Genomic DNA, 57,671 nt, shown 5'->3' with positions numbered 1-57,671 from the left:
CACGTTCACCACACCCGCGGGAAGGAGATCTCCGATGAGTTCCATGAGGACCAGGATGGACGTGGGCGTCTGCTCGGCCGGCTTGAGCACCACGGCGTTGCCGGCTGCGAGCGCCGGCGCGAGCTTCCAGACGGCCATGAGGATGGGGAAGTTCCACGGGATGATCTGGCCCACAACTCCCAACGGCTCCTTGAAGTGGTAAGCGGTGGTGTCCTCGTCCAGCTGGGAGAGGTGGCCTTCCTGAGCACGGACGGCGGAGGCGAAGTAGCGGAAGTGGTCCGCAGCCAACGGGATGTCCGCGTTAAGGGTTTCCCGGACGGGCTTGCCGTTGTCCCAAGTCTCGGCAACAGCGAGGAGCTCCACATTCTCGTCAATGCGGTCGGCGATCTTGTTCAGGATCGCTGCGCGCTCCGTGGCGGAGGTCTTTCCCCAGGAAGGGGCAACTTTGTGGGCGGCGTCCAGCGCCAGTTCGATGTCCTCGGAAGTGCCGCGGGCAACTTCGCAGAAGGCCTTACCCGTCACCGGGGTGATGTTCTCGAAGTAGGCGCCCTTCACCGGGGCAACCCACTCGCCGCCAATCCAGTTCTCGTACCGGTCCTTGAAAGTGACCTTCGAGCCCTCGGCACCCGGCTGTGCATAAACGGTCATTGCTAGCTCCTTTGCTGCGAATCACGGTGGCTATCGCCATTGATCCGAGCCTAGGAGCCGGGGGGTTGCAGCTACGTTGCAACCGTGTGAGTCAGCTCACTCGCTATGCTCACAAAGTCAGTTCCGTTTCGATCCGCTCCAGGTCCGCCACGACGGCGGCCCGCTTGGGTGAGCGCGGCGGCAGCAGCTTCAGGACGGCAAGGCGGAGGTCGACGTCGTACTTCGCCTCGGGCAGCTCAGCGTACTTGAGGAGCGAATCCACGCTGCCGTCGCTGAGCAGCGCCTCACGCAGCAGATGAGAGACCCGTTCACGCAACTGCACGACGCCGGGCGCCTCCGAGCGCGGCAAGAGCCCGCCTTTGTAGATTTCCAAGGCGATGCGGTGCGCGCCGCGCTGAAGGCAACTGAGGACCTGGCCGGAGTCGGGAAGCAACTCAACCGGCAGGCGGTAAGGCCGGGATTCGGGGACCGCGTCCGGGCTGAGTTCCTGGATGACTTTCCGGAGGCGCACCATCTCAGCCCGAAGTGTCACGGCAGAGCCATCCCCCGGATACAGCAGGGCGCACAGGTCTTCAGCGCTGAGTCCGGCCGGGTGATTGCTAAGGATGGCAAGGATCTCGCTGTGCCGGGCAGACAATGAAACCGTCCGGCCGTCGATGCTGAGCAGCGCTTGGTCGCGGCCCAACAATTGCAGACTGTTCCGGTACAGCGTGTGGCTGGAAGCGCCAGCCGCGCTCCGGCGTCGAGGTTTGTCCTTGACGGCGGCGGCGAGCGTCAGGCGTTCAATGCGGAGCTGGGCTTGTGCGGCAGCCACCGTCGCCTCAACAAGGGAAAGGGTGTGCGCAGCCACTGCGGTTTCGGTGCCGGTGATATCCACCACGCCCAGCACCGCGCCGGAATCTGGATCATGGAAGGGAACCGCCGTGCAGCTCCACGGATGGACCGAGCGCTTGAAATGTTCAGCGCCGGAGATCTGGATGCTTCTATCCAGGGCCAAGGCGGTGCCGGGTGCGCTGGTGCCAACGGAGGCTTCGGACCAGTCCGCGCCGGCCACGAACATCATGCCTTCGGCGCGGCGCTGCATCACGGGATCGCCATCCACCCACAGGAGGCGTCCGACGTCGTCACCCACAGCCACCAACAGGCCGCTGTCATGGCTGGGCTGAATCAGCAATTTCTTGATAACAGGCATGATCGTGGCCAAAGGATGCTGCCGGCGGTACTCTTCAAGCTCATCGCGGTCCATCGCGAGCGGCGCCTCGGCCACGTCCGGGTTGGCCTGCAAGCTGGCCGAGCGTTGCCACGACTCACGAACCAGGCGCCGCAATCCGACGATGTCCTCAGGCATCCCCAGACGCAAGGAATCCAGACGTTCATGCCCGCTCAGGGCACGTTTCTGCAACAGCTCCGCGGCCTCGCTGCCTGGAACGGGCGGATGGACTGGATTCCTCATCGAAACTCCCTGGTAGTCCGCTATGACAGTGCGCTGCACATGTGGTGGGCGGGACAGTATCGAGAAGTCTAGTTCGGGTCATGGAGTTTTTGTACAGCTCAGGCCCTTAACGCGGCCGCATAAGGGCCTGAGCTGTACAAAAACTCCCGTCTCAGCCGCGGGAGATCCGGATCATTTCCTCGCGTGGAACAACCTTGATGCGCTCGCGGACCACGCCGTCAGTGCTGCCCTCGCCGGAGGACCCCTCGCCTGACGTCCACGCAGAGCCCAGCGCGGCTTCGTGGGCATCGAGCCTGTTCCAGCCCTCCCACGTGGTGTACTCGACGCCGCGTTCCTCAAGAAGGTCGATAATGGCCTGCGGATCCGGGTTCTCTGCCGGGGGCAGATTGAGCCTGTCCTCGAGGAGGAAGCCGATGGTCTCCAGGGCATCGCCCTTGGTGTGGCCAATCAAACCTACGGGTCCGCGCTTGATCCAACCCGTGGCGTAGATTCCCGGCACGGGCTTGCCGTCAGCGTCCAGGACGCGACCGCCGTCGTTCGGTATGACGCCACGGCGGGAATCGTACTCAAGTTCTTCCAGCGGAGAGCCGTGGTACCCGATGGCGCGGTAGACGGACTGGACGGGGTATTCGATGAACTCGCCGGTGCCCTTGACGTTGCCGGTTCCGTCCAATTGCATGCGCTCGAACTTGATGCCGGAGACCTTGCCGGGCGTCTCAGGCGAATCCAGGATTTCCACGGGACTGTGCAGGAAGTGCAAGTGCAGGCGCCGCGAGGAAGGTTGCTCCGATTCTGCGTGCTCCTCCACCAGCCAGTTGGTCATGGTGTTGACCATGGTCTTGATCTGGTTGTTTGTCTTGATGGCCTCATCTGAGGCTTCGTCGAACTCGAAGTCCTCCGGATACAGGACGATGTCCACGTCCTTGCAGTGGGACAACTCGCGCAGCTCCAACGGGGTGAACTTCACCTGCGCCGGACCACGACGGCCGAAGACGTGGACGTCCGTGACCGGCGACTTCTTGAGCCCGGCATAGACGTTGTCCGGGATCTCAGTGACCAGGAGTTCCTCGGGATGTTTGACCAGCATCCGGGCCACGTCCAAGGCCACATTGCCGTTGCCGATCACGGCGATTTCCTTGGCATTCAGCGGCCAGTCACGGGGTACGTCCGGGTGGCCGTCATACCAGGAGACCAAATCAGCGCCGCCAAAGGAACCTTCCAGCTCCACACCCGGGATGTTCAGGTCTGCGTCCTTGATGGCTCCCGTGGAGAAGATCACGGCGTCGTAGAACGCGCGGAAATCATGGAGCGTGAGGTCCCGGCCGTAGGTGACGTTGCCCAGGAAACGGATATCGCCACGGTCAAGAACCTTGTGCAGTGCATTGACGATGCCCTTGATCCGAGGATGATCCGGCGCAACGCCGTAGCGGATCAGGCCATACGGCGCGGGGTATGCCTCGAAGAGATCGATGCTGACCTCCACGTGTCCGTCCTTGACCTCGTTGGATTTCGTCAGGATATCCGCGGCATACACGCCTGCGGGTCCTGCGCCAACGATTGCGACGCGCAGCGGACGATTGGGGGTTGTTGCGGCTGAGTTGGACACCGTTAGCCCTTCCGAAGCAGTGAGCCACGCCGTTGTTGGGGCGCGCAGATTCCAATTCTAGATGTCGACCCTACTCGCAACCGCTTATATGGCAGGAGTCACGGAAATTGATAAAGATTGCGGAATATTGCGGGTGCAGGTGGTGTTGGCGACAATGTGTCGACTCCGGATCAGATAGCTGCCAGCTCTCCCTCTCCAAGCCAGCCCACGACGACGACAGCCGGGGCCGGCGGCGAAGGTACCCGCGGTGCCGGTAACCCGGGCAGCAAGCCCGTGAGGAGCGAGTCGACGGCGGGGATCCTCTTCGGCATTGGCGCTTACGGCCTCTGGGGGCTGCTTCCGCTGTACTTCTTCATCCTGATGCCCGCCTCGGCGATCGAGATCGTGGCCAACCGGGTGGTCTGGTCCTTACTCTTCTGCGCATTGCTCATCACCATCACTCGGGCCTGGAAGTCATTCTGGGCGGCGGTGAAGGATCGCCGGGTGTTCGGTCCCTTGGCGCTGGCTGCAGTTCTTATTGCCATCAACTGGCTCACCTACACTTTCGGCGTCACCACGGGTCATGCCGTTGAAACGTCCTTGGGCTACTTCATCAACCCGTTGGTCTCGGTTTTGCTTGGCGTCTTCGTGCTCAAGGAAAAGCTGCGTCCCCTGCAGTGGGCAGCAGTGGGCATCGGGTTCGTGGCAGTTGGCGTCCTGACGTTCTCCTATGGACAACTACCTTGGATTGCACTGATCCTGGCCTTCAGCTTCGGGCTGTACGGCTTCGTGAAGAAACGCGTGGGCCCCAAGGTTGACGCCCTTACCAGCCTCAGCGTCGAGACCGTAGTGCTGGCTCCCTTTGCAGCCATCACCATGGTGGTCCTGGCCGTGACAGGCGTCGAAACTCTCACCACGCTGGGCGCGGGCCATTTCTGGCTGCTGGTGGCTTCCGGTGTTATCACCGCCGTACCGTTGCTCTTCTTCGGAGCCTCCGCCCGACGCTTGCCCATGACCACCATCGGACTGCTTCAATACTTCGCACCGATCCTCCAGTTCATCGTGGCGCTGACCGTGTTCAACGAAACCATGACCACGGCGCGCTGGATCGGCTTCTGCGTAGTGTGGTTGGCACTGGTGTTGCTCACCATCGACATGCTCCGGACCACACGGAAGAACTCGGTGTTGAAGAAGAGGGCGCGGCTGGCGGCAGCGGGCGCTTAAACACGGTCCGCCCGTTCGCCGAATTCACGGGAAAGCTGCCAGGTCGCCGGAGTTTTCCGGACGAATTGGCAGCGTTCCCGCGAACTCGCCTGCGAAGCCCTAGTCCAGCACGTCCGGGTTGGGCTCCTTCGCGGACACAGGCCCGGCAAGGGCACACGTTTCCACGGCGAACACGAGCGGCCCGGCACCCTCGATCTGCCTGCCCCCGAACTCCACCTCGTACAGCGAATCCGCGAGCCTCTTGAACGGGTACGTCCCCGAGCCCAGCAAGCCTTTGCCCAGCAACCGCACGTCTGCGAGCGCCAGCCCCGCCGGCAACCGCAGCCGGATCCGCCCGGAGGCCGGCGCACGCGTGACAACGGCAAAAACCTCGCCACTGCCAGAACGTGTGAAGTAGCCCCACCCCGGATAGTCCCAGCCCTCGGCGAAGCCGCACCCGTAGATTGCCTCCCCGTTCACGGCGAGCCACTCCCCCACACGGGTGGCGATCTCCACCTCGGCCGGAGCCATGGAACCGTCGCCGCGGGGTCCGAAGTTGAGCAGGAAGTTACCGCCAAGCGAGGTGCAGTGGGCGATCATGTCCACCACATCCCAGGGGTGCTTCAGTGTTGATTGGGCCCACGGTCCCTGGTGGTATCCCCAGCTTGCCTGCGGAATGGTCATGCACGCCTCCCAATCACGGGCGGCAACGCTGTGGTCCCAAGGCTCGGGCAGCCGGCGTTCGTAGCCACTCTCGTAATCGCCCATGAGCAGCCCGTTGGAATCGACGTGCCGGGCACCGAGGTCATCCGCGCGGAGCCGGCTGTTGACCACCACCCCCGGAATGCGGGCCTTCAGCATCCGTTCCACTTCCCAGGTCCACCAGCCGTTGGCTTTCACGGACTCGTCCCAGGTGCCGTCGAACCAGAACCCCTTGACCGAGGGATACCGCTCGGCAAGTTCTTCCAACTGCTTCATCGCGAAGTCCAGGTAGCGGGCGAAAGCCAGGTTGTCGGCGTCGTTCTCCAAACGGAAGCGCCAGTCCGGATGCCGCCAATCCAGAACTGAATAGTAGAAGTTGACGTCAATTCCGCGTGCCTCGTAGGCCTGGATGAGCTCGGCCAGGACATCGCGACCCGATGGCGTGTTGCCCATATGGAAGTCGGTGTGCGCACTGGGCCAGAGGCAGAAACCGTCATGGTGCTTGGTGGTGATGGTCATGTAGCGGGCGCCGAGGGCCACTGCCGTATCCGCCCACCGCTGGGGGTCGAAATCCGCCAGGGTGAAGTCATTGGCCAACGCTTCCCAGCGCTGCTGCGGAATCTTCGCCACCCGCGGCAGGAACTCTGCCGCGAACTCCACGTCCTTGCCCTCCCAGCGGCCGGCCGGCAGTGAGTACAGACCCCAGTGGATGAATTGACCCACACGATGCTCTCGGAAGCGCTGCATAGCTGCGTCGTGCCGGGGTTCCGCCCGGGAGGCCCCGTACTTCAGCTCGATCACTTTCCCACCTGCCCGTCCCACGGTACGAAGGTTCGCAGATCAAACGCCTGTTGGGCACCGCTCGCCCACGTGAGAGAGACTTCAGTCCCCGAAACCACGACGGCGGCAGCTGAAGTGAGTGCTTCGGGCACCGGAGCCGAACCCCGGGTCAGTGTGTGCAGGGCTACGTGGACTGTTTCCTCAGTGGTGCGCTGCGCGGCCAGGGATGGTACCGCCGAGTGCTCGCCCATGGCGTTGGCTCCCGTGTAATGGGTGGTGTTCGGCTCCTGCCAACCGTGGACGGCCGTGACCGCAGCGAACACGTCGCCGTTGTCCACCCACGCACTGTCCCCCGTCACGTCCGCCTGCACGGCTCGCGCATCAGCCACCGCGTGTCCGCCCTCCCGGACCGAGTACTCCGCCGGCCCGCGCACCAAGTGACACCGCAGCTCGTGAATCCCCTCCACCACCGAAACGGTAGTGACCGCGGTCCCCGGCAGGGCCTTCCCATGGAGCTGAGGGATGTGCACGGAACCGCTGAGGACCCCCTCGGTACGGGTGGCGCGCAACGCACACCGCCGGCTCGCCACGCCGTCGGACCCCAACAGCGCAAGGTGGCCATCCACGTTGTCCTCCCACGCAACCCCCGTACCGGGAGCCGTGTGCGTGGAATAGGAGAACTTGGCGTAGTGCGGATCATCGGGGTCCGGTCCGCCCCCAACGGGCAGCCCGCAATGGTCACTGCCGTGGTTGGTCAGGCGCACCAGACCGCCATGGGTGGTCAACGTCCAACCGGCATCAGGCAGAACCCGTTCAACAGCCGGGCCATCGGTGGGCTGCGGCTCTTCCACGTCCTGCCACAGCCTGTGCTCCGGTGGGAGGGCCAATCCAAGGAAGCCGATACCAGCCAGGTACGGCGAGCCGAACCCGCTGTAGGCCTGGCTGGATCCCGCATGCTCCTCATACCACCCCAGGTTTGGCGGCCCATCCACCCCTACGCCCTTGCCCGTGAAGTTCGCCAGCACACCGGAGGCCAAGCGCCGGGTGGCACCGGGCGTCAGCGGATTCACGCCCGAGAACCCGGCACACCACAGGGCGGCCAGGACAGCCGTGCGATACGCCAACGACCGGCCGACGTGCAGCACAGAACCATCACTGGCAAACATCAGACTCTGGCTGCCCACAAATTCGCGCAACCGTTCCAAGTGACGGCGGCCATCAGGTGTGTCCTCCCGGCCGGTCATGGTGTACCAGGCCCACAAATAGGGGTGGATGGCCCACGCGTTGTAGTAATCGATGGCGTGCTCCGGCCCATCCGTGTACCAGCCATCCCCCAGGTACCAAGACTCCACCCGAGCCACATTCCGTGTGCCCGTACAACCCGAAACGTCCTCACCCACCGAGCGCAGGAAACCCTCCGCCATGGCCGGGAACAGCTGCCAGTTGTTCCCCCACACCTCCAACCGGGCATGATGCCGCAGCCAATCTGCCACCTGCTTCTTTTCCCCCGCCGCCAACGGCTCCCACAGCCACTCCTTGGCGATGTGAAGTGAAAACGCAATATTCGCCGCCTCCACAATGGAGTTGGTCACCCCCAACAAAGGGGACTTGCACGTGACCCCCAAAGGCCAGCGCTCCGGGCCTTCCGGATCGGTACCGGCCAGCAACGCCTCCCGGTACCACTCCGCCAACCCCAAACTGTCCTGGCCATTGGCACCAGCGATCCGCGGCGCAGCCATCAGCATGCTCCGGCCGATGGTCTCCATACCCTCCCGGCGCTCGCCGTCCCGGGTCACCGGGCCGGGAAGGCGTGGACTGGCCTTGAGCGGGCTGGAGTAATGGCGGATGTGTCCAAGCCAATGGTCGGCGGTGGCCTCCCAGTGGCTGCGCGTCCACCCGGTGAACGGGGACTGATTGGTGTCGGCGTCCGGCAGCCACGGCAGCTTGGCCGGGCTTTCCATGGAGGGCAAGGGGTGTGTCACGGTGGTGGATCCTTGAGGTTGCTAAGGCCGGCTACTTGGCCAGCGCGGATTCGTATTCGCCGCGGATGGTGTCTCCGCCATTCTTCTTCCAGTCAGCCACGGCACTCTTGAGCGCATCCATGGTGCCCCGTCCGGCGATGACTGCCGTTGCGGCGTCGGAGACAGGCTGGCCCAGCTTGGAGCCCTTGCTGGCATTGGTGGGGCTGAACAAGGTGCCGCACGGGTCCTCGACACCCAGGGGAATCAGCTTGGAGTACGCGTTGTGCATGACGTCCACGATGTCCTTGTTGCTGGGGTCATAGACCACCTGCTGCGGCGCGGCGAGGTACTTCCACGGCACTGCGTTGTCCAACAGCGCGCGCTCTGTGACCACCGGGTTGCCGTTGGAATCCAGGGTGTAGTCCGCTCCTTCGGCGCCGTAGTTGAGCAGCAGGTATTCTTCGCTGCCGAACGGAGCGGCCAGGAAATTGGCCACCGCCAGGACTTCCTTAAGCTTGGCGTCATCGGCCTTTTTTACCATGACGGTAGCAAAGGTGATGTTGTCCAACCAGGTCTGGGCCTTCCCGCCATCGTGGCCCACGGGAATGAAGGGAACGGCTTTGTTGGCTTTGTCCGCGGCAGGAATGCTGCGGCCGTAGCCGGTGGGTCCAATGTAGGCAGGGAGTCCGTCGTAGATCATGGCCACCTTGCCGGAGATGAAGGAGTTCACCATCTGCGACTTCGTCCACCCCTCGGAACCTGGCACATACAAGCCGTCCTTGTAGAGCTTGGCGGCGAACTCGATTGCGGCCATGTATTCGTCCGTCTCGAACGCCCGGGTGAGTTTGCCGCCGTCGTTCTTCCAGACGTTGGGCGTGCGGAACATGTGGTGGAGCATCGTGAGCCCGAACTTGGTGCTGCCCAACGCCCACTGGTTCCTGGACGGGTTGGTCAGCTCCTTGGCCACCCGGTAAAAATCGTCCTTGTCCTCGATGTCCTCGGTGGATTTGATGCCCACATTTTCCAGCAGCGTCTGGTTCACGAAGCCGGAACCGCCCGTGAGGTTGCGCGGGATGGGCAGCGAGTAGAGCTTTCCGGCCTGGACCGTTTGCTTCCAGAACACCTCCGGGATGGCGGCGAGGTTGGGGTAGTCCTTGATTTTGTCGCCGCCCAGCAACGGGGTCAGATCGGCGCACTTGGCTTGGAGGAACTCCACGATGTTGGGCACTGCTGCGCCGTCGTTGAGCATGAGGTCCGGCAGTTCGCCACCGGCAATGATGGTGTTGAACTTCGTGGCGTAGTCGTCCGAGGACACCGAAGTGATGTCCACTTGCCCGCCCAGCCTGGCCTCCACGGCCTGCCACGCAGGGTTGTCCGCCCGTGCGTTGGGGGCCGTGCCGAAGAGGTTGGTAATCGCCGTGATCTTGCCGCCCTTGAGCGGCGCAGTTTCAACGCTGCGGAACGGAGCGGGGTACTTATAGAACGCCGCGGGAACGCCCTGTGCGGTGCCCGGGATGTCGGCCGCTGCCGCCTTCATGGGAACGTGGGTGGGCAACAGCGCCTCACTGGCGTTCGAGGCCACGCTGGTGGTGCGCTGGCCGCAGCCCACCAAGGCTCCGCCGCTGAAAAGTGCCAGGGCGCCGATGCCCGTGACGGAAAGGAAGTTCCGGCGGCTGGGGCCGGAAGTCGGGACTGCATTCATGGGATTCCCTTTCAAATGGTTTGACTAGCCTTTGATGGCGCCGGTGAGGACGCCCTTGGTGAAGTACCGCTGCAGGAACGGGAACACGATCACAATGGGGATCAGTGAAATCACGACGACGGCCATCTGGATCGCCTGCGACGGCACCGCGATCTCGGCTACCGCGGAATCGCCCATGGGCTGGCCCAGCAGTACGTACTGGCGCAGGATCATGGACAGCGGCCACTTGTCGTCGTTCAGGTAGAGCATGGCGTTGAAGAACGCGTTCCAGTAACCCACCGCGTAAAAGAGTCCGACGACGGCCAGCACCCCGCGGGACAGGGGCAGCACCATCTGGACCAGGATCCGGAAGTCTCCGGCGCCATCGATCTTTGCAGCCTCGAACAGCTCCTGGGGAAGGTTCATGAAGAAGGAACGGACCACTACCAGGTTGAAGGCGCTCATCAACGTGGGAAGGACCAAGGCTGCGTAGCTGTCCAGTAGTCCCAGCTCCTTGACCATGAGGAAGCTGGGGATGATGCCCGGACTGAAGAGCATGGTGAAGAGGGCGGTCATGAGGAAGAAGCGTCCGCCCACCAGGTCGCGGCGGGTGAGGCCGTACGCCATCGCTACGGTGACCACCAAGGACAGGGCCGTGCCCACGGTGGTGATGACCAGCGACCGGACCAACGCATCCGTAACCACGCCGCCGGCGAAAATGGTTTGGTACGCGGCGAAGGTTGGTTCTTTGGGGAACAGCACCAGTCCGTTGTTGTTGGCGATTTCGCTTTGGCTGGAGAGGCTCGTGGCCAGCACAGCCAGCAGCGGGTACAGCGCCAGGAAGCAGATGACAACCAGGGCGATCGCCTTGGAAACCTGCACGGCGGGCTTGGGCTTCTCCATCCAGACCGGACGGGTGTCCTTGCTCTTGGTGCGCTTGTGGGGCCGCTTGTTGGGGCCGGTCTTTGGGCCGGTCTTTGGGCCTTCGGCCGTTACCAGCGTGCTACTTGGATTTGCCATTGGAATAGACACCTTCCTGTCCAAAGAAATGCGCGAGCTTGTTGGCGCCGAGCACCAGGATCAGTCCCACGATTCCTTTGACGAGTCCCACTGCGGCCGCCGGACCCCACTGGCCGTCCTGGATGCCGTGGAAGTAGACATAGGTATCGAGCACTTCACCGGCACCGGGTCCCACGTTGTCGCGCTGCAGGACGATCTGTTCGAAGCCGACTGAGAGGATGCTGCCCAGGTTGAGGATGAGCAGCAGCACGATCACCGGCATGATCCCCGGAAGCGTGATGTGCCACAGCCGGTGCCGGGCGTTTGCCCCGTCCACCGCCGCGGCCTCGTAGAGCTCCTGGTCCACGTTCATGAGGGCGGCCAGGAAGATGATGGTGCCCCAGCCGGCGTCCTTCCAAATGGATTGGATGGTCACCAGGAACGGGAAGAACTCCGGGGTGGTCATGGCATCAAAACGCGGCAGGCCCAGGCTTTCCAACAGATGCGGTACAGCGCCGGTGGCGCCGAGGACCTCGGAGAAGACCGCCACGATGATGACCCATCCGATGAAGTGCGGCAGGTAGACCACGCTCTGGACGAATTTCCGGATCTTGTTGGAAACGATGCTGTTGAGCAGTAATGCCAGACAGATGGGAACCGGGAAGAAGAGGGCCAGCTGAAGGCCCGTGATCACCAGAGTATTGCGCAGCGCCTCCCAGAAGGCACCGTCCTGGAACATGGCTGCGAAGTTGTCCAGTCCCACCCAGACGCTGTCCACGAAGCCGAGGTACGGCTTGTAGTCGAGGAACGCGATCACGTTTCCCGCGAGCGGAACGTAGTGGAACACCACGAAGTAGAGGAACCCCGGGGCGATCAACAGCAACATCACTTTGTCGCGGCGGATCCTCGTCATGAGGCTTTTCTTCGGGGCCCGCCCGGGAGCCGGCTCCTTGGGTGGGCGACCCCGACGGCGACCTTCCGCCACCGGACCCGGCCCGCCGACGTCGGGCGCTGCCCGGGGCGTGAGTGTCTGGCTGTTGCTGCTCATGTATTTCCTCTGTCTGCGCCGTTGGGGCGGATGTGGAGTGGCCAGGCGCCTGGGAGCGCTCAATGGCTAGAAATAGTAAGCGTTTACTATGAAGAAGAAGTTACCCAGCCTTCTGGTGTGATGTCAATAACATGCACAGAACCCTACAACTCCTGAATTAGCGGGATTGACAGCATTTCTGCACTCCACCTAGTCTGACTTCAAATAGCAAGCGCTTACTATAAATTTCCATCGACGAACCGGACGGAATCGCAGTGACCACCAACCTCCACCAAGCCGGCACCCTCAAGGCTGCGTTCGTGATGGGCCGCACCACCCTGCGCACCCTCTTCAGCACCGAGGACCTGGCCCGCCTCCATGGAATGGTTACCCTCCTGGACCCGGAGCCGGTTGCCGATTTCTCCGCCCCGGGCGTCCTGGAGCGGCTGGCGGACGTGCAACTCCTTATCACAGGGTGGGGTGCGCCCGCCATCGACGCCTGTGTCCTGGAACGGCTACCGAGGTTGCAAAGCATCGTCCATGCTGCCGGTACGGTCAAGACGTTCCTGTCCCCGGAGGTATACGAACGCGGGATAGAGGTTTCGTCATCGGCTGCAGCCAACGCCGTGCCAGTGGCCGAGTTCACCTTTGCCGCGATCGTCATGGGGCTCAAGCGGGCCCGAAGGTTCAGCGAGCAGCTCCGCGCAACCGGGGCATCACGCAACGCTGCCGGTTTTCCCGCCATCGGAACCAACGGAGTGACCATCGGCCTGGTGGGCGCCTCACGCGTTGGCCGCCTGGTGATCGGCCTCCTGAAGAATCTCGACGCGAGGGTGCTGGTCTACGATCCCTACCTCACCGCCGTCGACGCTTCCGAACTTGGCGTGGAAACGGTGGAGTTGGACCAACTGTGCGCGCTCTCCGACGTCGTGAGCGTCCATGCTCCGGACATCGCGGAGACCCGGGGCATCATTGGTGCCCGGCAACTGGCCCTCATGAAGGACGGAACGCTGGTCATCAACACTGCCCGCGGCCCGCTGATCAATGCCAAGGCCCTGACGGCAGAACTCGTATCCGGACGGCTGGATGCGTATCTTGACGTTACAGACCCCGAGCCGCTCCCCGCGGATTCGATACTGCACACGCTGCCGAATGTTGTGTTGACGCCCCACATTGCAGGGGCGATGGGCAACGAAATCCACCGTTTGGGCAGTCACGCGGTGATGGAAGTCCGACGATTGAGTGAGGGCTTGCCCTTGGCTTATCCGGTATTGGCCGCGGATCTTGCGAGAATCGCTTAGTGACTGAGAAAAGCTCCCCCATAGACCCGATCCACGCCCGCGGCGGCGGCGGTGCCACCATTGCCGACGTCGCACAGGCGGCAGGGGTATCGGTGGCCACTGTTTCCAGGGCCTTGAGTGGAAACTACCCCGTGGCAAAAGCCACCCGCGAGCGCATCTTCCGGTCCGTGACCGACCTCGGCTATGTGGCCAACGCTCACGCCCGTGCCCTGGCAGGCGCCACCACGAGGACCGTGGGAATCATCATCAACGACGTCGCCGATCCCTTCTTCGCCTACATCGCCCGCGGAGTGGAGAGGCAGGCCAGTGCAGAAGGACGCATGTGCCTCATCACCGCCACGCACGGCGACAAGGAGCGCGAACTCGCGTTGGTGGACCTCATGCGCGAGCAGCGTACCGACGCCGTGATCGTGGTGGGCGGCGCTTCGGATGACCCCCGATACCGGAAGCAGATGGCCGACCGTGCCCGGGCGCTGGCAGCGGCCGGCTCCTCCCTGGTCCTGTGCGGACGCCCGTCCTTGGGGGCCGGTGTCCCTACGAAAATGGTCACCTATGACAACGAGGGCGGCGCCTTCGCAATCACTGACTACCTGATTTCGCAAGGCCACTGCAGGATCCTTTACGTCGGTGGCCCGCGTGATTTCTCCACCACGGCCTCCCGCCTTGCAGGCTTCTACCGGGCACTGGATGCGCGCGGGATCGAAAGGGATCCTTCGCTGGTCCACGAGGGCGCGTTCGGCCGCGGCTTCGGATACAGCCGGATGCGTGAGCTCCTGGACCAGGAGATCGACTTCACGGCGGTCTTCGGCGCCAACGACCTTGTGGCCGCCGGCATCCTGGAAGCCCTGGAAGAACGCGGGATCCGGGTTCCCCGGGATGTCTCCGTGGTTGGTTACGACGACGTTCCGGTGGCCAGCGAGCTGCGCCCCCGCCTCACCACGGTCCGGGTTCCGCTGGAAGAACTGGGCCGGGAGGCTGTGCGGCTGGCGCTGTCCCGGTCACCGCACGACGCCGGCGCCTCCTCTGACAACACCCTTACGGTAGGCACCCACATAGTCATCCGGGACTCGGTTTCACCTCCCAGCAAGACCTGAGCACTTTTGTTCATTTCTGTTGAGGGGGCCGGGAACCGGACATAAAGTTGCGGAAACTTTCGCAACCACGTCCACCCATCCCGCCCTGACCACCCGCCACCCAACTAACTCGCACTAGCCGGGCCGGGTGCTCCGGGCAACAGTTTTGAACGGAGCAGTCTTGAACTTCAATGGACCAACAGTGACCCGCAGGACCCTTTTCCGCACCGCCGCGGTAGCCGCCGTCGCGGGCGCCCTGCTTTCCCAGGCCGGGCCCTCGTTTGCCGCCTCCGGCCTCCAGGAACTGATCGATCGACGGCGGCTGGTCCTCACCGGCGGTAAGAGCGCTGCGGACATCCCTGAACTGGCGGCACAGTTGGAGGGAATGGGCCAGACTGCCGGGAAGTGGTGGACGTCCATGGACAAGTCGGCCGCCCGGACCTCGCTCTGGAGCGACATACCGCTGACCGGGATGGGACAATCTACGGCAGCCACTGGCAACATGGGCCTGCACTTCAACCGCCTCTATGACATGGCGCTTGGATACGCCGTGCCCGGTAACCCCTACGCCGGAAACCCGGAGCTTGCCGCTGACATTGTGGCCGGCCTCAAGCTCCTGAGTGATACCGCATACAAGCCCTCCATCAAGGCAGCGGGCAACTGGTGGTTCTGGGAAATCGGCGTTCCCCGAAAGACCGTGGACATCCTGACGCTGCTTTACTCTGAAGTTCCCGAAACACTCCGCACGTCCTTGCTGGCCGCTATCCGTTGGTTCGCCCCCAATCCGAATTGGCGCGGCCGTGCTACTTCCCTGGCGGAGACCGGCGCCAACCGGGTAGACAAATCGTTGGCCTGCTGCATGAGAGGCATCCTGGACAACAACCCCAGCGAGATCGCGCTCGGCCGGGATGCCTTGAGCGATACCGTTCGCGGCGGAATCAACAGCGTCTTCACCTATGTCACCAGTGGCGATGGTTTCTACGCCGACGGCTCCTACGTTCAGCATGCCTACCTGCCCTACGCCGGAACCTATGGGGTGGTGGCCTTGGCCGGTATCGCTGAGATCTTCGCCATGTTGGGTGGGAGCGATTGGGCAGTCAACGACCCCAAACGCTCCGTGCTCCTTGATGCCGTGGAGGATACCTACGCCCCGTTCGTGTGGGACGGACGCATCATGGACACCATTCGTGGCCGTGCAGTTTCCCGTCAGCGCGAACCGGATTACGTTAGTGGCTTCGGGCTCATTTCAGCCGTCCTGCTGCTGGCCCCGGGTTGCGAAGAACCGTACCGTTCACGCTTCCTTGCCTTGGCCAAGGGCTGGTTGGAACGCTGTGCTGACCAGAAACTTGTGGGCCATCCAACACAAAGCCTGGCAAAGTCCTTACTGTCCTTGGCCGTCTTGTCCGACGACTCCGTAGTTGCTGCACCGGCACCGGTCTACAGCCGCATGTTCGCCGATCAGGACCGGCTGGTCCATCACCGCCCGGAGTGGGGCTGCACAGTGAATCTGTCCTCCAAGCGCATCGGCCGCTACGAGTGGGGCAATAGCGAAAACAACCTGGGCTGGTACCAGGGTGACGGCATGACCTTCGTGTACACGCGGCAGGATCCGTCCCAGTTCAGCGCAGACTTCTGGCCCACCGTTGACCCGTATTCCCTCCCCGGAACTACCGTCAATGACCAGGTACGTGCCAGCGGTGCCGGTGCAGCGGGAACCGGAATCCCCCGGGCGTTCCAAGCTTTCGCCGGCGGGCTCACCGTGGATAGTCGCTGGGGCGTTGTCGGCATGGACCACCTCAACCACAACAAGACACTGTCCGGTCGTAAGTCGTGGTTCTTCCTGGACGACGCCGTGGTCTGCCTGGGCGCAGGCATCACCGGAACGGGAGGCGCCGCAGTATTGACCACCGTGGAGAACAGGTCTTTCGCCGTGGGATCCATTCCAGCGGTGCGGACCGATTCCCGCAACCGCACTTTGGCGCCAGGTGATGCCCCCGTAGCCGTGAAACGGTCCGTGCACTTTGCAGGGCACGGAGGGTACGTCTTCCTCGATGCTCCGGGCGTGGCCGGTGCACCTGAAGTTGCAGCGGTCCGGCGGACGGCAAGCTGGTTCGACGTCAATTCAGGAGCGGACACCGGTGGTACCAAGGACCCCGTCACCAGGGACTACGTGACCATCACGCACCGCCACGGCAAAGATCCCGTGGGGTCCGGCTACGCCTACATGGTGTTGCCTGCCGCCAGCCATTCCGCAACGTTCTCCCAATCCGCCAACCCCGACGTAAAGGTGCTCGCGAACACTGCGGAAGTTCAGATGGTGGAGGTAGACAAGGACAAGCTGGTCATGGCCAACTTCTTCGCTGCAGGAGCTGCCGGCGGCTATTCCCTTTCGGGGCCGTGCACGATGGCCGCGCACCAAGCCGAAGGCACACTTAGCCTGTCCGTGGCCGATCCATCCCGGACCCAGTCATCGGTGCGGATCACTCTCGAGGGCTCCACGTGGCGCACGCTTCTGGATTCCGACGCCGGCGTTGCCCTGGTCAGCGCGAATCCCCTGGTCATCGAGGTCCAGTTGGACGGACACGGCCACCAGAAGAACCTGACCTTGGGCACCTAGGCGAGGTCCGTCGTCGTACATTTGCGGTCCGCCCGCCGAGTCCGATAAACGCAGAAGGAGGGCCGGGTACTAACCCGGCCCTCCTTGGGCGATGCGGTGAGACTTACGCGTGGGCCTTGATGGCTGCTGCGAGGACCTCGAGGCCGTCGATCAACAGTTCGTCACTGATGACCAGCGGCGGGAGCAGGCGGATCACGTTGCCGTAGGTGCCACAGGTCAGGATGATGACACCTTCCTGGAGGCAAGCGGCGGCAACGGCCTTGGTGAGCTCAGCGTTCGGCTCCTTGGAACCGGCCTGAACGAGTTCGATGGCCAGCATGGCGCCGCGGCCACGGATGTCGCCCACCACGGAAACTTCCTCAGCCAATTCGCGGAGCTTGCCCAGGGCGAGCTCTTCGATGTGGCGGGCGCGGCCGTTGAGGTCGTGCTGTTCCATGGTGTCGATGGCTGCAAGTGCTGCTGCGCAAGCAACCGGGTTGCCACCGTAGGTGCCGCCGAGACCGCCCGGGTGGACGGCGTCGAGCAGATCGGCGCGACCGGTGATGGCGGACAGCGGGAGGCCGCCGGCGATGCCCTTGGCCATGGTGATGATGTCCGGGACAACACCTTCGTGGTCAACAGCGAACCATTCGCCGGTGCGGCAGAAGCCGGACTGGACCTCGTCAGCGATGAAGACGATGCCCTTTTCCTTGGCCCATGCCGACAGTGCCGGGAGGAAGCCTTCGGCCGGGACGATGAAGCCACCTTCACCCTGGATGGGCTCGATGATGATCGCGGCAACCTGGTCGCCACCGATCTGCTTCTCGATCATGGTGATGGCACGCTTGGCGGCCTCTGCACCGGTGATTTCCGGGTTCTCTTCACGGAACGGGTAGCTCATGGGCATGCGGTAGACCTCGGGCGCGAACGGTCCGAAGTTGGTCTTGTACGGCATGGCCTTGGCAGTCAGTGCCATGGTCAGGTTGGTGCGGCCGTGGTAGGCGTGGTCAAAAGCTACGACGGCGTCGCGGCCCGTTGCCAGGCGTGCAACCTTGACGGCGTTCTCCACAGCTTCTGCGCCGGAGTTGAAGAGCACGGTGCGCTTGGCGTGGTCGCCCGGGGTGAGGCGGTTGAGCTGCTCGGCAACTGCAACGTAGCCCTCGTACGGGGTCACCATGAAGCAGGTGTGGGTGAAGTGCGCGGCAGCTTCCTGGACAGCAGCGACGACGGCGGGGTCGGACGCGCCGACGCTGGTCACGGCGATGCCGGAGCCGAGGTCAATGAAAGAGTTGCCGTCGACGTCGCGGATGATGCCGCCGTCGGCGTCTTCAACGTAGACAGGAACGCCGGAGGCGACGCCGGCAGCAACGACGGCGGAGCGACGCTCGGCCAGTGCCTGCGACTTGGGGCCGGGGAAGGCGCCGTTGATGTTGCGCTTCTGCTCGATGCGGTACGAGAGTTCGTTTGCGGTAGTAGTCATGGAAATTAGCCTTTCTGGGAAGCTCTGGTGAAGGTACGGGTTACGCGACTGAGTTATGCATTCGGGTTATGCATCGAGTGCAGACATGACGTGCTTGATGCGCGTGTAGTCCTCAACGCCGTACATGGAGAGGTCCTTGCCGTAGCCGGACTGCTTGAAGCCGCCGTGCGGCATCTCTGCCGTCAGGAGGATGTGGGTGTTGATCCAGACAGCACCGAAGTCCAGGTCGCGGCTCATGCGCATGGCCGTGCCGTGGTCGGTGGTCCAGACGCTGGATGCCAGGGCGTATTCGACGTCGTTGGCCAGCTCGAGCGCTTCTTCTTCGGTGCTGAACTTCTGGACGGTGATGACCGGGCCAAAGGTTTCCTTCTGCACGATGTCGTCGCTCTGCTTGGCGCCGGAGATGATGGTGGGCTCGAAGAAGAAGCCCTTCTCCCCTGCGCGGTGGCCGCCGGTTTCGATCTTGCAATTGGCCGGCAGGTTTTCCACGACGGAGGTCACGGCGTTGAAGTGGTTCACGTTGTTGAGCGGGCCGAAGTAGTTGTCTTCGTCGTTCTGCGAACCGGTGTGCAGGGTCTTGGTGTGCTCCACCATTGCTGCCACAACGTCGTCGTGCACGGAGTCCTCCACCAGCACGCGGGTGATGGCCGTGCAGTCCTGGCCTGCGTTGAAGAAGGCGAACTCGGCGATGGCCGCGGCGCTCTTCTTGATGTCGGCATCCTTGAAGACGATTGCCGGAGCCTTGCCGCCAAGCTCCAGGTGGGCACGCTTGAGACCCTTGGCTGCGCCGCTTGCCACAGCGATGCCTGCACGGACGGAGCCCGTGATGGACACCAGGCCGGGGACCTTGTGGTCAACCATCATGGCGCCGGTTTCACCGGTGCCCAGAACCACGTTGAGGACGCCGGCAGGGAAGATCTCCCCGGCGAGGCGTGCCAGCACAAGGGTGGACTCGGGGGTGGTGTCCGAGGGCTTGAGGACAATGGTGTTGCCTGCAGCCAAGGCGGGGCCGATCTTCCAGATGGCCATGAGGAACGGGTAGTTCCACGGAGCAACCTGGGCTACAACACCGATCGGTTCGCGGCGTACGTAGGAGGTGTGGCCCTCGAAGTATTCACCTGCGGACTTGCCTTCCATGATGCGTGCAGCACCAGCGAAGAAGCGGAGCTGGTCGGCGCCTGCAGCAACTTCCTCGGAGGCGATCAGGGAACGGACCTGTCCGGTGTTGCGGTGCTGGGCTTCAACGAGTTCGTCGCTGTTGGCCTCAACGGCGTCGGCGAGCTTGAGGAGCATCAGCTGGCGCTGACCCGGGGTGGCCTTCTTCCAGGACTTGAAGGCCTGGTTGGCCGCAGTCATGGCGGCGTCAACATCGGCCTGCACCGAAATGGGAGATTTGGCAACGATTTCCCCGGTGGCGGGGTTCACGATGTCAAGAAGACCCGTACCTGCCGGCGTAACGAATTCGCCGTTGATGAAGTTCTGCAAGGTTTGAACCACGGTGTGCAACCCTCTTTCGGAGTTTGGGCATGGGTTTAGCTGATCAGAGCCTATGCCAGGGAGGGGGTCCAAGGAATAGCCAGCTGCACACATAACAGCTACCCGCTTAGTGCGCTTGACCAGTGCCGGGTTACGCTTTAAAGCATGGCAATGTCCCTCGCTTCGCTCGTCGCTGTCCCCTCCCTGAAACTCCGCCAGGCCGGCCTTGCCGATACCACGTGGAACCAGGACATCAGCTGGGTTGCCGTAACGGAACTGGAGGATCCCCAGCGCTTCCTCAGCGGCGGGGAATTGGTCCTGACCACAGGGCTCCGCCTCAAGAGCGCCGCCGATCAGCGCCGCTTTGTCCGCCAGGTCCAGCGTGCCGGCGCCGTGGGCATCGGATTCGGCATCGGCCTTACGTACGAGTCCGTTCCGGAAGCGCTCATCGCAGAGGCCAACCGGTGGGGCCTGCCATTGGTGGAAGTACCGTACGAGATCCCTTTCATTGCCATCGGAAAGCTTGTAGCCGAGTCACACTCCGCCGACCATTACTCCAACCTGGAACGACTCCTGGCCGGACACCAGATCCTGGCGCGTTCGCTCCTCACCGGCGGCGGCCTTAACGAACTCCTCAAACAACTGGGCAGCATGCTCCGCACCGATGTTGTACTGACCCAGTTCAGTGCCCAGCTTTACAACAGCGTGGCTGGAAAGCCGGCCCCGACGGCGGATGACTGGGCTTCCTATCCGATTCCTACCGGCCGCAGGGATGCCTGCACGCTCTGGTTGCGGCAGCCTTTTGTGGACTCTGGAATCGTCAGTTACGCACAAAACCTCATCAGCGTAGAGCTCAACAACATGGTCAAGCAGCGCCAGTCCCAGAGGGCCATGGCCGGGCAGGTGCTGGACGACGTCATCCACGGCACCTTGGAGACCATCGAGGCAGCCCGGCGATTGGCGGGCGTTGGCATCAACAGCACCCGGAAGAACGTGGTGCTCGTGGCCGAGTCCGTGGCACACCACAAACAGCTGATCAGCATTTCCCTGCCCCAGGCGCTGGAAGCCGGCGTGAGCGCCGTCGTCGGGAAGGACTTGGTCACCGTCATCAGCGACGACGGCAGCTCGGCCACCGCTTTGGCCAAGAGCCTCAGCGATCACTTGCAAGAGGCCGGCATCCACGCGGTCATTGGTATCGGTGGCGCCTACACGAAGCCGAACGGCCTGCGTTGGAGCTACTTTGAAGCGCGCGACGCCGTGGCCCACGGCTTGCCGGTGAACGAGCCGGAGCGCCTGAGCCTGACGTCGCTGTTGCTTGCCAGCGAGGATGTTCCGCTGGCGGACATGGCCAGTGAATCGCTCACCCCGCTGCGGAAGTTTGACGCCGCCCACGGGGCCGAACTCGTGGCCACCCTGGAAAGCTACCTGAACCACAACGGCTCGGTGGCCGCGGTGGCCGAAGCCTTGACGCTGCACCGCAACACGGTCCGATACCGTCTGGCGCAGATCACCGAGCTGACGGGCTACGACCCCTCCCAGACCCAGGACCGGGTGCAACTTTGGTTGGCCTTGGCGGTCCAGCGGCTGGGGTCGCGCAACCCTCGCTAGAGACCGCGCTGCATCGTCCCAGCGACGCAGCGACCAGCACGGAGAGCTTCGCCACAAAATCCTAGACATTAGACGTCAAACGTCTAACCTTTAGATATGGCCGCGACGACTCCTCTCACCCCCAGCACCGGAAGCATCCCCACTGTGAGCAACGCCCAGACTGCCCCCGCGGTCCGGGCGAACCCTGCGGTCCCCAAGACGCGCGTCGTCGGCATTATTGCCGTGGTGCTCATCGGCCTGAACCTGCGCGCAGGCATCACCAGCGCCGCTGCCTTGTTCCATGACCTGCAGCAGGTGTTGGGTTACGGCCCTCTGGTGGCGTCCATTCTGCCGTCCATTCCGTTGTTGTGCTTCGCGGTGGCAGGCATGGGAACGTCCTGGTTGACCCGGCGCGTGGGTGTCGAAAAGGCCATTGCCATCGCCTTGGCCCTGCTGGCCGGCGGCTTGCTGGTCCGTGGCGTTCCCGTGACGGGCGCCCTTCTGGGAGGCACCGTCCTGGCGATGTCCGGCCTCGCGGTGTGCAACGTGGCCATGCCGTCGTTCATCCGTGAGCACTACTCAGAGCGCACCTCCATGATGACCGGCCTGTATACCTTCACCATGTCCGGCGGCGCTACCTTCGCAGCTGCCGTGAGTGTTCCGCTGGCCCAGGAACTCGGCTCGCCGTCCATGGGCTTGGCCGCTTGGGGAATCCTGGGCGTCGCGGCGCTGCTGGGCTTCCTGCCGGTAGTCCTCCACACCCACCGGAACTCCACCAAGACCGACCGCCCCCGTGTGTCCATGTGGCCGCTGTTGCGAACCCGCCTCGGCATCCTCATCACAGCGATCTTCACTTTCCAGGCTTTCCTCGCCTATGCAGTGATGAGCTGGTTCGCCTACATCCTGACCTCCCAGGGCCTCAGCGCCTCCGAAAGCGGCCTGCAGTTCGGCGTGATGCAGTTGGTCTCGGTTGCTGCCGGAATGATCCTGCTGGCCTTCGGTTCCCGGCCCGGCATGCTGCGTCCCGCCCTGTATCTCGCCAGCAGTTCCACGTTGCTGGCCATCGCCGCCATGGTCTGGCTGCCGACGTCGTTGGCGGTTGTACCGGCCGTGCTCTTCGGATTCGGTTTGGGCATCTTCCCGCTGGTTTTGGTGATCATCAGCCGCAGTGGACGCTCGACGGCGGAAACCACCGCGCTCTCCACCATCGCCCAATCGCTGGGATACTTGATTGCGGCAATTGGTCCCTTTGGCATGGGCCTGCTCCACAGCGCCACCGGCGGTTGGGTGCTGCCGTTGAGCCTGCTGTCCATCGTGGCCGTGGCGCTCATGGTTACTTGCCACCTGCTCACCAGCAAGCGCACTGCCACCAAGACCGGACCGAGGACAGCATGACCCTGACCCCTTCGCATCGCCCGGCCCTTGCCGAGGAGATCACCGCCAAGCTGCGGGACATGATCAAGTCCGGCGAGTGGCCGCTTCAAGAGCGGATTCCTGCCGAGCCCGAGCTCATGTCCACCCTTGGTGTTTCGCGGGGAACCCTGCGCGAGGCCATCAAGGCGCTGGCACACTCGGGCATGCTGGAGGTCCGCCGGGGAGACGGCACGTATGTGCGGGCCAACAGTGAAATGTCCGGTGCGGCCCAGCGGATGTACCTGGAGCACACACAGGAACATATTGTGGAGGTCCGCCTCGGCTTGGATACCCAGGCTGCCCGTCTGGCCACCAAGCACGCCACCACAGAGGATTTGGCCGAAATGCGCCGCCTGCTGACGCTCCGCCACGATGCCTGGCAGGCCGAGGACTACCCCACCTGGGCCAGCGCCGACTGGGAATTCCACGAGCGCGTTGCCTTGGCGTCAGGTAATCCCCTGCTGCACCAGCTGTACGTTTCGTTCGGCGGAGTGTTCCATAACGACCTCCTCCGGCAGCAACGCAAGGGCGGTTTCAACGGCATCCCCCGCGAAGGCCACGATGAACTGGTTGATGCTTTGGAAGCACACGATCCCGACGCCGCCGTCCGCAGTGTCTACCGGAACCTGGACTACTGCTCGGATCAGGCGCCGCGGTAGTTTCTGCTACGACGTTGCCAACCCGCTTTTTCGTTGTTGCCCAACCGCGGAATAGCGGGGCAGCGACGTCTTAGTCTCATGGCATCGTCTCGATCCCTGCCCCGGCTGCGTCCCTGAACCTGGCGTTGACCAGCACTACCTCGCGCCCGGCCCGGTCCAGGAGACTCGCCGCCACACTCGCCCGGTATCCCGTGGCACAGTGCACCCAAATCCGCTGGTCCGGGAGCTCAGTAATTCTGCCGAGCAGCTCATAGACGGGGATGTTGCGGGCTCCCCTGACGTGCGAGGCCTCGAACTCGTCCGGCCGGCGAACGTCCAGCACTACGTCCTGCTCGGTTCTCTTGCTCAGGAGTGCGGCCCAGTCTCCGTGCGCGTAGCTCGCTTGCGGATGGCCAGGTGCCAGCTGGGGCCCGACGGCGGCATCCGGGGTGTCGATGCCGATCCTCGCAAGGTCGCGGATCGCCTTTTCCACCTCGCCCATGGGCCCCAGTAACGTGAGTGATTGATTCCAGGGGATGACCCAGCCCAGGTAGCTGGTGAAGTTTTCGCCCTTCCCGTACTCGAAGCTCACGCTGCCCTTGAGATGGCTGTCCGCGAAAGCCACCCGATGCCGGAGGTCCACCACCCACTCCCCCGCGTCCAGGCGTCGGGTCAACTCTTCAGCATCCACCGAGTCCGGGACAGCCAGGTCTGCAGTGCCCACCCCGGCCGCATTGAGCGGACTCATGTGGGCGTAGTAGGCGGGATAAGCGGTGATGTTCGCCAACAATTGCGCCACAAAGTGGTCCTCGCTGGGGTCCGTCAGGGCATGGTTGAACTCGGCTTGCTCAGCAATCGTGGAGGTGTCCTGCTGGCTCGCCGGGCCGATGGAACAGAACGAACCGAAACCATGGGTTGGGTACAGCGCAGCTTCCGGAGGCGCCGAGCCCACCAGGCGCCGAACCGAGGAGTACTGGTCGTGGGCCAACGCAGCGGTGTCGTGGGGAGAGACCAGGTCCGTTCGGCCCACCGAACCGTAGAGCAAGCTGCCGCCGGAAAACACGGCCTCAGGGCCGGCGTCGTGCGTGTCATCCCGCACCACGTAGGAAAGGTGCGTGTGCGTGTGGCCAGGCGTCGCAACTACGGTGACAACAAGTTGGCCAACGCGAAGAACTTGGCCGTCTGACACGGGAACGCGGGCGAAAGAGACCTCATCAGAGGCATTAACCCAATAATCGGCACCGTGCTTCTCCGCCAAGACCAAGCCGCCCGTGACGTAGTCGTTGTGCAGGTGCGTTTCGGCCACATGCGTGATCCGGACGCCGGCTTCCGAGGCTGCGGCTTCAACCCGGTCAATGTCCCGTTGGGCGTCAATCACCAAAGCCACGGAGCCGTCGTGCACCAAGTAGCTGCGGTCCCCCAACTGGGGAGTTTCGATGACAACGACGTCCATACCTCAGGTTAAAGCCACGCGGGGTCACTTCCGCACCCTCCGGAAGGCCGGAAAGGTGCGGAAGTGACCCCGCGTTGTTTTTAGACCTGTGCCGCTACGCCATCGCGGGAGATGTTGACCATGTCCTCGCGCGGCACCACCTTGATGCGCTCACGCTTAACCTCAACACCGTGGGAGGTGCCGGCCTCGGTGGCGGCTGCGCCGAGAGCGAGCTCGTGGGCGTCCAAGGCCAGCCAGCCTTCCCAACTGGTGAACTTCACGCCGCGGGCGTCGAGAAGATCCACGACGGCGTCTGCCGCGGGAACCTCGGCGACCGGCAGGTTTTCGCGGTCCTCCAGGAGGTAGGTGACGGTTTCGAGGGCATCGCCCTTGGTGTGGCCGATAAGGCCAACCGGACCGCGCTTGATCCAGCCCGTTGCGTAGACGCCGGGCACGTGCTGGCCGTCGGCATCCAGGACGCGACCGCCGTCGTTGGTGACGACGCCCTTCTTGTGGTCGAACTCGACGTCCGGCAGGGCCGAACCGAAGTAGCCGATGGAGCGGTATACGGCCTGGACCGGGTAGTCGATGAACTCGCCGGTGCCGCGGGCGTTGCCCGTGCCATCCAACTCAGTGCGCTCGAACTTGATGCCGGCAACCTTACCCGGGGTTTCCGGGGAGTCGACGATCTCCACCGGGCTGTGCAGGAAGTGCAGGTGCAGGCGGCGGGAAGCGGTGAGCTCGGAGAGGTCCTCGGGCTGCTCGGCGATCCAGTTGGTGAGCGTGCCAACCATGGTCTTGGTCTGGTTGTTCGTCTGGACCTGGCGGTCTGACTCTTCGTCGAACTCGAAGTCCTCGGCGTAGAGGATGATGTCTACGTCCTTGGAGTGCGAGAGTTCACGCAGTTCCAGCGGGGTGAACTTCACCTGCGCCGGGCCACGGCGGCCGAAGACGTGGACGTCAGTAACCGGGGAGTTCTTCAGGCCGGCGTAAACGTTGTCCGGGATTTCGGTGACCAGGAGGTCATCGGCGTGCTTGGACAGGACGCGGGCGACGTCCAAGGCCACGTTGCCGTTGCCGAGGACAGCGATTTCCTTGGCATCCAGCGGCCATTCGCGGGGAACGTCCGGGTGTCCGTCGTACCAGGAGACGAAGTCGGCGCCGCCGAAAGAACCCTCGAGCTCGATGCCGGGGATGTTCAGGTCCGCGTCCTTGATGGCGCCGGTGGCGAAGATCACGGCGTCATAGTGCTTGCGCAGGTCCTCGATGGAGATGTCCGTGCCGTAGTCCACGTTGCCGAAGAAGCGGATGTCACCGCGGTCAAGGACCTTGTGCAGGGCGTTGACGATGCCCTTGATGCGGGGGTGGTCCGGTGCCACGCCGTAGCGGATCAGGCCATACGGTGCCGGGTAGCGGTCGAAGAGGTCGATGCTGACGTTGAGTTCGCCGCTTTTAACGGCCTCGCTCTTGGTCAGGATGTCAGCTGCGTAAACGCCGGCCGGGCCGGAGCCGATGACGGCGACGCGAAGCGGACGGTCCGCAGAACCTACGGGGGTGCTAATTGACACGGCTGTGTTCCTTCTTCTTCTCAGTTACTGCGGACGCGGGGACGATTGGGGGTAATAGTGCTGTAGTCAGCGGTCTTGAAGTGCTGCGGTGCAAAGGGGCTGACACGGACAACATCGCCGATCACAATGACCGCCGGGTTGGCAACGCCCACGGCTTCCGCCTGGTCAGCGATGGTTCCCAGAGTGCCGATGGTGACGCGCTGGTCCGGCAAATACCCGTTCTCTACGATACCTACTGGTGTGTCCAAAGGCAGACCCGAGCCAGCCAGCGCAGCCGCGGAATCGCGCAATTGAGCCACTCCCATGAGCAACACCACAGTGTGATCCGGGCGTGCGGGGACTTCGGACAGCTCTTCGTGGCCGGTCACCACACTGAAACCCTTGGCCAGACCGCGATGAGTCACGGGGATTCCCGCAGCGGCCGGAACAGAAATAGCCGACGTCACGCCGGACACCACTTCAACCTCGACGCCGTTCTGCCGGCAGAACTCTGCTTCCTCGCCGCCGCGGCCCAGGACGTAGGGGTCGCCGCCTTTGAGGCGGACCACCCGGTTGCCCTGGAGGGCCTCGTCCACGAGGATCCTGTTGATCTCGAACTGGGGCACGGGATGATGGCCGGGCGTCTTGCCGACCTCGATCACGCGGACATCCGGGGCAAGTTCCTTGAGCAGCTCGCGCGGGCCAAGACGGTCAGCAACCACGACGTCGGCCTGGCCCAGCAGGCGGCGCCCGCGGACTGTGATGAGGCCCGAGTCGCCGGGTCCGCCGCCAACGAGGGCGACCGAACCAGCAGGCGTCTTTCCGGCAGCGTCCGGCTTACGGTGACGGCGGAGCGGCAGGTCGCCGGTTTCAAGGGCCGTGGCCACGGCGTTGCGCAGGGCCATGGCACGGCGCGGGTCTCCCCCGGCATTGATGGCGATCTTGACGTCGTCCACCACGGCAACGGCGGGTGTCCAGGCTGCGGACGCTTCGTGGTCCGAGGCGTTGACGCACCAGATGCGCTGCGCCTCGGCGTCGGCCGCTACCCGGGTGTCCACGGCGGGGGTGCCGGTAGCGGTCTGGACGAACCAGACGCCGTCGACGTCGGCCGTACGGTACTCGCGCTGCTCCCAGGTGAGGAGTCCGGAGGTGGCGAGTCCGCTCAGTGTTTGGGTGGCAACGGGAGCGACCACCGTGACTTTCGCGCCGGCGTCGAGCAGTCCCTTGGCCCGACGCTCCGCGACGGGGCCACCGCCGACCACCAGCACGGGACGGCCAAGCAGCCGCAGCGCGGTGGGGTAAATGTCCTGTATTGCCATGAAAAAACTGTAGGGCGGCTCCGTAACATGCTTCAAAGGCTCGGAAACACCCGGTAACGCTGGGTAATCCAACGTCACATACTGCCCCGCTTAACTGGGAGAAACCCTGTCTTTAAGCGTCAGGTAATAGGCCCGCTGCTCCTTGCCCAGGTGCTCGATCGCGTAACGAAGCGCGGTGCGGGGCATGGTGGCCGCGTGCTCATCAAGGAATGCCAGGAGTCGTTCGCGGCTGCTGCGTCCGGCATCGCGGACCCAACCGCCCACGGCCTTGTGAATCAGGTCTTCCTTGTCTCCGAGCAGGATTTCCGCGATGGCGAACGTGTCATCGAGTTGGCCTTCGCGGATGAACGCCGACGTCGCAACAATGGCCGTCCGGCGCTCCCACATGTTCTCCGAGCGGGCCAGGTCATACAGCGGGTCCCGGGGCTTATCCATCAGCCAGCCGCCCACCACCCGTCCTGCGCCCAGATCCACAAGGTCCCAGTTGTTGATGCGATCGTGCCGGCGCAGGTAGAGCTCGTAGAGTTCCCGGCGCCGCTCTTGCGTGGTCTTCTTTTTCTGCGTTTGCAGGGCCATGACCTTCACGGCTCCGGCACGGGCCTCGTGGATGTCCTCTTCCAGGAGCTTCTCAATCTCGGCCGGGGGCATGGCCGCGAACTCCTTGGCCAGCGTGAACACCTCGCCCATGCGCACGCCCATGAAGAAGTCACCCTCGGCGTAATCCCCCTTGCGGGTCTTGAAGTACCGCTGGTATTTGACCTGCTCCACGTTCGACTGCCTCGTTTGGAGGCGCGCGAGGAACTCGACGGCGGTGGGCTCGGTTCCTGTCATCCCTCCATCATGCGCCTAAAACACCGACCAGCCAGTACGGGTGGTGAATTCGTCCAGCGCTGCAACACCCGCCACGGAGTTCCCGGACCTTCCAAGCCCAGGACTCCACACACTGATGGAGCACTTGTTGGGAACCACGGCCACGATCCCGCCGCCCACACCACTCTTCCCGGGAAGGCCAACGCGGTAAGCGAATTCGCCGGCGGCGTCATACGTTCCGCAGGTGAGCATGACGGCGTTGATCCTCTTGGTCTGCGCCGGTGACAACAGCAGGTTCCCGTCCGTGCCCAAGCCGTTGGAGGCGAGGAACCGGGTTGCGAGCGCAAGGTCTTCGCACGTCATGGCGAGGGCGCACTGCTTGGCATAGGAATCCAGGACGTCGTCCACCGGGTTTTCCAGGTTGCCGCAGCTTGCCAGGAAGTGGGCCAAGGAAGCATTGCGGTGGCTGTTGGCCAGTTCCGAACCGGCCACCTGGTGATCGGTGTCGATGCTTTCCTTGGTGGTCTCTTGCCGCATCAGATCCCTCACCGCGTGCGCGGCGTTGCCCGTAATGGTGAGCAGCCTATCCGTCACCACGATCGCACCGGCGTTGATGAAGGGGTTCCTGGGGATCCCTTCCTCGCTTTCGAGCTGGACCAAGGAATTGAAGGGGTTACCCGAGGGCTCCCGGAAGACGCGCTTCCAGATTCCGTCCCCGTCGAACGCCAACACGAGGGCGAGGGCGAAGACTTTGGAGATGCTCTGGATGGAAAAGTCCACGTAGGCATCCCCGGCTGAGAAAACCTCACCGTCCCTGGTGGCGACCGAGATACCGAACTGTTGGGGGTCCACGGCTCCGAGCTGCGGGATGTAGTCAGCCACAGTGCCTTGGCCGACATGCGGCTGCACGGCCCCGACGATGTCGTCGAGGAGATTCTGGATGTCCACGGTCCTAGCCTTTGGTCCCTGCGTAGGTCCAGAGCCTGATCTGGAGGTGGGCAAGCAGCCGTTCATCGGCGGAGTGGAGATTCAGGCCCGCCACTTCGCAGGCGCGACGGAGCCTGTAATGGACTGTGTTGCGGTGGACAGCCAGTTCTTCGGCGCAGCGGTTCACGTCGCCAAAGAACTCCAGATAGGTAAGGAGTGTCAGGGCGAATTCCGGGTAGCGGGTGCACAGCCGCGCGATTCCCTCATGCCGCAGATTGGTCCTTGATTCCAGCAGCTCCAGCAGTTCCTTGGTCAGAACTGTTGTTTCAACGTCGCTGTAGGAAGCCACGCGCACTGTTGGCGTTGCTTCCATGACTTTGAGGACGCTGCGGACGTGATCAAGGGTTGCGTGTAACGCATCCAGGCGCGGAACGATTGGTCCTACGGCTGCCTGCACTTGAAAATGAAGGTGGGTGGTGGCATCACGAACAATGGTGTTGACCAGCCTGTTAACTGCGGGGAGGGACTTCAGCGGGTCCAGATCGGGCAGGATGATGGCCGTTTCCATCCCGAGTGCTCCCACCACGGCGCCTGGCCGGTATGCCGCTGCGTGGATCGATGCCACTTTGGAGAGCTCGCCACGGCGGAGTTGAAGTCCCGCGGCGCTCTGACTCAGGCCACCCGCGGAAATCAGGACCAGGGCTGCGGGTTTGGACGGATCAATGCCTGCAGACTGTGCCTGCGAATGCACTTGGGCCGTACCGCTCAGGAGGCTGGATACCCGGTCTTCGCGCATGGATTGGGACTGCTCGTTGCGGTGCCGGACCAGCTCGATCGCTGCGTGGCGAGCCGCTCCCACCATGATCCTGTCCGTGTTGGCCGCCAAAGGCTCAGCACCTTCCTGCAACCAGATGTACCCCATCACCCGGCTGCCTGCGTGAATGCCGATCGCCACACGTTCCCGCAGCCCCGCATCAAGGTTGGCTTCAACATGGATAGGCGCTTCCGTAGCTTGCAGGTGCTTATAGACCCCTGATTCCTTGAGGAGTTTTTGGTACTTTTCAGGGCCACGCCGGGCCAGAATGGAAAGCCTGCGGAGCTCATCAACATCATTGGACGCAGGAGAGTAGGCAAGGACCCTGTTGCCCGGGTCTTCGATCACCACGTGACCGTTGGTCAGGGTGGCGGTGGTTTGGGCGATTGCGAACAGGTCGCGGTGAACCGAGGTGGGGGTCTCCCCCGGCACGTCGTTCTCACGGATCCGGTCCAGCGCGATGCTTTCGAATTTGTCCCAACGGAGTCCCCCGGCAACCGCTACCAGTCCTATGCCCGTGGGTAGCAGCAACTCCGCGGCGGCTTCCAGCTCCCGCTCGTTGCCTTTGACTGCTACAGCTGCGGGGCGGTGGGCAATGATCCGGCGCAGGGCAGGCAGGGCCGCGCGTCCCCGGACGCCGATCAGCATCACCAAGGCGCCGGAACGGATGGCATCGTCGTCTTCAGCGTCAACAATGACTGTTTCGCGAACGTTCCTGTTGTCCTCGGCCGGTGCCAGCAGCAACCGCGCGTTGTCCACGCCAAGGTCTTCCAGGACATCACTCAATAAGGTGACGACGCCGTCGTCGTCAATTTCCAAAGCTTTCAACGAAGCTATCGCTTCCTCTCCTCATCAGTTCACAACAGCCGAGCGCACCCTCGCCGTTGAGGGGCTCCGCCGGTACCTGTACGCAGGCACGCACAGCGAGAAACACTACCGGCCCTTCAGAACACCAGTGTTGTCCCCCCGGCACAAGAGCCGGACCCTGAATTTGGTTCGCCAGCCAATTTGTTGGACGCGGCGGGCACCTAGAGTTGGTGACTGTCCCAAACACCACAAAGACTGCCTGCAGCGCGGCCAATTTCAGGCGCAGCTGCCCGGCAGCCCGCCCCACGTTTTGGAGTATTGAGCCACCCCTTGTGGCACCGGAGTCAAAGGAGACCCCCGAAGTGATACCCACCCCTGCGTCCACCAAAACCCTTCCCTCCCCCAGTGACTTAGCCGCCTCTCCGCCGTCGAACGCTTTCGCCCTGGAGGAAACCGGCTACCGGAAGTCCCTCAAGCCCCGGCAAATCCAGATGATCGCCATCGGTGGTGCGATCGGTACCGGGCTCTTTATGGGCGCCGGTGGCCGCCTGAACGGATCGGGGCCGGCGCTGGTCCTGGTCTACGCCGTTTGCGGTTTCTTCGCGTTCCTGATCCTCCGGGCTTTGGGCGAGTTGGTGCTGTACCGTCCCACGTCCGGCTCGTTCGTTTCCTACGCCCGGGAGTTCTACGGCGAGAAAATGGCCTACACCGCAGGCTGGCTCTACTTCCTGAACTGGGCCATGACTTCCATTGTGGATGTCACGGCTGTGGCCCTGTACGTGAAATTCTGGGGCCAGTATTGGGCACCCATCAATGCGATCCCGCAATGGTTGATCGCGCTCGTCGCTTTGGTTGTGGTGCTCGCCCTGAACCTGGTGTCAGTGAAGATCTTCGGGGAGATGGAGTTCTGGTTTGCCGTGATCAAGGTGGGCGCCTTGGTGACGTTCCTCGTGGTGGGCATCTGCTTCATTGTCTTCGGCGGCCGGACGGATGTGGGAGTTCCGGGCTTCAACGTCATCGCTGAGAACGGAGGCATGTTCCCCATGGGGGCTGTGGCACCGCTCCTGGCCATCAGCGGCGTGGTGTTTGCCTACGCCGCAGTGGAACTGGTGGGCACCGCAGCCGGTGAAACGGCCAACCCCCACAAGGTGATGCCCAAAGCCGTGAACACTGTGGTGATCCGCATCGGAGTGTTCTATGTGGGCTCGGTCCTGCTGCTCTCGCTCCTGCTTCCGTTCACGTCCTACAAAGCCGGCGAATCCCCATTCGTCACCTTCTTCTCGCACCTCGGGGATCCGCAGGCGGGAGCCATTTCAGCTTCGGTGATGAACTTCGTTGTCCTCACTGCGGCGCTCTCCAGCCTCAACGCCGGCCTGTACTCCACCGGTCGCATCCTCCGCTCCATGGCCCTGAACGGCTCAGCTCCACAATTCACCGGACGAATCACTGCCTCCGGCGTGCCGTACGGCGGCATCCTGCTGACAGCCGTCATCACGTTGGTAGGTGTTGGTCTGAACGCAATCGTCCCGTCCCAGGTCTTCGAAATCGTGCTCGAAGTTTCGGCTGTGGGCATCATCGGCGGCTGGGCCACCATCATGCTGTGCCACATCAAGCTGCAGCGTTGGGTCCGCAGCGGCAAGGTGGTCCGGCCGGCGTTCCGCCTCTTCGGGGCACCATTCACCTCCTACCTCACGCTCGCCTTCCTGGCATTTGTCCTGGTAACCATGGGCTTCTCAGAGACCGGCCGCTGGGTGCTGGCCTCGCTGCTGGTGTTGGTGCCGCTGCTGATAGCCGGCTGGTATGCGTATCGCGGCCGCATCCGCACAGCACTGACGTCCTAGGCCCATCTCCAGCTTGAAAGTGAAACACATGAGTAACCCTGCCCCCTCCGTCAAAATCGGGACACCCAGCCGGGCTTGGCGGTCCCGTGCCGATGCTTGGGAGTTCCTGGGATATGCCCTCAGGCAGCTTGCCTCGGCCCGACACCAGGAATCCGGTTTGCTGTCCCAGATCGACCGGACTCTTGCCTTGCTGATGTCGGTGGAACCGTATTGGGCAGAACCGGGAGTCAACGCAGTGGCGCGGTTGCGTCAGCTGATTGACGACGGCGAACCCCAGGCCGCGCTGCAACTTCTGGGCGGTTTGACCCACCTTCCGCTCGCCTCTGCGGGAGAAACGGCTGCGGTGCCGCGCGGGGAGGTTGCGGACGAAGAAGCTGTCGAGCAGCCGGAGTCCGTTGAACGGCCACGCTTTGAAGTCCTGGTAGTGGACACCGTTGAACCTGACGAGGCCGAGGCGCTCAAGAACACCATGGCCGCCCAACGGCGTCCCTCCGATGCTTTCACCTACACCGTCAACGTGGTTCCCAGCTATGAGGACGCCTTGGTTGCCGTCATGCTGAACCCCGATGTCCAGTCTGTTGTCCTTCGCCCCGGCTTCGCGCTCCGCAGCTCCCACCTGCTGGGCAGCGACCTCCGGCGATTCCTGGCCAGGCACACCTCTGCGGAGTTGCAGGACGCACGGCCGGTCAGGCGGATCCTTGCGCTGGCCCATGCCATCTCCGGGCTACGGCCTGAACTGGACGTCTACTTGGTGGCAGGGGTTTCCATCGAGTCACTGGCGGGATCCCTCACCAGGAAGTTCCGGCGTATTTTTCGGAGGCAGGATCATCTGGACCTGCACCTGTCACTGCTGTCCGGGGTTGCCGAACGCTACGAAACACCGTTTTTCACGGCGTTGCAGGACTACAGCCGCCGCCCGGCCAGTGTCTTCCATGCGTTGCCGATTTCCCGTGGCGCATCGGTTGGTACCTCACCATGGATCCGGGACATGGCAGATTTCTACGGGACCAACCTGCTGCTGGCCGAAACGTCCGCTACCTCGGGCGGCTTGGATTCCCTGTTGGATCCGCACGGATCCATCAAACGCGCACAGGAACTCGCTGCCCGGGCCTTCGGTGCGCAGCGAACCTATTTCGTCACCAACGGCACGTCCACGGCCAACAAGATTGTGCATCAATCGCTGCTTGCCCCGGGCGATGTTGTGCTGGTTGACCGCAATTGCCACAAATCCCACCACTACGCGTTCGTGCTCGCGGGTGCCCGGGTTTCGTACCTGGATGCCTATCCCCTGGACAAGTACGCGTTTTACGGTGCTGTTCCACTGGCCAGCCTGAAGCGCAGGCTCCTGGAGTACCGGCGGGCAGGCCGGCTTCATGAAGTGAAAATGGTGACGCTCACCAACTGCACCTTTGACGGCGTTGTCTACGACGTCGAAAGGGTCATGGAGGAATGCCTGGCCATCAAACCGGACCTGGTCTTTCTGTGGGACGAGGCATGGTTTGCCTTCGCCCGCTCCCATCCGGTGTACCGCCGTCGAACCGGCATGGCGGCTGCTGCCGCTTTGGAGGCCTCCTTTAAGAGCGCTACCTACGCATTGCGACATGCGGAACAGGCCACAGCTCTTCACAACCCCGTCACCGGTGAACCCGTGGATGACGAAGCCTGGCTCAACACCCGGCTGATTCCCGATCCCGCGAAGGCACGGATCCGGGTCTACTCCACCCAGTCCACCCACAAGACGTTGACGTCCCTGCGGCAAGGTTCCATGATCCACGTGTATGACCAGGACTTCGCCGGGTCCAACCAGGAGTCGTTCCGTGAGGCGTACATGACCCACACGTCCACGTCGCCCAACTACCAAATCCTGGCATCCCTGGATATTGGCCGGCGACAGGTGGAGCTTGAAGGTTTCGGGTTGGTTCAGCGGCAATCGGACCTCGCAGTGTCCGTGGCCCAGGCCGTTGCCCGGCACCCGCTCCTGAAGAAGTACTTCCGGGTGCTGACCTCGCGGGACCTCATCGGTTCGTGCTACAGGGAAACCGGGTCCAGCATGCCGCTGCGGGATGGGCTGGCTGAGTTGGAAGATGCCTGGCAGCGGGACGAATTCGTTATCGACCCCAGCCGCCTCACGCTGGACATCAGCAAGACAGGGGTTGACGGCGACACGTTCCGCCACAGCTACCTCATGGACGATCACGGCATCCAGGTGAACAAGACATCACGGAACACGGTGCTGTTCATGACCAACATCGGCACCTCCCGCAGCTCGGTGGCGTACCTGATCGAGGTCTTGGTGAAGCTGGCCGAGGGGTTCGCGAACCCGCACCCCTCGGCGCGGCGACGGACGCTACCTGCCTCGTCCGATGCTCCCCGTCCCACTCCCCCGCTCCCTGACTTCAGTACCTTTGCCGCGCGCTTCCGCACGGACGGTGCCTGCGAGGACGGGGATATCCGGGCCGCGTACTTTGAGAGCTACAAGCCCGATTCCACGGTGTACTTATCCTCAGCCGAGGTGACTGCGGCGGTGGCCGCAGGACGGGAAGTGGTTTCAGCAGGGTTCGTCACACCGTATCCGCCGGGGTTCCCCATCCTGGTCCCGGGGCAGGTGATCACCCGGCAAACCCTTGAATTCATGGCTGCTTTGGATACCCGGGAAATCCACGGGTTCGATCACGAGCGCGGGTATCGGGTGTTCGTGGAGCCTGCTTCGTCTTCTGTTCTCGAGCTGGTGGCGGTGGCTTCCTAGCCTTTTGTCAATGCTTGGCGCTCCAGCCGAAGGCAGGGGCGATGTGCTTCGCGACGTTGCCAAGCAGCTTGGCGTTGTAATCGACGCCAAGCTGGTTGGGCACTGTGAGCAGCACAGTGTCGGCCGCTTGAACTGCGGCGTCCCTCGCCAGCTCCTCGGCCAACTGATCCGGCTCGCCGATGTAGCTTTTACCGAAACGGGACAACGCGCCGTCGAGGATTCCTACCTGGTCCTGGCTGTCCGCCTGGGCTCGGAGGCCGAAGTAGTGGTTGTCGACGTCGTCCACGATGGGGATCACGCTGCGGCTCACGGAAACGCGTGGCTCAAAGTCATGTCCTGCTGCGGCCCAGGCTTCCCGGAACATCTGGATTTGTTCCGCCTGGAGCTCATCGAACGGCACGCCGGTGTCCTCGGTCAGGAGGGTTGAGCTCATGAGGTTCATACCCTGTTCTGCTGCCCAGACTGCGGTCTTCCGGGTTCCGGCGCCCCACCAGATTCTTTGGGGAAGTCCGGGTGATTGGGGCTGGATCGGCAACAGGCCTGTGGCTCCACCGGCGTAGTGAGGATCCGCTTCGGCTACACCGTGCCCGGCAATGGCTTTGCGGAACAGTGCTGTGTGGCGGCGGGCCATGTCCCCGCCGTCCTCGCCGTCTTCCGGGGCGTAGCCGAAGTTCGCCGCCCCGTTCCGTGCTGGTTCGGGTGAACCGCGGCTGACGCCGAGCTGCAGGCGGCCGTCACTGATGAGGTCCGTGGCGGCTGCTTCCTCTGCCATGTACAGGCTGTTTTCATAACGCATGTCGATAACGCCCGTGCCCATTTCAATGCGAGAGGTCCTCGCTGCGATGGCTGCCAGCAGTGGGAACGGCGAGGCTTGTTGCCTAGCGAAGTGGTGTACGCGGAAGAACGCGCCATCGATGCCCAATTCTTCGGCAGCCACGGCCAGTTCAATTCCCTGTTTTAGCGCCTCCCCTGCCGTTGGTACCAGGGATCCCGGGACACGGGCCCAGTGGCCGAACGATAGGAAGCCGATCCGTTTGATGTGCATTGTCATGACAACGCTGACCGATGCCGGCTCATTCCATCACACAGCTGCACCCTCTAGGTGGGTCGGGCCTCAATCGGCCCTTCGATAGTGCATGGACACTGCGCCATTGCTGAGTGGCTCGGCTGAGACCAGCTCGAGGCGTCGCGTGCTGGGGAGTCCGCCTTGGTAGAGGGTGGGACCGTGGCCGGCAATCATGGGGTGGACCAGGAACCTGTACTCGTCGATCAGATCCAGCCGGTCCAGTTCCGTGGCCAACGTGCCGCTGCCGACCAGCACGCCCTTGGGAGTCCCGTCTTTGAGACCCTGCACCGCAGTGCGCAACCCGCCGGTGAGGTGATGGCTGTTGGTCCAGGGAAAGTCGCTCCTCGTTGTGGAAACGACATACTTGGGCATGGTCTCCAAGGTGGTAGCCCACTCGCGCAGGGCTGGCGGCGCTTCCACCTCGCCGCGGGCCACCAAGGGCCAGTAGGCCTCCATCATTTCGTAGGTAGTCCGGCCCCAGAGCATCGCACCGCTTTCCTCCAGTAGCCGGGTGAAGAGGGCATGCGTTTCGTCGTCGGCGATGCCCTCCCGATGGTCTACGCAGCCATCCAAAGTGACGTTGATGCTGAAGGTTAGAAGGCCCATTCGGTGATTCTAGGCGGTCGAAGGCAATTGCGCAGGGCCCGGCGGACCTAGCGGCTGCTGCCTGCCAACAACCCACGACGCTGCAGCAGACGCTTCTCAATCGGCCCGAACACCAAGAGCTCGATCAGAATGCCGACGAACAGGATGAGCAGGATCGCTGACATCACGATGGTCATGTCTGAGAGCAAACGGCCCTGGTCCAGCAAGGAGCCCAGTCCGAACCCGATGGTGCCCCCGACCGCGATGATTTCGGCGGCCATGAGTGAGCGCCAGGAGAAGGCCCAGCCCTGCTTCAGTCCGCCGATGTACCCGGGAAGGGCCGCGGGAAGAACAATCTGCAGCGCCATCTGGAGCCGGTTCGCGCCGAGGACTGTGCCCACGCTGCGGTACTGCGGCGGGATCTGGTCCACACCGGAAATGAGTCCGTTGATGATGGACGGGATGGCACCCATGAACACCACAAAGTAGACGGTGGCGTCGGTCAGGCCGAACCAGATGATCGCGGCGGGAACCCACGCCACGGAGGGCAGGACCTGCAACCCGGAAATGAGCGGTCCGAACGCGCGGCGCAAAGGAGCCACCTGGGCCAGGATCAACCCCACCGGCGTCGCGATGACCACCGAAATCAGGAAGCCGATCACACCACGTTGCAACGATGTCCATACTGCTTCCTGGACTTTGCCTTCGCCCCACATGGACACGAACTGGGTGAGGACGTCCAGCGGCCCGGGAACGAGGTCGCGCCGCTTGAACTCAAGGGAAACGTAGAACTGCCATGCGAGGATCAGGACCACCAGCGCGGCAACGGGCAGCAGCACCCGATTCCATTCGATGCCGGCTTTGCGTCCGCTGTCCGACTGAAGATTGTCCAGCCCTGCCTCGAGGTCCCGGAGTTCGGAAGCATTGCCTTTCAGCGACGGGGAGGTGATGTGCTCTTTGGATTCGGTCACGGGAAGGGTCCGCTCTTCGGTGGTGATGGGGTTACTTGGCATGGCGGCGGATCTCCTCGCGAAGACGGCGGGTAATGACGCCGGTGAGCTCCCCCGCGCGGCCGGCATCGGTCCGGTGTTCCTCGGTCACATCCCATTCGGCCACCACACGGCCGGGACGCGAGGACAACAGCAACACACGCTGGCCTAGACGGACGGCCTCGCGAACGTTGTGCGTGACGAACACGATTGTCCGGCCGGTTTCCTTCCAGATCCGCTCGAGTTCGTCGTGCAGAAGATCACGGGTGATCGCATCCAGTGCAGCGAACGGCTCATCCATCAACAGCAGCTGCCGGTCCTGAGCCAGGGAACGGGCCAAGGCAACGCGCTGCCTCATGCCGCCGGACAATTCGTGGGGGCGCTTATCCCCTGCGCCGCCCAAGTGCACCAGTTCCAGCAGCTCGGTGGCGCGGGCTCGCCGGCTCGCCTTCGTGCTGGACTTGTCAGCCAACTGCAACGCCAGCTCGATGTTGCCGCGAGCTGTCAGCCACGGGAACAGAGCGGCGTCCTGAAACATGAAGGCAGCGCCGTCGCTGGGTACTTCAAGAGCGCCCGACGTCGGCGGTTCCAGTCCCGCCATGATGTTCAGCAGGGTGGACTTACCGCAGCCGGACGCACCGAGGAGGGCGACGAACTCGCCTTGGGCGATGGTGGCGTTGACGTCGTCCAGCACCGGGGCGCCGTCGCCGAAGCGCTTGCCCAGGTTCTCGAGTACGACTGGCATGTTCCCGTCCTTCATGTTGATTGGTAGAGCTTGATGTGGCCGAAGGCCGGCCCGCTCCCCTCCAAAAGCAGGGGAAGCGGACCAGCCTGTTACGGCCTAATCCTGGCCAAGACCTGCAGCGGAGGTTTTCTTGCCTTCAACCTCGTTCAAGGTCCGGAGGTCGAAGATGCCGTTGATGTCAGCCTGCTGGGTGGTGCCGGCTTTGACGCCATCCTCCAGGAGCTTGTTGTACGTTCCGGCCAGCGGGTCGGTGGTGAACTTGATGTTCTGCAGCGCCCGTTCAATCACCTTGGCCGGAAGCGGCTTGCCCGCAGTGTCCTTAAGGACCGCGTTGATGGTGGTCGCTTTGTCCGCAGCGGAAGCGCTGTTGAGCCAGTTCACGGATTCCACGTGACCCTTCAGGAGTGCTTTCACGGTTTCCGGGTGCTCGGCGGCGAACTTCTTGTTCACGATCAGGATGGTGGTGGTGAAGTCACCGTTTTCCCACAGGTCCTTCTCATCCACCAGGACCTTCGCTCCGGCTTCGAGGACCAGACGCGAGGCCCACGGCTCCGGCAACCACGCGCCGTCGAGCTTCCCGTCGGTGAAGAGCTTCAGCGACTGGGCGTTCTCGGTGGGGTTGATGTTCACGTCACCGCTGCCATCGGTGTTGGTCTTGAAGCCCTGGTCACCGAGCCAAGCGCGGAGCGCCACATCCTGGGTTCCGCCAAGCTGCGGGGAGCTGAGGATCTTGCCTTTGAGGTCGGCTGCAGAGTTGATCTCCGGCTTGACCACCAGCTGGGCGCCACCGGAAGCTGCACCGGCGATGATGCTGATGGACTCGCCCTTGCTCTTGACGAAGGAGTTGATGGCCGGGTTCGGGCCGATGTACGTGGCGTCGATGGCGCCGGCGTTCAGGGCTTCGATGGCGGCGGGGCCGGCGTTGAAGACCTGGGTGCTGAGCTTGGTCTCGCCCAGTTCCTTGGCGATCAGGCCCTTGCTGGTTCCTACCAGCGCCGGAGCGTGCGTGACGTTGCTGAAGTAGCCGAGCTTGAGTTCGGCGGCCGGCGTTGCCGTCGGCGCCGGGGCGGCCTGGTTGTTCTGCGAAACAGCGGAAGCAACTGCAGCGCCTGCACCGATCAGCAGCACCAGGCCGACGGCCAGGGCGATCTCTACAGTGCGGCGGCGCTTGGGCTTGGAGGCGGTCTCACCGGCGACGATGCGGGTGGTACCGGAATCGGGTTTCTGTGACTCGGGTGTGTTAGCCATAAGAGTGGGTCCTTAGGAAAGGTGGGATGCGAGCGGGGCGAAGATCAGGCCCCGTGACATCGCCCGTCGAGGGCAAGCAAGGACCATTCCGGAGAGGTCATGCCTTCACAGTAGGGACTGTCATATTTCGGCTTCAATCCCGCAGAAATCAAGGTTCACGCAGGTTCACGTGGCGTCATATTCGCTGCCAGGCCTTCAATGTCGCGCGGAGTTGTGCGGCAGCACCCACCTATGAGATGGGCTCCGCGGTCCTTCCACTCGGCGGCGTTGCCGGCCAAGGTTCCGGTCCCTGCATTTCCCGTAGACGGACCCCACGTCTTGGTCACAGGATCGTAGCTCTCCCCCGAATTCGGGTATGCGACGAGCGGCTTGTTCGAGGATTGCTGCAGGGTCCCGAGTGCGTCCGTGACCAGTTCCAGCGGCACGCAGTTAACGCCGACGGCGGCCACCCGCGGTTCCGCGCTGAGCAGCGCAGCCACCTGCCCGAGGGGCGTCCCGTCACTGATGTGCCCGCTGTCCCGCAGCGTGAACGTAAACCAGGATTCGACGTCGAACTCCGCCACGAGCGCCAACAGTGCCTCCGCCTCGGCGTAGGACGGCAGGGTTTCGCACGCCAGGAAATCTACGCCGGCTTCCACCAGCGCAGCGGTTCGGGGCCGGTGGAAGTCCCGGAATTCCGCGGGAGAAAGCGTGTAATCACCCCGGTATTCAGAGCCATCGGCGAGGTAGGCGCCGTAGGGCCCCACGGATCCGGCCACCATAAGCGGCCCGCTCGCGGTGCCATCCAGCAAGGCTTCGCGCCGGGCTTCGTCGGCCAGCCGGACGCTCAACGCCACCAGTTCCAGCGACTCATCTACGCTCAGCCCGCGCCGGGCAAAACCCTGCGGAGTTGCCTGATAGCTGGCCGTGATGGCCACGGAGGCACCGGCGTCGAAGTAGTCGCGGTGGACCTGCTTGATCAGGTGCGGCTGCTCCAGCAAGACCTTGGCTGACCACAACGCGTCTTCGAGGTCGCAGCCGTGAGCCTCCAGTTCCGTGGCCAACGCTCCGTCCAGGACCAGGTCCTTACCGGAGGCCAAGAGCGTGCTGAGGGTGGTGTTCTGTGGCATGGGTCCTTCCCCAAAAAGAAAACCGCAGCTTGTTCGAAATTCCCGCCGTACAACGTGAGGAGTCGCGAACAAGCTGCGGTTTTGTGACTACGTGTGACCCTAGATGACGTAACGTTCGTCTTCGTGGTCGCCCGGGTGGTCCTTCACCAAACCGGCAGCAAGAGTGTTGCCGTCGATGGGGTCGATCACCAGGAAAGCGCCGGTGCGGCGGTGGTGCAGGTAGTTCTCCAGCGGCAACGGAGCGGACAGGCGCAGCTGTGCATGTCCGATGTCGTTGAGCTCCAGGTTGGACGCCGGCTCCACGTTGAACGTGGCCAGGTCCAGCTTGCCGGTGACGTTGCGGACCAATGCCTGGACCGTGCGCGTTCCGTGCTTCACCAGGACCTTCTGGCCTTCGCGGAGCGGCTTCGGAGAGAGCCAGGCAAGCGAGGCATACAGGTCAGCCGTGCTTTCGCGGACCGTGCCGGTAGCAGCGATGGTGTCACCGCGGGCGATGTCGATCTCGTCAGCCAGGCGGACAGCCACGGACTGCGGAGCAGCGGCCTCCTCCAGCGACTGGCCGGCAAAGTCGATGCCGATCACGGTGGTGGTACGCGGCTCGTGGCCCGGGCTGATGACGGAAACTTCGTCACCAAGCTTCACGGAGCCCTCGGTGATCTGGCCGGCGTAGGCGCGGTAATCGCGGTACGCCTCCACATCCAGCCCGGCAGCAACAGCATCCGGAGCCAGGGCACCCTGCGGACGGATAACCAGCTGCACCGGGAAGCGGAAGCTCTCCAGTTCGGCCTCGAGCTCGTCAGCAGCCGGAAGGGTTTCCAGGACCTCCAGCAGGGCAGGTCCGGTGTACCAAGGGGTGCGCTCGGAACGGTCCACCACGTTGTCGCCGTCGAGGGCCGAGACAGGAACCACGAGGAGATCAGCAACGCCATCGGAACCGAGGCCAAGCTCGCGGGCAACCTTCTGCACGTCCGCTTCGATGTCGCGGAACACCTGCTCGCTGAAGTCCACCAGGTCGATCTTGTTCACAGCCACAATCACGTGGGCAACACGCAGCAGCTGCAGCACGGACAGGTGCCGGCGGGTCTGCTCCAGCACACCCTTACGGGCGTCAATAAGGACGACGACGGCATCCGCGGTGGACGCGCCGGTTACCGTGTTCTTGGTGTACTGAACGTGGCCGGGGCAGTCCGCCAGGATGAAGCTGCGGCGGTCCGTTGCGAAGTAGCGGTAGGCGACATCGATGGTGATGCCCTGCTCACGCTCGGCACGCAGGCCGTCGGTCAGGAGGGCGAGGTCAATCCCGCCCTTCTCCCCGCCGAAGCCGCGGTCCGCAGAGGTGCGGGCAACGGCGTCGAGCGTGTCAGCAAGAATCGCCTTGGAATCGTGAAGGAGGCGGCCCACCAGAGTGGACTTGCCGTCGTCCACCGAGCCGGCAGTGGCGAAACGGAACAGTGTTGTGGGCAGGGCTGTTTCCAGCCCGGCAGCCAGTGTTTCGGTGCTCATTTAGAAGTAGCCGTCCTTCTTGCGGTCTTCCATGGCGGCCTCGGAGATGCGGTCATCTGCTCGGGTGGCGCCACGTTCGGTCAGGGTGGAGGCAGCGACTTCAACAACGACGTCGGCCACGGTGCGGGCGTCGGACTCGACGGCACCTGTGCAGGACATGTCGCCCACCGTGCGGTAGCGCACCAGCTTGGTGATGACTTCCTCGTTGGGCAGCGGCTGGGAAACCTCGCCCACCGCGCGCCACATGCCGTCACGAGCGAAGACTTCGCGCTCGTGGGCGTAGTACAGGCCGGGGAGCTCGATGTTCTCGCGCTCGATGTAGCGCCAGATGTCCAGCTCGGTCCAGTTGCTGATGGGGAATGCCCGGACGTGCTGGCCCACGGTGTGGCGGCCGTTGTACAGGTTCCACAACTCGGGGCGCTGGTTGCGCGGATCCCACTGGCCGAACTCGTCACGGAGGCTGAGGATGCGCTCCTTGGCACGGGCCTTGTCCTCGTCACGGCGGCCGCCGCCGAAGACGGCGTCGAACTTGTTGCGTTGAATGGCGTCCAGCAGCGGAACGGTTTGCAACGGGTTGCGGGTGCCATCGGCGCGCTCGGCCAGTTCACCATTGTCGATGAACTCCTGCACGGAACCCACCACCAGCTTCAAACCAAGGCGCTCAACGGTGCGATCCCGGAAGTCGATCACCTCAGGGAAGTTGTGGCCCGTGTCCACGTGCAGAACGGGGAACGGAACCTTGCCCGGCCAGAACGCCTTGGTGGCCAGGTGCAGCATGACCACTGAATCCTTGCCGCCGGAGAACAGCAGCGCAGGCTTCTCGAACTCGGCAACAACCTCGCGGATGATATGGATGGCCTCGGACTCAAGGGTGTCCAGTGAGCTCAGGCGCTCGACTGAGGGTCCGCCGTGCCCGCTTCGCGATGCCCGCCACGCCGCGGCGGACCCCTCAGCCTCGCTCTGCAACTGGTTCAACTCGAGGTCCTCGCTGGTTGTTTGGGTGCTCATGTGTGTAGTCCGCATTCTGTCTTGTCGGATCCTGCCCAGCGGCCGGCTCGGGGGTCTTCGCCCGGGGCCACTTTGCGGGTGCAGGGCTGGCAGCCGATGGACGGGTAGCCCTGGCTCAGGAGGGGGTTGACGGGAAGGATGTTGTCCTCGGAGTACTCGATCAGCTGATCGAAGGTCCAGTCCACCATCGGGTTCACCTTGACCAGGCCAAAGCCCTCATCCCAGGTGATCACAGGAGTGTTGGTGCGGGTGGGTCCCTCGTCGCGTCGGACACCGGTGAACCACACTTCGTAACCGGCCAGCGAGCGGCGGAGCGGCTGGACCTTGCGCAGCGCGCAGCACTGGGCGGGGTCGCGGGCGAACAGGTCCTTGCCCAGCAAGCGGTCCTGCTGCTCCACAGTGGTCTCCGGAAGGACGTCCACCACGTTGACGCGGAGGTTCGCGGCGACTTCGTCGCGCGTCTCATACGTCTCCTTGAAGTGGTACCCGGTTTCCAGGAACAAGACGTCGACGCCGGGAAGCTGGTCGGCCACCAAGGCAGGCAGGACGGCGTCGGCCATGGAGCAGGCCACCGTGACGGTGGGCAGCTCGAAGTTGCGGGCTACCCAGGCGATGACGTCCCGGGCAGGTGCGTTCCAACCGAGTTCCGCGGCACCTTGTTCGGCCAGGGCCTTGAGTTCCTCGTGGGAGCGGAGGGCAGCGGCAGGCGATGCCGCCCCCGCCCCTTCGCCGCGCGGCTCCGACAGGCCAGCGCGCGGCTCCGACGGGCCCGATGCCGCTCCCTGGGCGGCATCGCCTACCACTCGCTGATTTGTGCTCATTGGAGATCTCCTTCATCTGCCGAGTGTGCCCACTCAGCGAAGGTCTGGCCTTCGGCGCCTACGGCGACGAACTTACGGACCACGCGCTCCACATAATCGGGCAGGTCTTCCACCGTGACCTTGAGGCCGCGGACGGTACGTCCCAAACCGGCTTCCTCGCGCTCGTTGTTTGCCAGCCCGCCACCGAGGTGGACCTGGAAACCCGGGGTGGGGTCGCCGTCGGGTGTTGGCAACATCATGCCCTTCAGACCGATGTCGGCCGTCTGGATACGTGCGCAGGAGTTCGGGCAGCCGTTGATGTGGAGGGACAGTGCCGACGGCAGCTGTTTGGTTTCCACGAGATCCGCCAGGCGGCGCTCCAGCTCAGCGATGGCCGCAGCTGCCGTGACCTTGGTTTCCACAATGGCCAGCTTGCAGAACTCGATACCGGTGCAGGCAATGGTGCCGCGGCGGAACACCGACGGACGGGCGGACAGGCCCAAGGTGTCCAGCTCGGCGATCAGCGGCTCCACCTGCTCCTTGGCCACGTCCAGGATGACCAGCTTCTGGTGAGGAGTAGTGCGCAAACGGTATGAGCCGTGCTTCTCCAAGGTGTCCGCCAGCGCAACAAGTGCCTCGCCGGAGGTACGGCCCACAGTGGGGGTCACGCCGATGAAGAACTTGCCGTCCTTCTGCTCGTGAACGCCGATGTGGTCACCGGGGGCCGTGGGCTTGGGAGCTGCGGGACCGTCAGGAAGCTTGAAACCGAGGTATTCGTCTTCAAGGATCTGCCGGAACTTGGCCGGACCCCAGTCGTTCATGAGGAACTTCAGGCGGGCCTTGGTGCGCATGCGGCGGTAGCCGTAGTCGCGGAAGATGCTGGTGACGCCCAGCCACACTTCAGCGGCAACATCCGCGGAGACGAACACGCCAAGGCGTTCGGCCAGGCGCGGGTTGGTGGAGAGGCCGCCGCCAACCCAGAGGTCGTAGCCTGCGCCGAGCTCGGGGTGGACCACGCCAACCAGGGCGAAGTCGTTGATCTCGTGCACCACATCCTGGGACGGGTGGCCGGTGATGGCGGTCTTGTACTTGCGCGGCAGGTTGGCCAGCTCGGGGTCACCGATGAAACGCTCTGCGAGCTCGTGGATCAGCGGGGTGGGATCGATGATCTCGTCCTTGGCGATGCCCGCAACCGGGGAGCCAAGAATAACGCGGGGAACGTCCCCGCAAGCTTCGGTGGTGGACAGTCCGATGCTTTCAAGGCGGCGCCAGATTTCCGGCACGTCCTCGACGCGGATCCAGTGCAACTGGATGTTCTGGCGGTCCGTGAGGTCGGCCGAGCCGCGGGCGAAGTCCACGGAGATCTGGCCGATGACGCGCAGCTGCTCGGTGGTCAGCGCACCGCCGTCGATGCGCACGCGCAGCATGAAGTACTTGTCTTCGAGCTCGTGCGGTTCAAGCGTTGCCGTCTTGCCGCCGTCGATCCCGGGTTTGCGCTGGGTGTAGAGGCCCCACCAGCGGAAGCGGCCATGAAGGTCAGTGCCATCGATCGAGTCGAAGCCCTCTTTGGAGTAGACAGACTCAATACGCTCACGGACGTTCAGCCCGTTGTCTTCCTGCTTCCAGGTTTCGTTGGCGTTCAGTGGAGCGGTGCCGTCAACCTTCCACTGGCCGTGGGGCTTGGCGGCAGGGCGGGTGCGCGCCGGACGCGAAGGGACTGCGGCGTCCGCGGACGCACCGGCTACAGCTGTATCTGTCATACATCGACTGTAGGTCTGGCCAGTTTTCGCCAGCAAAGGTCCGGAAACGCGAAGTCACCTAGGGAAACATTTCGTCACGAAGGCTTGATCGGCCTTGTTCGGAGGCCCTGTTTTGTGCAGGTCCTCTTTGGCCGCTTCTCCGCGTGAATCCGCGTGAATAAAGGTTAGGAGAGCCTTTCCAACACCGCGTCGTACCGTTCCAGCGCGATCTCCGCCAACACAGGAGACGGCAGCAGCGGTGCCGCCACAACGTCCGCGCCGGCTTTTGCCAGCTGGTCGTGGAAATAGCCGGTTGCCAGCAGGTAAGAGGCAATGAAGACCCGGCCGGTCCCACCGTCGGCGGCGAGCTCGGCACGCAAGGAGGCGACGCCGTCGGGCACTGTTGGCTGGGCACTGGCGCCATAAGCGACCCGCACTTTGTTGGGCAGCAGCTCGCCGAGGAGCCGCCCCTGCTCTTCCGAGTCAACCGAGCCGTCCGGAAGGGACGATCCCGCGGCGGCCAGCAGCACGCCGTCGTTCTCCTGCAGCCCGGCCGCACGCAGGTGGGTGGCCAACAACTCGGCCAGACGAGGGTCCGGACCCAACGGCCTGGCGGCAACTACCTCAGGCCGGCTCTTGATGGCCTTGGGCACGTCCACCTTGATGTGGAAGCCGGTAGAGAGCAAAAGCGGTACGACGACGGCGGCAGTCCCGTCAGGCAGGCTCTCCACCACGCCGCCCAACTCGGGTTCCTGCACGTCAACGTAGGCCTCAACAACGCGCAAACCGGGGCGGAGAGTTTCAATTTCCGCCATCACGCGCCGGATGGCAGCTTGGCCTTCGGCATTGCGGGTTCCGTGGGCGCAAGCGATCAAGACGGGGCTGTTCATGGGAGCTAGCGTAACGTTGTGCCAGCACCTGTTGTTAAGCACGTTAAGAAAGAACCCGTCCACTTGATTTCCTTTGACATTGTTCTTCTTTGGCTTGACCTCATCGGCGTGTTCTTTTTTGCTGTGTCGGGCTCGTTGTTGGCCGCCCGGAAGCAGTTCGACTTTGTTGGTTCAGTGCTCCTCGCTTCCATTGCGGCGCTGGGCGGTGGGGTAATCCGCGACATCGTGATCAACGCCGGCCCCCCGATCGCCTTCACAAACCCCGCCTACCTCGCCCCGCCTGTGCTGGCAGCCCTGCTGGTCTACTACCTTTTCTCGTCGGTGCAGCGTTTCACATCCCTGTTGACGCTGTTCGATGCCGGCGGATTGGCGTTGTTCTGCATCACCGGCACCCTGAAGGCCATCAGTGCGGGCATGAACCCGGTGGCTGCAATCCTGTTGGGCGTCACCACGGGAGTGGGCGGCGGCCTGCTCCGTGACATCACCGCCAACGAAGTCCCCACCCTGTTCAACAACCGCGACATCTACGCGCTGCCCGCCTTCGTGGGCGCCGGATTGACCACGCTGATGTGGCACCTTGGCCTGTTCAGTGGGCTGACTGCCTGTGTCATTGCCGGTGTTGTTTTCGCTTTCCGGGTGACAGCCTGGCGCCGCAGCTGGTATGTTCCCCTGGCTGTGCGTGGTTGGCATCGCGCAGGGACCGGTGGGGGCGCAATTTCGGGTGTCCGGGATTAGCTAGGATAAGAGCATGACTGACATGTTCCTCGAGAAGTTCCGCGCGCTGGTCCCAAAGTATCTCGAGGATGAATGGCAGGAAGAAGACGGCCTCACGCCGGACGAACTGGATGACGCCCTCGCCGATCACTCCTTCACCATCCCGCTGGTCCTGCGCGAGTTCTACCTCGCAATCGGCGGCTGCGAGGACCTCATGGAGGCCTACCACTACTTCTGGGACCCCGAAGAACTCGAAGTGGACGACGAAGGCTTCCTCATGTTCCTTGAGGACGAGGACGAACAGTTCACCTGGGGCTTCCGAACCGCCGATCTCAGCATTCCGGACCCCATCGTCTGGCGCCGCAACAATGCCCGGGGCCAGTGGAAGAGCGAAGAGGGCACGTTCTCGGAGTTCGTGTTCGACATGTTCGAGTGGGCATTCAACGACGACGAAGACTAAGCCCCGTTGCCCGCGTGGCTTCCTGACCCGGTTTGAACTGCTTCCGGCCCCTACGCACCCTTTACTGGTTGCGTAGGGGCTGTTTTGCGTTCAAAGGAGGTCACGAAGCCACAGGTCTCAGAGGTTAAACGGAATGGCCCCGGTTCGTTGCAACGTTACGAGTCATACGCTGCACCGAACCGGGACCACAATCTCCGTTCGCATCAGACCCACCGGAGGCATTTAGTGGATCCGTGAATAGCTTATGACAATCCTGTCACATGCGCAACTTTGGGGGTCAATGGGAATTCAAACGCTCCGCGCTCTCTTTACGACCTCGTGGAGTTATCCACATAGGCCGACAAGCAGGCGCGGTGCGGACCCTGACAGCGCAACCATTGCTGGATGGATCTCACCGAATTCCTACAATCCAGACACGGTGCCGCCAGAACCGCAGACTTGAAGCGCGGCGGCTTCTCCGAAAGGACAGTCGCAACCGCGGTGGCGTCCGGATCAGTCGTCAGGTTACGGCGCGGCATCTACGTCGCCAAAGGAGCAGACCCCGACGTCGTAGCAGCCTTTCGCTCGAACGGGCTCCTGACCTGCGTCTCGGCAGCGAGATTCTACGGTCTTTGGGTGCTTCACGAACCAGAGGCTGTGCACTTGAGCTGCGGAAACGGACTCCCCAATCCAAAGATCGTTGACCATGCATCCGGCACCCATCCGCCGCATTCCTACCTACCTGTCGCCGGCGTTGCTGATGTTCTGATGCACACCCTCCGTTGCCGCCCGGAACTGGAGGCCCTGGTCTTGGTTCAAAGCGCTGTGAGCCAGGCGTTCCTCAGCCCGCACTACCTGAGGGCTAAGCTCGCGGGACCCCGCAATGGCCGGGCGAGGGCAACTTTGGGATTGATCATTCCACGGGCAGATTCTTTGCTGGAGGTTTTGGCCCATACTCACTTCACCAGGGCAGGACTCAAGGTGAAGATGCACGTCCAGCTACCCGGCGTCGGTGAAGTTGACTGCCTCATCAACGATTGCCTCGTGATCGAGCTCGATGGTGGGACGCATCTGGAGGGACGCCAAGTGAAAAAGGACCAATACCGAAACAACGCCAGCATGCGTGGCGGCTTCCTCGTCCTTCGTTATTACTACGCCGACGTCGTCCACCACCCGGGAAGGATGGTGGCTGAGGTGCTCGCAGTCCTGAACAACAGGAAAGCCGGCTACTTCGGACCCTCACGCTGGACGCCAAAGTGGGTGCCGGCGTCGTGATGTGAGTGGATGCCGTGGCGTCCTGACCCTTTTTGGAAGCAGAACGGCCGCTATGCAACCCGAAAAGGGTGCATAGCGGCCGGTAAGAGCCTAAACAGGGTCAGGAAGCCACAACCCAAAGAAGAACTAGCTGCTGCGGTCCACCACTGCATGGGCGAAGTTGGTCAGCGACGCCTTCACGACACCCTCCGGCAGCGGGGCCAGGGCAGCGACGGCCTCGGCTGACCACTGGCGGGCGATCTTCCACGATTCGTTGGTCACAGGATGCTCGCGCAGTCCGGCCACAGCCTCAGCCAGGGCAGAGTCGGAAGACAGATCGCCATCAATCAATTCCAGCAGCTCAGCAGCGGAGGCGTCCCCGGCAGCAGCATCCCGGCGAAGCAGCAGGACGGGCAGGGTGGGAACACCTTCGCGGAGGTCCGTGCCCGGGGACTTGCCGGACTTGACCTTCACACCGGTGACGTCGATGACGTCGTCGGCAAGCTGGAAGGCAACGCCCACCTTTTCGCCGTATTCCACCAGGAGGTCCTCGTAGGACTCATCGGCACCCGCGAAGATCGCGCCGAGCTGGCCGGAAGCCGCCACCAGGGAGCCGGTCTTATCAGCAATGACGGACAGGTAGTGCTCCACCGGATCTTCGTCTTCGCGCGGTCCCACGGTTTCGTGGAGCTGGCCGAGGCACAGACGCTCAAAGGTGCGGGCCTGAATGCCCAGTGCACGCGAGCCAAGCTCGGACACCAGGATGGAGGCGCGGGCGAAGATGAGGTCGCCTGTGAGGATGGCCACTGAGTTGCCCCACACTTCGTGGGCAGTGGGGGCACCGCGGCGGAAGGGAGCCGAGTCCATCACGTCGTCGTGGTAGAGCGTGGCAAGGTGGGTCAGTTCCACCACAACAGCGGCCTGGACAACCTCGGGGCGTGAAGCATCGCCAAGGTGGGCGCACAGCAGGGTGAGCAGCGGACGAATGCGCTTACCACCGGCCTCCACCAGGTGGCGCGACGTCGCGTCAGCCAGGGGGTCGGAGTTGGAGATGGCTTCGCGGAGCTTTTTCTCCACCCGGGCAAGGTTGGTGGTGATGGCAGGGCCGAGCTCGGGGTCGCCCGCAATCGCGGCAAATCCGGCGGGCAGCTGGAGTCCCGTTGCGATCGCAGTGGTGTTGGGAGCAGGCTCAACAGCCCGCGGCAAGCCGTGCCCGGCATGCGTCCAGCTGTGTTCGGCAGAGTTCGTCACGAGTCAACCCTAACTAGTTGTTGCGGAAACCGCGGAGTCGGTGCCTGCCGGCGTAAGGGCGCGGGCAGAGGAAGTATTGGAGGTCGCCGGAACCAACATCTCGAGGACCCGGATCACGCGGTCTTCAAAACCCTTGGCAGAGGGATCCGTGAGGTTCGCGAGCATCCGAACCACGAAGCGCATGAGCACGGGAATGGGCATGCCCGTGCGCAGTGCCAGCTTCATCACGGCGGGCTTCCCGATCAATGAAGCAAACATCCGGCCCAGGGTGAAATGCGATCCCCACTGGTCCCGCACATAGTCCGCGTATCGCGAAAGATGAGCGTCGGCGTCGTGCGTTGACCAACCGGCGGACGTCGAGCGCGAAGAAGCGTCAATCAAGAACTCGGCCGCGAACCGGGCGGATTCCATGGCGTAGGAAATGCCCTCGCCGTTGAACGGGGACACCATGCCGCCGGCGTCGCCCAGCAGGAGCAGCCCGGGTGAGTAGTGCGGCGTGCGGTTGAAGCCCATGGGCAGTGCGGCGCCGCGGATCTCCCCCACCTGGTTTTCAGGCGTGAAGCCCCACTCGGAGGGCATGCCGGCGGTCCACTCGCGGAGGACCTGCTTGTAGTCGAGCTTGCCGAATTCCTTGGAGGAGTTGAGGATGCCGAGGCCCACGTTGGAGGTGCCGTCACCAACCCCGAACACCCAGCCGTAGCCGGGCAGCGGTTTCCCGGACTTGCCGGGGAGTTCCAGCCAGCCTTCCATCCAGTCATCCTCGTGCCGTGGCGAGGTGAAGTAGGTGCGCACGGCGACGCCCAGAGGACGGTCGTCACGCTTGTGCATACCCAGCGACACCGCGGTTCGCGTCGAGTTTCCGTCGGCGGCGAGTACGACGTCGGCGTGGAAGTCGCGCGTTTCGCCCGTCTTGCGTCCGGACTCGTCAAGGATGGAAGCCCGTGCGCCGATGACGCGGCCATCCTCCGCGGTCAAGGCGGAGGTGACGCTGTGGCGTTCAAGCACGACGGCGCCCACGGACTGGGCGTGACGGGCAAGGTCCTCATCAAAACCAAGGCGCGTCCGAATCAGGCCATAGGTAGGAAAGTCAGCCACCTCGGGCCAGGGCAGTTCAATAGTGCGACCACCGGCAATGAGTCGGAGGCCCTTGTTACGCCTCCAACCTTCCGGGACGGCGTGAGGGAGCCCGAGCTTCTGAATTTCACGGACGGCTCGCGGAGTCAGGCCGTCGCCGCACACCTTTTCACGGGGGAAGGAAGTCTTTTCCAGCACCGTGACATCGATGCCCGACCGGGCGAGGTAATACGCAGCGGTGGACCCGGCCGGGCCCGCGCCAACAATCAGTACTTTCACGACGTCCTAATTCAACAGGCAGTGCTGGTTAGCCGGCTTGGTGGCGCGGCTTGATCTGGCGGCGGAGCTTTGCCACGGGAACACTTTCGCGGTGCTCAGCGGGCTTCTGTGCACGGTGCACGGCGACGATGCCGCCGCTGAGGTTTCGGTAGGTCACGTCCGTCCAGCCGGCATCGGCCAGCCACTGGGCCAAGTGGTCCTGGTCCGGCCAGGCGCGGATGGACTCGGCGAGGTACACGTAGGCATCCGGGTTGGACGAGACCTTGGTGGCGATCGCGGGGAGGGCGCGCATCAGGTACTCGGTGTACAGGTTGCGCCACAGGGGAACCACGGGGTGGGAGAACTCAGCAATGACCAGGCGGCCGCCGGGCTTGGTGACCCGCAGCATTTCCTCGAGCGCCTTGCGGGGTTCCACCACGTTGCGGAGTCCGAAGGAAATGGTGGAAGCATCAAAGCTGTTGTCGGCGAACGGCAGGTTGGTGGCGTCACCGGCAATGAAGTCGATGTCCGGGCGGCGGCGTTTGCCTACCTTGAGCATGCCCAAGGAAAAGTCGCAGGCCACAACGTCCACGCCTGCATCGGCGTAGGGTTCGCTGGAAGTTCCCGTCCCGGCGGCAAGGTCCAGGACCTTCTGACCCACCTTTACATCCATGGCATCAACCACGATCCGGCGCCAGCGCCGCGTCTGTCCCATGGACAGGACATCATTGACGACATCGTATTTTGGGGCGACATCATCAAACATCGTCGCAACTTCGTCCGGACGCTTTTCCAAGGATGCTCGGTTCACCCTGTAATTGTCTCAGACATTCAAGCGACTTTGCTGCGCTGTAGAAGTCGGCTCAGATTCTGGCTGCGCGCGGGAGTACTGTTGTTCCATCATGACGAGCACGCTCCGTACCTTGACAGTCCCCCTCGATGTTGAATCATCCTCCGGGGGGCTGCCGTCGTTTCTGGTGCGGGACGACGTCCTTTGCTGGTCCCGCCGCGAGGCCGGCCTGGTGGGCTACGGCGAGCTGACCCGCTTCAACGCCACCGGCCCTGAGCGCTTCCTTGAGGCGGACATCTGGTGGCGGCACCTCATTCTTGAGGCCGAAATCACTGATCATGTGGACGTCCCGGGCACGGGTCCGGTGGCCTTCGGCTCGTTCGCCTTCTCCAAAACCTCCCCGCATGTTTCCCGCCTGATTCTCCCCGAGCTTGTGGTTGGCATCCGCGACGGCCGCGCCTGGGCCACCCGGTTAACGTTCGACGACGGCCCCCTCACCGAGGCGGGCGTCCTCGCCTCCGTGAAACGTTGGCTTACTGAACCGGAACCCAACGGCGAGGGCTCAGCGGATGGAGCGTCCGACGTCGGACTCTCACCGGAGGTCGTTGCTGCGGACGGTTCCGCTGGTCGCCTCAGCAGTGGTTCCCTCAGCAGTGGTTCCCTGAGCCGCGGGTCCCTGAGTGAGGCCGCTTGGATGCAGGCGGTTTCCAATGGTGTTGAGGAGATCCGCGCCGGAAAGCTGGAGAAGCTCGTGTTGGCGCGCGACGTCGTTGCCAACCTTCCGGAAGGCGTCAACGCTGCGGAGGTGCTTCGCCAGCTTGCGGCGAGGTATCGCGAATGCTGGACCTACGGCGTGGACGGCCTTGTGGGTGCTACGCCGGAAATGCTGATCCAGGTGGAGGGCCGTACCGCGCAGGCACGTGTGCTCGCAGGAACCCTGGATCGGCGCGACGCGGACGGCATGGATGGCTCTCCAATGGAGTACGCCGAACGGGTCCTTGCCGGTTCGGAAAAGCAGCGGCACGAACACGAGATCGCCATTGATTCACTGACACGGCAGCTGGCTCCTTTCTCTGAGGCGATGAATTCCCATAGCGAGCCGTTCATTCTGGAGCTGCCCAATGTGTGGCACTTGGCCTCGGACGTGAAGGCTGAACTGGCGGATATCGAGGGGCACGTGCCTACCTGCCTGGCCCTGATCAACGCATTGCATCCCACAGCAGCAGTTTGCGGAACGCCCACGCTGGTAGCCGGTGCACTGATCCGCAAACTCGAACATTTGGACCGAGGCCCGTACGCCGGGCCGGTGGGTTGGCTCGATGCTGCAGGGAATGGCGAATGGGGCATCGCACTGCGCGGCGCTGTCATTGAGGACGCCAACACGGTCCGCTTGTACGCGGGTTGCGGCATTGTTGAAGGCTCCCAGCCGGAGGCCGAGTTGGCCGAAACCTGGGCCAAGTTCCGGCCCATGCTGGAATCTCTGGGCATCAAGCGCTGAATCTGGGATACCGGACAGCGCCTCTCCGGGGATGGTTGATAAGTGGGTAAACTTGTTATCCAATAGTGAAACTTCGTTTCCTGTGATGCACATCTCACGTTCGGCGCTACACTAAAACCGACTCAGTTCAGCATCCACCGCAACAAAAGGTAAACAACATGCAGATCTCCCGTTCGGTTCTGTCCGGCACCAAGATTGCCGCCGTGCTCGCAGCCGGCGCCCTGGCCCTGACCGCCTGTGGTGGTTCCTCCACCCCCGCCGCGTCCTCCGAGTCGGGCCTCAAGCTCATCAACGCCGGCAAGTTCACAGTGTGCTCGGACGTTCCCTACGAGCCTTTTGAATTCCAGAAAGACGGCAAGATCGTCGGCTTCGATATGGACATCGCCGCCGAGATCGCCAAGGACATCAAGGCCGAACTCAACGTGGTGGACAGCTCCTTCGAAGCAATCGAGACAGGCACCGCACTGACCGGTTGCGACGTCTCCATCTCCTCAATCTCCATCACGGACGTCCGCAAGAACGTCATGGACTTCTCCACCCCTTACTTGGACGACGACCTGACCCTCGTGGCCAGCTCGTCCTCCGGCATCACCAACATTGACAGCGCCAAGGGCAAGAAGGTGGGCGTCCAGCAGGCCACCACCGGCGCCCAGTACGCCAAGGACAAGGGAATCGACGCCCAGCAGTTCGAAGACTCCGGCCTCTTGGTCCAGGCCCTCAAGGCCGGCACCATCGACGCCGCCGTGGGCAACGGATCCGTCCTTGGCTACGCCATCAAGGACGACTCCAACCTCAAGCGCGTTGAAGACTACGCAACGGGCGAGAAGCTGGGCATCTCCATCAAGAAGGGGAACACCGCCATGGCCGATGCCGTGAACGCCACACTCAAGCGCATCACCGACGACGGATCCATGAAGAAGTTCGAGACCACCTGGTTCGGCGAAGCCAGCAAGTAGTCCGAGCCCCGGCTCCCCGAGATCCACGTAGGCGGGCCCCGAAACGATCTGTTCAGGTCCTTTCGGGGCCTCACCTGCGCAACATGAATGTGAGAACCCCATGGCAATGACTGCACGTCAACGAGCCAAAGTCAGTTTGTACGTCCAGGCCGGAATTTTCGTAGTGGCTGTGGTCGCAGTGATCCTTGCTGTGGACTGGAAGACCATTGGTACCAGCGTCTTCAACTTCGCCAAGATCGGGCCGATGTTCCCGGACATCTTCCTGGTGGGCCTCAAGAACACCCTCATCTACACAGCCCTGGGCTTCATTGTGGGCTTGTCCGGCGGCCTCCTGCTGGCCCTGATGAAGCTCTCATCCTTCCCGCTGTACCGCTGGCTCGCCACCGGCTACATCGAGTTCTTCCGTGGTGTTCCGGCCCTGCTGGTCTTCATCGCGTTCGGCTACGGTGTTCCCCTGGCCTTCGGAATCCAGTGGGACGTCAACATCATCGTGATGGTGTCCCTGGGTATGGTTGCTGCCGCGTACATCGCTGAAACCCTTCGCGCCGGCCTTCAGGCTGTGCCCAAGGGCCAGATGGAAGCCGCCCGTTCGCTGGGTATGCCGCACTGGCGGGCGATGGTTTCAATCGTCATCCCCCAGGCGTTCAAGATCGTCCTGCCGCCGCTGACCAACGAGATCATCCTGCTCACCAAGGACTCCTCGCTGATCTACGTGCTGGGCCTCACCGCTTCCCAGTTTGAGCTCACCAAGTTTGGCCGCGATGGCATCTCCAGCCTCGGCGCCGGCCTGACACCGCTCCTCGTAGCCGGTGCTTTCTACCTGGTGATCACCATCCCATTGAGCCTCCTGGCACGGAAGTTCGAAAGCCGCTCCGCGCGGACCAAGCGATAGGCAGGACAGTCATGAATAACTCCACTGGGAGCACGGCCACCGTTCGCGCCGCCGGCGTCAATATCAAAGACCTCCGCAAGTCCTACGGCAGCAACGAGGTCCTCAAGGGCATCTCACTGACGGTCGAACCGGGACAGGTTGTTTGCCTTATCGGGCCTTCGGGCTCCGGCAAGTCCACCCTCCTGCGCTGCGTCAACCTGCTTGAGCAGCCCAATGCGGGCACTATCAACGTGGGTTCATTTGAAGCCACCGATCCCGATGTTGACCTCAACAAGATGCGCCAAAGCGTGGGAATGGTGTTCCAGCACTTCAACCTCTTCCCGCACCTCAGCGTCCTGGACAACTGCACCATTTCCCAGACGAAGGTCCTCAAGCGCTCCAAGTCCGAGGCTTCGGAGGTGGCTCGCCACAACCTTGAACGTGTTGGCCTGGGGCACCTCGCCGACCGTTTCCCGGACCAGCTCTCCGGTGGCCAGCAGCAGCGCGTCGCCATTGCGCGGGCACTGTCCATGGACCCGCAGCTCATGCTCTTCGATGAGCCCACCTCTGCCCTGGACCCCGAGACCGTGGGCGATGTCCTGGCAGTCATGCGCAAGCTGGCCCAGGAAGGCATGACCATGTTGGTGGTCACGCACGAGATGGGCTTCGCCCGCGAAGTGGCCGACCGCGTGGTCTTCATGGACGCCGGTGTTGTGGTGGAAGAAGGGCCGGCGGAAAACGTCATCAGCGCTCCCACCCAGCCGCGTACCAAGGAATTCCTGCGCCGGGTCCTCGACCCCACGCACATCGGCGTCGAGGAAGCTTAGCTCCCTCGCTTTTCTTGGCGTGCTGGCGCCACGCATGTTCGTACGCGCCACTGAAACGGGAGGGTGACACCAATATTTGGCGTCACTCTCCTTTTGCGTCTAGCCTTCTCACGCGCTGAGGCGCACCCGTTTCCGCCGGCCGCGACACTCCTTCACCCGGGACGCACCCTTTCGCGCCATTCGCACCAGCGGTTACAGGGGCGATCGGCGG

At 63.3% G+C, this 57,671-nt stretch carries 46 protein-coding genes and 1 pseudogene (1 of these 47 only partly in view); 17 read left to right on the top strand and 30 right to left on the bottom strand.

Annotated features, from left to right (window positions below):
* The 3 genes from exaC to ACLRGI_RS08925 all read right to left on the bottom strand — a co-directional run.
* A protein-coding gene (gene exaC / locus ACLRGI_RS08935) for an acetaldehyde dehydrogenase ExaC (protein WP_419201315.1) crosses the window boundary here: on the bottom strand, positions 1–648 show its 5' portion. 876 nt of this gene lie to the left of the window's left edge; 648 of the gene's 1,524 nt are visible here — the first part of the coding sequence; the start codon lies at positions 646–648; the stop codon falls past the left edge of the window.
* Positions 649–757: 109 nt separating this feature from the next.
* Positions 758–2,101 carry a GAF domain-containing protein gene (locus tag ACLRGI_RS08930; protein WP_419201314.1) on the bottom strand — a complete coding sequence of 448 codons (1,344 nt, stop codon included), beginning with the start codon at positions 2,099–2,101 and terminating at the stop codon, positions 758–760.
* Between the two features lie 151 nt (positions 2,102–2,252).
* Positions 2,253–3,707, bottom strand: a complete 1,455-nt coding sequence (locus tag ACLRGI_RS08925; RefSeq protein WP_419201313.1) for an FAD-dependent oxidoreductase — start codon at positions 3,705–3,707, stop codon at positions 2,253–2,255.
* A gap of 117 nt (positions 3,708–3,824) precedes the next feature.
* On the opposite strand from ACLRGI_RS08925, the gene rarD reads away from it, so the two are divergent.
* A complete protein-coding gene (gene rarD, locus ACLRGI_RS08920; RefSeq protein ID WP_419201312.1) occupies positions 3,825–4,910 on the top strand; it encodes an EamA family transporter RarD in 1,086 nt (361 codons plus the stop codon).
* 99 nt (positions 4,911–5,009) lie between these two features.
* Here the strand turns inward: rarD and ACLRGI_RS08915 are convergent, their stop codons facing one another.
* Genes ACLRGI_RS08915 through ACLRGI_RS08895 form a run of 5 tightly spaced genes read right to left on the bottom strand, consistent with a single transcriptional unit; the run spans position 5,010 to position 12,060 of the window.
* Positions 5,010–6,392: an alpha-L-fucosidase gene (locus ACLRGI_RS08915; protein WP_419201311.1), complete on the bottom strand. Its 1,383-nt coding sequence runs from the start codon at positions 6,390–6,392 to the stop codon at positions 5,010–5,012.
* A complete protein-coding gene (locus tag ACLRGI_RS08910; protein ID WP_419201310.1) occupies positions 6,389–8,353 on the bottom strand; it encodes a DUF2264 domain-containing protein in 1,965 nt (654 codons plus the stop codon). The genes ACLRGI_RS08915 and ACLRGI_RS08910 overlap by 4 nt, the downstream gene beginning before the upstream one ends.
* A 31-nt stretch (positions 8,354–8,384) precedes the next feature.
* Positions 8,385–10,034, bottom strand: a complete 1,650-nt coding sequence (locus ACLRGI_RS08905; RefSeq protein ID WP_419201309.1) for an extracellular solute-binding protein — start codon at positions 10,032–10,034, stop codon at positions 8,385–8,387.
* A gap of 24 nt (positions 10,035–10,058) precedes the next feature.
* A complete protein-coding gene (locus ACLRGI_RS08900; protein WP_419201308.1) occupies positions 10,059–11,033 on the bottom strand; it encodes a carbohydrate ABC transporter permease in 975 nt (324 codons plus the stop codon).
* A complete protein-coding gene (locus ACLRGI_RS08895; RefSeq protein ID WP_419201307.1) occupies positions 11,017–12,060 on the bottom strand; it encodes an ABC transporter permease in 1,044 nt (347 codons plus the stop codon). The genes ACLRGI_RS08900 and ACLRGI_RS08895 overlap by 17 nt, the downstream gene beginning before the upstream one ends.
* Before the next feature lie 254 nt (positions 12,061–12,314).
* On the opposite strand from ACLRGI_RS08895, the gene ACLRGI_RS08890 reads away from it, so the two are divergent.
* From ACLRGI_RS08890 to ACLRGI_RS08880, 3 genes are all read left to right on the top strand, one after another.
* On the top strand, positions 12,315–13,340 hold the full coding sequence (locus ACLRGI_RS08890) for a hydroxyacid dehydrogenase (protein WP_419201306.1): 1,026 nt from the start codon (positions 12,315–12,317) through the stop codon (positions 13,338–13,340).
* On the top strand, positions 13,340–14,434 hold the full coding sequence (locus ACLRGI_RS08885; RefSeq protein ID WP_419201305.1) for a LacI family DNA-binding transcriptional regulator: 1,095 nt from the start codon (positions 13,340–13,342) through the stop codon (positions 14,432–14,434). Before ACLRGI_RS08890 ends, ACLRGI_RS08885 begins: the two co-directional genes overlap by 1 nt.
* Before the next feature lie 181 nt (positions 14,435–14,615).
* Complete coding sequence (locus ACLRGI_RS08880; protein ID WP_419201304.1) at positions 14,616–17,030, top strand: polysaccharide lyase 8 family protein; 2,415 nt, start codon at positions 14,616–14,618, stop codon at positions 17,028–17,030.
* A gap of 103 nt (positions 17,031–17,133) precedes the next feature.
* On the opposite strand, the gene gabT is transcribed toward ACLRGI_RS08880, so the two are convergent.
* Both gabT and ACLRGI_RS08870 read right to left on the bottom strand, forming a co-directional pair.
* Positions 17,134–18,489: a 4-aminobutyrate--2-oxoglutarate transaminase gene (gabT, locus tag ACLRGI_RS08875; RefSeq protein WP_419201303.1), complete on the bottom strand. Its 1,356-nt coding sequence runs from the start codon at positions 18,487–18,489 to the stop codon at positions 17,134–17,136.
* Between the two features lie 66 nt (positions 18,490–18,555).
* On the bottom strand, positions 18,556–19,986 hold the full coding sequence (locus ACLRGI_RS08870) for a gamma-aminobutyraldehyde dehydrogenase (RefSeq protein WP_419201302.1): 1,431 nt from the start codon (positions 19,984–19,986) through the stop codon (positions 18,556–18,558).
* Positions 19,987–20,130: 144 nt separating this feature from the next.
* On the opposite strand from ACLRGI_RS08870, the gene ACLRGI_RS08865 reads away from it, so the two are divergent.
* The 3 genes from ACLRGI_RS08865 (at position 20,131) to ACLRGI_RS08855 (ending at position 23,624) form a co-directional block, all read left to right on the top strand.
* The gene (locus ACLRGI_RS08865) at positions 20,131–21,573 is read left to right on the top strand and encodes a PucR family transcriptional regulator (protein WP_419201301.1); all 1,443 of its coding nucleotides are present in this window, start codon (positions 20,131–20,133) and stop codon (positions 21,571–21,573) included.
* Between the two features lie 96 nt (positions 21,574–21,669).
* Complete coding sequence (locus ACLRGI_RS08860) at positions 21,670–22,947, top strand: MFS transporter (protein WP_419201300.1); 1,278 nt, start codon at positions 21,670–21,672, stop codon at positions 22,945–22,947.
* Positions 22,944–23,624 carry a FadR/GntR family transcriptional regulator gene (locus ACLRGI_RS08855; RefSeq protein ID WP_105690176.1) on the top strand — a complete coding sequence of 227 codons (681 nt, stop codon included), beginning with the start codon at positions 22,944–22,946 and terminating at the stop codon, positions 23,622–23,624. Before ACLRGI_RS08860 ends, ACLRGI_RS08855 begins: the two co-directional genes overlap by 4 nt.
* A 76-nt stretch (positions 23,625–23,700) precedes the next feature.
* Here the strand turns inward: ACLRGI_RS08855 and ACLRGI_RS08850 are convergent, their stop codons facing one another.
* The 6 genes from ACLRGI_RS08850 to ACLRGI_RS08825 form a co-directional block, all read right to left on the bottom strand.
* Entirely contained in the window at positions 23,701–25,056 is a 1,356-nt protein-coding gene (locus tag ACLRGI_RS08850; protein ID WP_419201299.1) for an MBL fold metallo-hydrolase, read from the bottom strand.
* 80 nt (positions 25,057–25,136) lie between these two features.
* Complete coding sequence (locus ACLRGI_RS08845; protein ID WP_419201298.1) at positions 25,137–26,603, bottom strand: FAD-dependent oxidoreductase; 1,467 nt, start codon at positions 26,601–26,603, stop codon at positions 25,137–25,139.
* Positions 26,604–26,623: 20 nt separating this feature from the next.
* The gene (gene cobA, locus ACLRGI_RS08840; protein WP_419201297.1) at positions 26,624–27,901 is read right to left on the bottom strand and encodes a uroporphyrinogen-III C-methyltransferase; all 1,278 of its coding nucleotides are present in this window, start codon (positions 27,899–27,901) and stop codon (positions 26,624–26,626) included.
* Positions 27,902–27,991: 90 nt separating this feature from the next.
* Complete coding sequence (locus ACLRGI_RS08835; RefSeq protein WP_419201296.1) at positions 27,992–28,732, bottom strand: DNA alkylation repair protein; 741 nt, start codon at positions 28,730–28,732, stop codon at positions 27,992–27,994.
* A gap of 15 nt (positions 28,733–28,747) precedes the next feature.
* The gene (locus tag ACLRGI_RS08830; RefSeq protein WP_419201295.1) at positions 28,748–29,659 is read right to left on the bottom strand and encodes a glutaminase; all 912 of its coding nucleotides are present in this window, start codon (positions 29,657–29,659) and stop codon (positions 28,748–28,750) included.
* 4 nt (positions 29,660–29,663) lie between these two features.
* Positions 29,664–31,280 carry a PucR family transcriptional regulator gene (locus ACLRGI_RS08825; protein ID WP_419201294.1) on the bottom strand — a complete coding sequence of 539 codons (1,617 nt, stop codon included), beginning with the start codon at positions 31,278–31,280 and terminating at the stop codon, positions 29,664–29,666.
* 341 nt (positions 31,281–31,621) lie between these two features.
* Here ACLRGI_RS08825 and ACLRGI_RS08820 point away from each other — a divergent pair, with 341 nt between their 5' ends.
* Positions 31,622–33,100, top strand: a complete 1,479-nt coding sequence (locus ACLRGI_RS08820) for an amino acid permease (RefSeq protein ID WP_419201293.1) — start codon at positions 31,622–31,624, stop codon at positions 33,098–33,100.
* 28 nt (positions 33,101–33,128) lie between these two features.
* Positions 33,129–35,846 (top strand): aminotransferase class I/II-fold pyridoxal phosphate-dependent enzyme, encoded by a 2,718-nt coding sequence (locus tag ACLRGI_RS08815; protein ID WP_419201292.1) that lies wholly within the window; start codon positions 33,129–33,131, stop codon positions 35,844–35,846.
* Between the two features lie 7 nt (positions 35,847–35,853).
* On the opposite strand, the gene ACLRGI_RS08810 is transcribed toward ACLRGI_RS08815, so the two are convergent.
* The 11 genes from ACLRGI_RS08810 to ACLRGI_RS08760 all read right to left on the bottom strand — a co-directional run bounded on the left by ACLRGI_RS08810 (position 35,854) and on the right by ACLRGI_RS08760 (position 47,591).
* Positions 35,854–36,891, bottom strand: a complete 1,038-nt coding sequence (locus ACLRGI_RS08810) for an LLM class flavin-dependent oxidoreductase (RefSeq protein ID WP_419201341.1) — start codon at positions 36,889–36,891, stop codon at positions 35,854–35,856.
* Positions 36,892–36,960: 69 nt separating this feature from the next.
* The gene (locus tag ACLRGI_RS08805) at positions 36,961–37,518 is read right to left on the bottom strand and encodes a dihydrofolate reductase family protein (RefSeq protein ID WP_419201291.1); all 558 of its coding nucleotides are present in this window, start codon (positions 37,516–37,518) and stop codon (positions 36,961–36,963) included.
* 47 nt (positions 37,519–37,565) lie between these two features.
* Complete coding sequence (locus tag ACLRGI_RS08800) at positions 37,566–38,510, bottom strand: ABC transporter permease (protein WP_419201290.1); 945 nt, start codon at positions 38,508–38,510, stop codon at positions 37,566–37,568.
* On the bottom strand, positions 38,500–39,231 hold the full coding sequence (locus tag ACLRGI_RS08795) for an ABC transporter ATP-binding protein (protein ID WP_089595922.1): 732 nt from the start codon (positions 39,229–39,231) through the stop codon (positions 38,500–38,502). Before ACLRGI_RS08795 ends, ACLRGI_RS08800 begins: the two co-directional genes overlap by 11 nt.
* 96 nt (positions 39,232–39,327) lie before the next feature.
* The gene (locus tag ACLRGI_RS08790; RefSeq protein ID WP_419201289.1) at positions 39,328–40,479 is read right to left on the bottom strand and encodes an ABC transporter substrate-binding protein; all 1,152 of its coding nucleotides are present in this window, start codon (positions 40,477–40,479) and stop codon (positions 39,328–39,330) included.
* A 155-nt stretch (positions 40,480–40,634) separates the two neighbouring features.
* Entirely contained in the window at positions 40,635–41,588 is a 954-nt protein-coding gene (gene mmuM, locus ACLRGI_RS08785; RefSeq protein WP_419201288.1) for a homocysteine S-methyltransferase, read from the bottom strand.
* Between the two features lie 99 nt (positions 41,589–41,687).
* Complete coding sequence (locus ACLRGI_RS08780) at positions 41,688–43,091, bottom strand: sulfate adenylyltransferase subunit 1 (RefSeq protein ID WP_419201287.1); 1,404 nt, start codon at positions 43,089–43,091, stop codon at positions 41,688–41,690.
* A complete protein-coding gene (gene cysD, locus ACLRGI_RS08775) occupies positions 43,092–44,099 on the bottom strand; it encodes a sulfate adenylyltransferase subunit CysD (protein ID WP_419201286.1) in 1,008 nt (335 codons plus the stop codon).
* Positions 44,096–44,920, bottom strand: coding sequence for a phosphoadenylyl-sulfate reductase (locus ACLRGI_RS08770; protein WP_419201285.1), 825 nt, complete (start codon positions 44,918–44,920; stop codon positions 44,096–44,098). The genes cysD and ACLRGI_RS08770 overlap by 4 nt, the downstream gene beginning before the upstream one ends.
* Complete coding sequence (locus ACLRGI_RS08765) at positions 44,917–46,659, bottom strand: nitrite/sulfite reductase (RefSeq protein ID WP_419201284.1); 1,743 nt, start codon at positions 46,657–46,659, stop codon at positions 44,917–44,919. The genes ACLRGI_RS08770 and ACLRGI_RS08765 overlap by 4 nt, the downstream gene beginning before the upstream one ends.
* A gap of 164 nt (positions 46,660–46,823) precedes the next feature.
* On the bottom strand, positions 46,824–47,591 hold the full coding sequence (locus tag ACLRGI_RS08760; RefSeq protein WP_419201283.1) for a sirohydrochlorin chelatase: 768 nt from the start codon (positions 47,589–47,591) through the stop codon (positions 46,824–46,826).
* Here ACLRGI_RS08760 and ACLRGI_RS08755 point away from each other — a divergent pair, their 5' ends adjacent.
* From ACLRGI_RS08755 to ACLRGI_RS08740, 4 genes and pseudogenes are all read left to right on the top strand, one after another.
* Positions 47,592–48,263 carry a trimeric intracellular cation channel family protein gene (locus ACLRGI_RS08755; protein ID WP_419201282.1) on the top strand — a complete coding sequence of 224 codons (672 nt, stop codon included), beginning with the start codon at positions 47,592–47,594 and terminating at the stop codon, positions 48,261–48,263.
* 13 nt (positions 48,264–48,276) lie between these two features.
* Positions 48,277–48,702, top strand: coding sequence for a hypothetical protein (locus ACLRGI_RS08750; RefSeq protein ID WP_419201281.1), 426 nt, complete (start codon positions 48,277–48,279; stop codon positions 48,700–48,702).
* Between the two features lie 384 nt (positions 48,703–49,086).
* Positions 49,087–49,215 (top strand): annotated as a pseudogene (locus ACLRGI_RS08745) (type IV toxin-antitoxin system AbiEi family antitoxin domain-containing protein); the annotation flags it as partial.
* A 102-nt stretch (positions 49,216–49,317) separates the two neighbouring features.
* Entirely contained in the window at positions 49,318–49,956 is a 639-nt protein-coding gene (locus ACLRGI_RS08740; RefSeq protein WP_419201340.1) for an endonuclease domain-containing protein, read from the top strand.
* Positions 49,957–50,082: 126 nt separating this feature from the next.
* Here the strand turns inward: ACLRGI_RS08740 and ACLRGI_RS08735 are convergent, their stop codons facing one another.
* Genes ACLRGI_RS08735 through ACLRGI_RS08725 form a run of 3 tightly spaced genes read right to left on the bottom strand, consistent with a single transcriptional unit; the run spans position 50,083 to position 53,329 of the window.
* Positions 50,083–51,186: a polyprenyl synthetase family protein gene (locus ACLRGI_RS08735; protein WP_419201280.1), complete on the bottom strand. Its 1,104-nt coding sequence runs from the start codon at positions 51,184–51,186 to the stop codon at positions 50,083–50,085.
* A 9-nt stretch (positions 51,187–51,195) separates the two neighbouring features.
* On the bottom strand, positions 51,196–52,539 hold the full coding sequence (locus ACLRGI_RS08730; RefSeq protein ID WP_419201279.1) for a geranylgeranyl reductase family protein: 1,344 nt from the start codon (positions 52,537–52,539) through the stop codon (positions 51,196–51,198).
* A gap of 28 nt (positions 52,540–52,567) precedes the next feature.
* Complete coding sequence (locus ACLRGI_RS08725) at positions 52,568–53,329, bottom strand: demethylmenaquinone methyltransferase (protein WP_419201278.1); 762 nt, start codon at positions 53,327–53,329, stop codon at positions 52,568–52,570.
* A 91-nt stretch (positions 53,330–53,420) separates the two neighbouring features.
* Here ACLRGI_RS08725 and ACLRGI_RS08720 point away from each other — a divergent pair, with 91 nt between their 5' ends.
* The 4 genes from ACLRGI_RS08720 (at position 53,421) to ACLRGI_RS08705 (ending at position 57,460) form a co-directional block, all read left to right on the top strand.
* The gene (locus tag ACLRGI_RS08720) at positions 53,421–54,806 is read left to right on the top strand and encodes an isochorismate synthase (RefSeq protein WP_419201277.1); all 1,386 of its coding nucleotides are present in this window, start codon (positions 53,421–53,423) and stop codon (positions 54,804–54,806) included.
* 158 nt (positions 54,807–54,964) lie between these two features.
* Positions 54,965–55,762 (top strand): ABC transporter substrate-binding protein, encoded by a 798-nt coding sequence (locus tag ACLRGI_RS08715; protein WP_419201276.1) that lies wholly within the window; start codon positions 54,965–54,967, stop codon positions 55,760–55,762.
* Positions 55,763–55,862: 100 nt separating this feature from the next.
* Entirely contained in the window at positions 55,863–56,654 is a 792-nt protein-coding gene (locus ACLRGI_RS08710; protein WP_419201275.1) for an amino acid ABC transporter permease, read from the top strand.
* Between the two features lie 11 nt (positions 56,655–56,665).
* On the top strand, positions 56,666–57,460 hold the full coding sequence (locus tag ACLRGI_RS08705) for an amino acid ABC transporter ATP-binding protein (protein ID WP_172324363.1): 795 nt from the start codon (positions 56,666–56,668) through the stop codon (positions 57,458–57,460).
* Positions 57,461–57,671 lie beyond the last annotated feature (211 nt).

The sequence above is a fragment of the Paenarthrobacter sp. PPS72 genome, assembly GCF_048537125.1.
Classification (GTDB): Bacteria; Actinomycetota; Actinomycetes; order Actinomycetales; family Micrococcaceae; genus Arthrobacter; species Arthrobacter nitroguajacolicus_E.
This window is presented reverse-complemented; position numbering and strand designations above follow the sequence as displayed.

Coding starts and splice junctions, on each gene's coding strand:
- ACLRGI_RS08810 (WP_419201341.1), bottom strand. CDS start 36,891: ATGCACATCAAACGGATCGGCTTCCTATCGTTCGGCCACTGGGCCCGT.
- ACLRGI_RS08765 (WP_419201284.1), bottom strand. CDS start 46,659: ATGACAGATACAGCTGTAGCCGGTGCGTCCGCGGACGCCGCAGTCCCT.
- ACLRGI_RS08805 (WP_419201291.1), bottom strand. CDS start 37,518: ATGGGCCTTCTAACCTTCAGCATCAACGTCACTTTGGATGGCTGCGTA.
- cobA (WP_419201297.1), bottom strand. CDS start 27,901: ATGGCAATACAGGACATTTACCCCACCGCGCTGCGGCTGCTTGGCCGT.
- ACLRGI_RS08715 (WP_419201276.1), top strand. CDS start 54,965: ATGCAGATCTCCCGTTCGGTTCTGTCCGGCACCAAGATTGCCGCCGTG.
- ACLRGI_RS08855 (WP_105690176.1), top strand. CDS start 22,944: ATGACCCTGACCCCTTCGCATCGCCCGGCCCTTGCCGAGGAGATCACC.
- ACLRGI_RS08895 (WP_419201307.1), bottom strand. CDS start 12,060: ATGAGCAGCAACAGCCAGACACTCACGCCCCGGGCAGCGCCCGACGTC.
- ACLRGI_RS08770 (WP_419201285.1), bottom strand. CDS start 44,920: ATGAGCACAAATCAGCGAGTGGTAGGCGATGCCGCCCAGGGAGCGGCA.
- gabT (WP_419201303.1), bottom strand. CDS start 18,489: ATGACTACTACCGCAAACGAACTCTCGTACCGCATCGAGCAGAAGCGC.
- ACLRGI_RS08835 (WP_419201296.1), bottom strand. CDS start 28,732: ATGACAGGAACCGAGCCCACCGCCGTCGAGTTCCTCGCGCGCCTCCAA.
- mmuM (WP_419201288.1), bottom strand. CDS start 41,588: ATGCCACAGAACACCACCCTCAGCACGCTCTTGGCCTCCGGTAAGGAC.
- ACLRGI_RS08705 (WP_172324363.1), top strand. CDS start 56,666: ATGAATAACTCCACTGGGAGCACGGCCACCGTTCGCGCCGCCGGCGTC.
- ACLRGI_RS08905 (WP_419201309.1), bottom strand. CDS start 10,034: ATGAATGCAGTCCCGACTTCCGGCCCCAGCCGCCGGAACTTCCTTTCC.
- ACLRGI_RS08795 (WP_089595922.1), bottom strand. CDS start 39,231: ATGCCAGTCGTACTCGAGAACCTGGGCAAGCGCTTCGGCGACGGCGCC.
- ACLRGI_RS08780 (WP_419201287.1), bottom strand. CDS start 43,091: ATGAGCACCGAAACACTGGCTGCCGGGCTGGAAACAGCCCTGCCCACA.
- cysD (WP_419201286.1), bottom strand. CDS start 44,099: ATGAGCACCCAAACAACCAGCGAGGACCTCGAGTTGAACCAGTTGCAG.
- ACLRGI_RS08815 (WP_419201292.1), top strand. CDS start 33,129: ATGAGTAACCCTGCCCCCTCCGTCAAAATCGGGACACCCAGCCGGGCT.
- ACLRGI_RS08790 (WP_419201289.1), bottom strand. CDS start 40,479: ATGGCTAACACACCCGAGTCACAGAAACCCGATTCCGGTACCACCCGC.
- ACLRGI_RS08930 (WP_419201314.1), bottom strand. CDS start 2,101: ATGAGGAATCCAGTCCATCCGCCCGTTCCAGGCAGCGAGGCCGCGGAG.
- ACLRGI_RS08865 (WP_419201301.1), top strand. CDS start 20,131: ATGGCAATGTCCCTCGCTTCGCTCGTCGCTGTCCCCTCCCTGAAACTC.
- ACLRGI_RS08860 (WP_419201300.1), top strand. CDS start 21,670: ATGGCCGCGACGACTCCTCTCACCCCCAGCACCGGAAGCATCCCCACT.
- ACLRGI_RS08900 (WP_419201308.1), bottom strand. CDS start 11,033: ATGGCAAATCCAAGTAGCACGCTGGTAACGGCCGAAGGCCCAAAGACC.
- ACLRGI_RS08750 (WP_419201281.1), top strand. CDS start 48,277: ATGACTGACATGTTCCTCGAGAAGTTCCGCGCGCTGGTCCCAAAGTAT.
- ACLRGI_RS08850 (WP_419201299.1), bottom strand. CDS start 25,056: ATGGACGTCGTTGTCATCGAAACTCCCCAGTTGGGGGACCGCAGCTAC.
- ACLRGI_RS08800 (WP_419201290.1), bottom strand. CDS start 38,510: ATGCCAAGTAACCCCATCACCACCGAAGAGCGGACCCTTCCCGTGACC.
- ACLRGI_RS08710 (WP_419201275.1), top strand. CDS start 55,863: ATGGCAATGACTGCACGTCAACGAGCCAAAGTCAGTTTGTACGTCCAG.
- ACLRGI_RS08720 (WP_419201277.1), top strand. CDS start 53,421: ATGACGAGCACGCTCCGTACCTTGACAGTCCCCCTCGATGTTGAATCA.